A 57,671-nucleotide genomic window follows, 5' to 3' on the forward strand; every position below is an offset into this window, starting at 1 on the left:
CAAATGATCGGGTAAAAGAACGTGGGGATTAATGACCGGGCTGGCGTATCAGTGAAAAAGTGAACTCACTACTCATTCACTCTTTCGCTGGTACGACAGCCCGGTCCTTGTCCAGCGCCAGATAGACACCGTTCGTCCAGCCGAAACCGTCCTGATTTGGGTACTCGCCCCCGCCGGTGGTTAAAGCGGCATCCACTACGTTATATTTTTCCATCATCTTGCCTGTGGCCTTAAACACTTTATCGTTCAGGGCAAGCCAGCGGTCACGACCTTCGCTGGCCGTTTCGACAAAGCCATAGTTCATCAGGCCACGATAGACCATCCACTGCAACGGCGCCCAGCCGTTGGGCCAATCCCATTGCTGGCCGGTTTGGTTAAGCGTTGTCACCCAGCCGCCTGCCTGCAAAAAATCGGTCTTGAGCCGGTCATGAACGCGTTGGGCTTGCGTAGGCGTAGCGAGCTTGAAAAATAATGGAAATACACCGGCCAGCGACAAGGCTGATGTTTGCTGATTAGTTGGTATGTCGTAATCGTGAAAGAAGCCGGTTTTTTCATTCCAGAACAGCTGCTGAATGGCTTTTTCCCGATCTTTAATCAACCAGTCATAGTCGTCGTATGCCATTTTATGATCGCCACTGTAAAGCGCGGCATCGTGCAAAGCGGTTTCCAGCGAGTAGAGCAGGCACTGCAAATCAACCGGTATGATGTTAGCCGTGTGAATCGTAGCCATCGTTTTCTGATCCACAAACCAACGACTACTAAAATCCCAACCCGATTCGCAAGCCGACCGGATATGATTGAACAATATATCTGGCACAACGCCAAGTGGTTCAGTTTCTTCCGCTAATTCAACTTCCTGTCGATACGCTTCTGGCCGGGGGGCGGGCGTATCATCCCAATAGCGGTTCAAGACGCTATACCCCTCTACTTTACTAACACGTTGTGTAACAGAGCCTATTCCAACGACTTTGTGCTTTCCCCGCATCCAGAAATCGTACTCATTTTCAAGTTGTTTCCGGTATTTTACGAGGGTTTCTTTTCCGTCAATTTCAGCCAGTAGACGTACCATTAAAGCGAAGAAAGGTGGCTGTGAACGACTCAGAAAATACGTCCGGTTACCATTTGGAATAAAGCCGAACGTATCAATCAGGTAGGCAAAGTTATCGATCATACCCCGTATCAAATCGACATGGCCCGTCTGGTTCACCGATGCGGTGGATTCGCTGGATAGTTGCAAGCCCAGCATCGTAAAATAGCTATCCCAATAGAAAATCTCGCGAAAACGCCCACCCGGCACTACGTATTGATGCGGCAACGGTACGCGTGAGCTGCCCTCCACGGGTGTATCTGCCTGGCGCGTAAGCCGGTCCCATAATCGATTGATGTGTTCGGCAGTACTGATAGTTTTATCGCTGACATAGTCATTGGCAACTTTCTCTGGCACGACGAAATATTCGTGCACAAACGCGCTCAGATTGAAGTCTGGCTTGTGTTTCTCTGCTTCATACAGCGCGACGAGATTAGCCGGAACCAGCTTCGGAATGCAGTCTACAAACGTTTTGGAATCCGCAAAAATGTGACCTAACTGCACATCATGAAACAAATTACCGAAGAGTTGATCAGGCGATTGGGGCAAAAATGAATTTGTCAAAATAGAATAAAGACGTTTCAGATGATGTAACGCGCAAAGACTTTTTTGTCTTTTTGCGTCTAACGGGTGTGGCAAAAATGCAAAATCCCCCAATAGAATGGGTAAAAATAATAGATAGAGACCTGCATGCTTGTTGCCCTACCCTACTAAACCCTTGCAAGAAATGATTCATTGGCGTATAAAACTCTCCTTACTTCTTAATTATTTCGTTTTTGCCATCCTGCTCAACAGCGTCGGAACAGTGATTTTGCAGGTTCAAAATAACTACCGCATATCAGCTTCGTCGGCCAGTATACTCGAAGCCTTTAAAGATTTAACGATTGCCCTGGTCTCGTTTATTGTCGCGTCGTATATCACCCGCATCGGCTATAAACGGGCCATGCTGTTTGCGCTCGCCCTGGTAACGCTGGCCTGTTTATCCATGCCCCAGGCACCCGCTTTCTGGACAACGAAATTACTTTTTGCGGCTACCGGCGCCAGTTTTGCGCTGATCAAAGTATCGGTATATGCGACGATTGGCCTCATCACAAATGATACGAACGAACATGCTGGATTCATGAATTTCCTAGAGTCGTTTTTTATGATTGGCGTTTTATCCGGCTATTTCCTGTTCAGCGCTTTTGTCGATAACACGAACCCACAATCCACAGCGTGGCTATCGGTTTATTATATTCTGGCGGCCATTGCCATGATCGCCTTTGTACTACTGCTCACCACGCCTATTAACGAACGTAGCGTGCGCCATGAAGATACGAAGAGCCTTGTCGACGATCTGGCCGACATGTTCCGGTTAGCCACCACACCGGTTGTACTGGTATTCATTGTCACCGCTTTCATATATGTTCTTATGGAACAGGGAATTATGAGCTGGCTACCGACTTTCAATAGCAAAATCCTACAGTTACCTACGTCCCTCAGCATCGAAATGGCCAGTATTCTGGCGTCCTCGACTGCAGTAGGACGGTTTCTGGCCGGTGTGCTTTTGGGCAAAATTTCCTGGTACTGGCTGCTGATGATTTGCCTGATTGTATCGGCAGGCCTGGTCTTGTTAGCCTTACCGCTGGCTGCTTCGGTAGATGGTCGAGCCGTAACGGGCTGGAACGATGCCCCGCTAGCCGCGTTCATTTTCCCCTTGATTGGTTTGTTTATTGCTCCAATTTACCCGGCGATCAACTCCGCTATTCTAAGCAGCTTGCCGCTACGTCAGCACGGCCCCATGGCGGGCTTAATCGTAATATTTTCGGCGCTCGGTGGCACAACGGGTTCTATCATTACCGGCAATGTTTTCGAGGCTTATGGGGGACAAACTGCTTTCTACTTCTCACTCATACCGATTGTTGTGCTCCTACTACTCATTACCCTATTTAGCCGCATGCAGAAAAAAACAGGCCACAAGGTGCAGCAAACGTCTGGTTTCGCTGGACACTGATGGTGGCTGTAGGATGTTCGGCGTAGTCTCTGACCCGACTACGTCATCGCGTTACCCGATCTCCGATCGGTTTTTGTCAACATTAATCAGACTGGATTTACGCCGGTCAGAAACCGGATAACGCGATGAGTGGCTGTAGGATGTTCGGCGTAGTCTCTGACTACCGCTCCGGCGGATCCATCATTTCCCATATCCAGGTCCCATCAGCAATTGCCCCGACCGCTGGCCGGTGTGTTTGCCATTTTCGACAATGGGCGTTCCATTCACCAGCACCCACGAAATACCAGTCGTGTAGGCATGAGGCTGCTCATAGGTAGCGCGGTCGGCCACGGTTTTTTCGTCGAACAGAACAATGTCGGCGGCATACCCGGCACGTAGCAGTCCACGATCCGTCAGCTTAAATCGTTGCGCGGGCAGCGACGTCATCCGCCGAACAGCTTCCTCTAAAGGAATAATCTTGCGTTCGCGAACGTAGCGACCCAACACGCGGGCATTAGTGCCATAGGCGCGGGGATGTGGCATGCCCGACCCCAATCTGGCGACACCGGCATCCGACGCAATCATCGTGTTTGGATACCGCAGAATATTTTCGACGTCGGTTTCCGACATGGTATGATAGACCATCTGTATGCGCTTGAGATGGGCTCGCTCCATCAGATCCATAATTAGATCAGCTTCGGTTTCCGGTGAATTTTTGCGGCCTAATTTCTGATTTATCTGGCTGATATTCATCCCATTATAAGTAGTATCAGGCTTGTAGCTGGCAACAACGGCATATTCGTAGTTTTTACGAAGGTTGTTTTTCAGTGTTTCCAGCATTTCTGCTCGGATTTTGGCGCGGGTCACCGGATCACGGAAGCGAATCAGCACGGCGGAATCACCATCCGCCAACGACCATGAGGGAACGATGCTTTCCAAGGATGTGCTGGAGGCCGTGTACGGATATTGATCGACCGTTACGTCTAACCCTTCGCGTCGGGCGGCTTCCACTAATTCAACGGTTTCGGTGCTTTTGCCCCACAGTGGTTTGCTGGCTACTTTAAAATGAGAAATCTCGACCGGAATGTGAGCTTCGCGGCTAATCTGGATAGCTTCTTCGACGGCCTGTTTGACGTTCTGCCCTTCATTCCGAATGTGTGATGCATAAACACCGCCGTAACGAGATGCCATTTTCGCCAGATTGACCACTTCGGGCGTTCGGGCATACGTACCGGGCGTATAAATCAAGCCGGTCGAAATACCGACAGCACCGTCTTTCATGGCCTGTTCAACCAACGCTTCCATGTCCGCCTGTTCACGAACGGTTGGCTCCCGAAAGGCCATCTTCATCACTTTCATTCGAACCGTATTATGACCAATGAGCGAACCGACATTAATTGACGTACCAATCATTCGGAGCGAATCAAAATAGGTACGTATGTTGGCGCTCGATCCGCCACAGTTGCCTGTTATCACGGTTGTAACACCATCGTGGATGAAATTAGGCGCACCGGGCTGCGCTTCCAAACTGCCTTCTACGTGCGCATGAACGTCAATAAACCCAGGCGCAACGATTAATCCAGTAGCATCAATCGTTCGCTTAGCGTCGGTTGCGGGTATGGCCCCCACTTTAACGATATGTCCGTTCTGGATTGCAACGTCAGCATATATCCAGGGATTTCCCGTACCGTCGACAACCCGACCATTTTTTATGAGAAGGTCATAAGATTGAGCGCGAAGAAAACCGGACAGAATCAGGCAAAGAGCAAGTAGCAGAAAGCGGAAGTGCATACACGTATCGGAGGAAGGTTTTTCAGGAAAGCCATTCACTGGTCAATATGCCTCTTTTTTATCCTCAAACCTAATCCTGAATGCCCGGAATTCGCCAAGTAAATTAATCCCTATCTTTGGTCTATTGATGCCCTACTTTCGTTCCTAATCTCTTATCTGATGAAGCGATTTTTGTTTTTACTTCTGTTGCTACGTGTAACGCTGGCAACGCTCGCCCAGTCAGCGAAGCCTATATTCAAGACACCCCTAAGTCCGCGACTGGCTAACTACCAGATCGACGTAGTACTCGACCCTACGACTAAGAAAATCACGGGCCGCGAGACGCTTACCTGGAAAAACCCATCCAACGATCTTATTCGGGAATTACAGTTCCACTTGTACCTGAACGCCTTTCGAAACGGCAAATCCACGTTTATGCGCGAGTCGGGTGGGCAGTTGCGGGGCGAAACCATCGACAAAAATGCCAAAACAGACCCTTATGGCTCCATTGATATTGTTTCGATGAAGACACGCGACGGGGAGCCATTAGCCTATCAGTTTTTTCAACCCGACGACCAGAATACCAACGATCACACCGTCGTTCGGGTGCCGCTCAGCAAACCCGTTGGGCCGGGCGAGACTATTGTACTCGACATTAATTTCCGGGCCAAGCTACCCAAGATTTTCGCCCGAACAGGTTTTAGTAACGACTTTTTTCTGATTGGGCAGTGGTTTCCCAAAATTGGTGTCTATGAGCCCGCTGGGACGCGCTACCGACCCGGCGGGGATGCGGCCTCCCGACCGTCCAATGTCGGCCAGTGGAATTGCCACCAGTTTCATGCGCACTCGGAGTTCTATGCCGACTACGGTGTTTATGACGTGACTATTACGACGCCCAAAGATTTCTGGGTGAGTGCCACGGGGTTGTTCCAATCGGAAAAACTGCACAGCAACGGCACCAAGACGATTTTCTATCATGCCGAGGACGTAGTGGATTTTGCCTGGACAGCCTCACCTCTCTTCAAGGTGGTCAACGATAAATGGAAACGCCCTTCGGGTGGTTTTGTCAGCATTGAACTGGTGATGCAGCCTGAACATCTGCACCAGGCACAACGCCATATCGATGCGGCAAAAGCAGCCCTGGCCTATTTCGACAAATACCTCGGCCAGTATCCGTTCCCGAACCTGACCATCGTAGATCCGCCTTTCGATGCCCAGGGCTCATTTGGGATGGAGTACCCGACGTTCATCACCGCTGGAACGGCCTCGTTTTTACCCGCTGGCGCGCGATTCCCCGAAGAGGTAACGATCCATGAGTTTGGGCACCAGTATTTTATGCAGTTGCTGGCCACCAACGAATTTGAAGAAGCGTGGCTCGACGAAGGGTTTAACCAATATTACGAAGGTCGGATTATGGACGCGACCTATGGCCCGCGCTCATCCCAAATCGATCTGTTTGGCTTCGGCATGGGCGATCTCGAAAGTTCGCGGGATCAGTACGTACATCAGGACAATCCGGCCATTGGTTCCTCATTTGGCAATACGTGGCAACTACCCGAAGGTCAATATGGCGTGTTGACCTATTCCAAAACGGCAACCTGGATGCGAACCCTTGAAGGCTTGACCGGCCGACGTGTGATGGACGAAATTATGCAGACGTATTTCATACGCTGGAAGTTCAAACACCCCAACGGACAGAATTTCATCGACATCGTGAACGAGATTGTTCCGAAGCGATTCGGCAGCAAATACGGCCCAGATATGAACTGGTTTTTCGATCAGGCCCTTTACGGCGAAAATGTGGTCGACTATGAGCTAATCTCACTCAAAAACAGAACGCGGGACGGTCAGAAACAGGCTGTTGTCAACGTGCAACGTAACGGTGACGGGAAAATGCCGGTAGACGTACTCGTGCACTTCGACAACGGGAAAGAACTGATGCTGTTCTGGGACGGCAAAGGCCGCCAACGCCAGTTTACGCTCACCGAAAACGCGGACGTACTCTGGGCAATGGTGGACCCGAAGCAGAAACTTTACATGGATACGAATCTGAATAACAACAGCCTGACGCTTAACCCTTCGTCGGCCCCGGCAGCTAAATTTGCCACCAAGTTTTTATTCTGGATCGAGAACTGGATGCAATGGCTGGCGTGGCTGGCGTAACTTTGAGCGACTTTTTGTAATTGATAATGACCTTTTCCGAAATAACTGATCTCCTTACCGCACAATTTGGCCCGGATATCCAAATTACTACTCAAAATCTACAACCTTATCTTACCGTAAAAACCAGTCAATTAGTTGACATTTGCCAGTTTCTGCGCGACGATGAACGGTTATTTTTTGACTTGCTGGCCTGCGTTACAGCAATTGACAATGGGCTGGAAGCTAACACAATGGACGTGATTTACAACCTCACGTCGATCCCCTACGAACACAATCTGATGCTGAAAGTGGTGGTGCCACGTAATACCGGCTCCAAAAGCCTGCCATCGGTGCCAAGCGTGGCGCATATCTGGCGCACCGCCGACTGGCACGAGCGCGAGGCCTTCGATCTCGTCGGTATTCAGTTTGAGGGGCATCCCGATCTACGCCGGATTCTACTTCCTACCGACTGGGTGGGCCATCCGCTGCGTACCGATTATCAGGAGGAAGCGCAATATCACGGTATAAAAACGAAGTAGACAGGTAGCATTTTTTGCCGAATGTTGACTGTTTGCCGTTTTCGTTTGTTATTGCTTTATCTGTTTTTACTGAAGCAATGAAAAATTCTTACCAAACCCTTTTTCACGTACTACTTTTTGCCGGTTGCTTACTCCCTACCCTATCAAATGCTCAAGCCGTTGACTCCGTCATTGTGAAGGGACGCATTCGGAATTTGTCGGCACGACTCTATCGGGAGGCATCGACGGTATTGGTTAGTCGGAATAATATTCTACAGGCCAATCGGGAGTTGGTACGCCCCGCTCCGCTGAATGTTGATGGTACGTTTCGCGTATCCTTACCGCTGATTTATCCACAGGAAGAAATGTATTTCAATTACGGGCGCATTTCAACCGCTTTTCTGGCCGCACCCGGTACCTTAACGATTGAGTTAGATGCCGATTCCCTCTTTTCTGTCGCTGTGCCGTTCCGGTTTGGGGGCGTCAATGCACAGGTAAATCAACAGTTTGCCCGCTATAAAGCATTTGAAGCTACTTATCCCAAAACAACGGGTAAAACCCTGTCAACTCAGGTCGAGAATTTGGGTGATGCAGCCGCGTTCAGCCTTGTTTCCAGTACCTATCAGGGGGCGTTTTTGGCATTCGCCAGGAAGGAAAAACCGTTTCCGCTCCTGACACGCTGGGTTGGTTATACCAATCGATACAACGCAGCTACGTTCATTTATGACAAAGCCACGTTCGAGAATGAGGCTTTGCCCAAAACATTGAACGATTCACTACGTCCGCCCAACGACCAATTGCTATCGGCCGCTCGTGCAACGGCCATGAACCAATTTGCTAAATACGTAACGCAGCGGGTTTCAGCCGATGCCAATACCCGCACAAATGGGCTGACAGTACGTGCCTTATCAATCATGCTCGAACGATACGGCAAAAATTTGACCGCCGAAGAACGTCTTCGTCTTGACGACTACGCGATGACCAACAGCGCCCGGCCCGCAGATTTACGTTTTTTCGATGGGTTAGTCAAACGAAATCCCGATACGTTGCAACGATTGGTGAATTACGAAACGCTCATTCAACGTAGTATTCGCCAATTTGATAGTACATCCGTCAATTACCTGGCGGCTTATTGGCTGGCCAGCTCCTTACCAGGACTCACTGTCGACTTTGCCCGACTACTGTACGATTATGGCCGTCCGCAGGTGAAAGACCCACAATTAGCGCAATCAGTCGATGAACTGTACCGGCTTGAAGTAAAAGATAGTACCCGAATTAGGACCGCCATTCAAACGCTGAAAAAAGCAGGTAACAAAGCATCGGCGCTGGAAATATCGCCGGGTGTTTTCGTAACAAAATCGACCCTTGGCCGTGGCTCCGACCTGCTCGATGACGTGATTAATGCCAACCGGGGCAAGGTCATTTATCTGCTCTTTCTTTCCCCTACCGATGAGACCGGCAGGCAGGCCGCGCTCGATGCCCAGCGCCTGCGTAATGAATATAGCCCGCGCGATTTCTCATTAATTTATCTACCATTTCCTGGTACCGACCAATCCTTATGGCCTGAAATGGCTACGCGGTATAACCTTTCCGGCGATCATCTTCTGTTGAACGACACCCAACTGTTCGATGCCGTTGACCGGTTGCGGTCTGAAGGCGAACTTTCAGCAACGGTTATAAACCGGACGGGAAAAATCGTAAAACGAAACGCGCCCTTACCGGGCGCGTTTGACGACGTAAAGAAATTGTTGGATAAGAATTTATAGCTTTTTCATTCTCGACGGGTTAAAATCCGTCGAGAATGAAAAGTACGTTTACTTGGCCCACCAAAGTTTGGTTTGCATGGTATTGGCACCACCCATCGCTGTCAGGGCCGCTTTTAAATTGGCATTGTTTAAACTTTCTTCCGATGATGGGAATGGCAGGCGTGTTGGAATCATGCCTGCATTGTAGTTGACTTTAGGCACCACCAGCGCCGGAATTCCCGTCCGGCGGTACTCGGTCCAGGCTTCAACACCTTGCCCGAACAGCGCGATCCATTTTTGCTCCAGTACCTGCGTCAAAGCGGCATCGCCTGTTTTAAGCGCATTTTTGGTCAGGTAATCGGCGGGGACGGTCAATTTGTAATACGTCATAGAGGCCGTAATACCATCGGCATATGCTTTAGCGGCATCACCGGCTGCGGTAACGCCTTTTAAGGCTGCCTCCGCTTTGATGAAATTCAATTCAGCAAAGCTCATGATAACGCCAGGGGTGGTTTCCTGCGTGAAATAATCGCCAACTTTCGACGTACTGGTGAAGCCTAACGCGCCCGCATCAGAGTTGGGCAGACCATTTGGCACGCCTTTGTACAGACCTGTAGCGGGTGACTTGTTGGCATAGATCGCCAGACGAGGATCACTCAAGGCGACAAGCTTATCGACCATCGCTGCGCTAACCCGGTGGTCATCGCGAGTGCGCCGGTTCTCACTGGTTGGGTTGTTATTCGGGCGAGCCAGATAAACCAATTGCGCTACGTCGGCATTCGACGTCATGACCGGATATTTTGCTGGGTCGCTCAGGATACGCGTCATTTCAGTTTTGGCGTCGACCACGGCACCCGTTTTACCCAGCGTCCGGTTCAGCAACCGTAAGCTCAGCGAGTTGGCGAATTTCTTCCATTTGGTCATGTCGCCCGCAAACAGAATATCAGCGTCTTTATCAACGGCTTTGGTGCTGATCATGTCGCTGGCCGTTTTGAGATCGGCTACCAGCCCGGCATAAATATCTTTCTGCGCATCGAATTTAGGAGCTACAATACCGCTTGTGGTACCTTTCAAAGCCTCCGAATATGGAATGTCACCATAGACATCGGTCAGGACAGAAAACACCCAGGAACGCATAATCAAGCCGATGGCCTGTAGGTTTTCGTTGTTTGCCGTCTTGCCAAGTTCATAAATTTTTTGGAAATCGGCCTGTGCTTCGTTGTACAGATACCGCCAGGGCAAATCCTGCAAATCGCTGGTGTAGCTGAACTGATCAATTTCCGTATACTGAATCCGGGCCGTGTGCTGCGCCCAGCCATTACCAGCGTCTAAACCCAGCGAAACCGTGCTTGATGGCCCAATGATGTTGCTCACCGCCGAATAAATCCCGTGAGGCAAAAGCCGTTCGGCCGGTACGCTCGTCGGATCGTTTGGGTTGATGTTGGTTTCATCGAACTTATTTTCGCAGCCCGCTATCGTCAGCAGCGAGAGCGTAAACGAGAGAAAGAGTATCTTTTTCATAGAAGATTATTTTCTCTATGCCTCTGTGTTTAAAAACCTAAGCACAGAGGACACTGAGATCTAGTGGTTTTAGAGTCCGAAGTTGAGATTGAAGCCCATGCTACGTGCCGAAGGCGTATTGCCGTTTTCAAAACCCTGTACGTTACCATCACCGTAGTAGCTGGTTTCTGGATCAATATGGGGCAGATTTTTGTAGAGCAATGCCAGGTTACGACCTACCAGCGCAAAAGTAACCGTGCGGAATGGCGTCCGACCAAACCATTTTTGCGGAAAGGAAAAGCCCAGTTTCACTTCACGCAGTTTCACGTAGCTGGCGTCGAAAATGTAGGCTTCATTGACGTTACGGTTGTAATAGTTGTGGTAGTAATCGTCAGCAGACGCTACAACCGTTGTGTTGGGTGCGTAAGAGAACGTACCGTCGGCATTGGCCGTCTCAACTACGCCCTGGCCAACGATATTCCCTTCTCGGCCGGGTAAGGTCTCAGCCAGTACACCTGTGTAACGCCCAATGTTGATTCCCTGCGAGAAGACGTTGCCGCCATAGCGCACATCGATCAACGAACTGAGCGAGACCCATTTATACGTAAATGTATTCTGGAAACCACCCGTCCATTTTGGCATGATGTTGCCGACAACCTTCCGGTCCGACGACATAATTGGATAACCCTGGCTATTAAAAATCATGTTGCCGCTTGGGTCGCGCCGGTAATACGTACCGAAGAAGTTACCGTACGGATCACCGGGCCGCGCTTCCAGAATGACGTTACGTAGCAGTGAGCCGGTGTTGATCTGATACGTGGACAGCCCGCCCAGGTCGATAACTTCCGAACGGTTGCGGGCGAAGTTGAAACCAACGTCCCAGCGGAAACCACCCGGCCGTTTGATGGGCGCCCCCGACAGCTCGACCTCAAAACCGCTGTTCCGAATCTGACCCGCGTTGATAACCGAGTTGTAATATCCCGAACTCTGTGCTACGTTAGCCTGCAAAATCTGGTTCTTCGTATTCTTGTCGTAATACGTGAACTCGAAGCTCAACGCATTATTGAACAACCTCGTTTCTACACCGAACTCAATGGCAGTCGTTATCTCAGGCTTCAGATTCTTGTTGTAAATCAGGTTGTTCTCCGAGAATGTCGTTGTATTTCCCCAAGCGATTTCGTTTGAAAAAACCTGCGTCAGGTTATACGGGTCCGTATCGTTGCCCACTTTGGCATACCCACCCCTGACTTTGGCATACGTCAGTACGTTTGAAGACAGGCCGAACATATCCGTCACAATCGCGCTGGCTGATACGGATGGGTAGAAATAGCTGCGGTTACCGGCGGGCAACGTACTCGACCAGTCATTACGGGCCGTTACATCCACAAACAGGTAATCCCGGAACGACAAGGAAGCCGATCCGTAGAGACTATTCACGCGCTTGTCTGTAATCCGGTTAATGACCGTCGGCCGCGACTTCGCATTACCGATGTTGTACAGATTCGGAATCGTCAACTCCGACGCATACATATAATCGCGTTGGGTGTAGTTCTGGCGGGCATTTCCTCCAACCGAAGCAACGACGTGAAGGTCACTTAAGCGTTTATCGGCCGTTAACAGGAAGTCGCTATTCGTTTCGCGAACAAAAACGATATCTTCGGCATAACTACCATTGGGTACACCTACGTTTTTTGCCTGCTTCGTAATGCGCCGATCATTTGAGAAATCAGTGCCCGTACGTCCGGTCAACGTCAGCCAATCAGTTAATTTATACGTAGCGGTTATGTTGCCGATAACGCGGTCTTTGTCATTCGCATACTTCAGGTATTTGAGCGCATACGCTGGGTTGTTCCAGTAGTTTGAGTTCCAGTTACGCTGGACGGGCCACTGACTTGGGTCGGTACCTGTTTCAACGGGATTGGCTTTCAGATCGTCCAGATCCACCTGACGGCCAAACCAGATCCAGTACAAATTCAGGTTCTGGCGGTTATCGGAGCCATCTTTTACGTAGTTGATACTCGTCCGTATGTTGAATTTTGGCGTAAAATTCCAGCCTGCGTTCAGCGTAATATTCTGGCGTTTATAATTCGTGTTGGGCAACATACCCTTTTGATAGAGGTTGGTATAGCCCAGCCGAAAATCGCCTTTGTCACTGCCCCCCGTTAACGCGATGCTGTTGGACGTAGTAACGCCCGTATCGTAGAAATTTTTGACGTTGTCGGGGCGGGCAATCCAGGGCGTTGCGGTCCGTTTGCCATCCGCTCCGATGGGTGAATTGAACTGCGGAATCAAACGCCCATCCAGTTTCGGTCCCCAGCTCTCGTCCACCCCATCGTTGACACCGCCCCCCATACCATCGACGTAGGAAAACTGCCCCTTAAGGCCCTGGCCGTATTCATTCTGAAAATCGGGCAGACGTAGCGGATTCTCGAAGGTGGTATTCGTATTGACTGTTACGCCAATATTTTTGCTGGTTGACCCCCGCTTAGTTGTAATCAGTATGACCCCATTTGCTGCCCGCGAGCCATACAGAGCTGCAGCATTGGCCCCTTTCAGTACAGAAATATTGTCGATGTCATCGGGATTGATAGCCGACGCGCCATTGCCGTAATCGGTCGTCGTATTGTTGACGTTTCCACCGGTGCTGCCGGGCGTTACGTTATAACTACCGTTGTCAATGGGAATACCATCGACGACAAACAGTGGCTGGTTGTTACCACCAATAGAATTAGCGCCACGAATCAAAATCCGCGACGACGCACCAGGCAAACCATTTGTAGCCGTCACCTGAACGCCTGCAATCTTTCCCGATAGCGCATTCACTAAATTGGTTGAACGAGCCTGCGTGATTTCACTGCCTTTCAGTTCCTGAAGGCTATAGCCAAGGGCTTTTTTATCCCGTGCAATTCCAAGTGCCGTTACGACAACTTCATTTAATTGCGACGCATCTTCTGTCAGCGAAATTGTCAATTCGGTTTGATTACCAATCGCAATCTCCTGCGAAACGAAGCCAATGTACGAAGCTGTTAACGTAGCGTTGGGCTGGGCATTAATTGAAAAGCTGCCTTCGGCATCGGTTACGGCGCCAACCGATGTACCCTTAACCAATACGTTTGCGCCGGGAAGGCCTTTCCCATCGGTTTTAGACAAGATTTTACCGGTAACCGTACGTGCGTTAGTCTGCGCCCAGCTGGTCGTTGCTGCCAGGAGCCAAAGCACATGTATCAGCACGTAATGCCGTTTTAATACACGGGTAAAATGGTGTTTCATGAGTTGTTAGATAAGTTAGAGGTAAAGCCACCAATTATAGTACTTATATAAAATTACCAGATATTAATTCGATAATTAACAATATTATAATACAAAATTTTTCCTTTATACTAAAGTTAAAAATATCATTAATTTAATACCATTTTAATAAACACACTGCATTTGGGACGCTGCGCACTAGTCTGGTTGAAAACACATTCCTAAAATCCTGGTTGTTCCAAGGGTTGGAACGTATGGAGAGTATACAGCAAGTGAACGTCAGATGGCTAGGAAAGAACCTGCTTCTTCTTGGGTTGCTGGTGGGCTTACGACAGCCTACCGCTGGCCAAACGCTTGTCAAACGGCTCGTGAATCATTTCCTAAACGACACAACTTCGTCGGCAAAACCGCACGTATCGTTTTATCCAACAGTAGGGTATGCTCCTGAAACCAGTCTCGAATTTGGGGTATCGGCCCTGTACCTGTATCATGCTAAAAACGACACGCTGGCCAATCGGCTGAGTGAAATTCAGGCGTTCAGTTTTTTTACCCTGCGCGGTCAATACGGGCTCAATCTCGACCATGCGATTTATGGTGACAATGACCGCTGGTTTTTTCTGGGACGAGGGCGGATACAACGTTTCCCACTGCTTTATTATGGCATCGGCCCCAGAACAGGTCCAGACCATCCCGCTACGGTTGATGCATTCTCAATTCAACTTCGGGAACGTATTATGCGTCGACTGCATCCGAATCTATTCGGTGGTCTGGAGGTAGACTTCCAGCATTTGAGTCGAATTGATTTTAGACAACCCGATGGTCCAGCGCATGATTTACCGCTTGGTAGTTTGGGAACCTCGAATCTGGGTTTGGGCCTCGGGTTAGTTTATGACAGTCGTCCGAATGCCCTCAACCCCCGAAAAGGTTTTTTTAGCGAGCTGGCCTACCTCAATTATGGTGAGTCGCGTGGAAGCAACCTGTCGTTCAACAGCGTTTTGGCCGATTTTCGTATGTACCACACCATTCGGCCTAATCAGGTGCTGGCCTGGCAGGTTTACGGGAATCTAATGACGGGCAATGTCCCCTTTAATCAACTGGCTCTGCTAGGTGGAGAAAACACATTGCGTGGGTATTATATGGGGCGCTACCGGGACAAGTTTTATGCAGCAGCACAAGTCGAATACCGATGGCTACCGTTTCCGTTCAGCCGTCGTTTCGGGGCCGTTGTCTTTGCCGCCGTCGGAACGGTAGCCCCCGCCCTGGACCAGGTCCAATTTAATCATTTACTTCCCACAGCAGGTACGGGAATCCGGTATTTACTCTTCAAGAAAAAGGACGTTTTTCTGCGTGCCGACATGGGCGTCACCCGCGAAGGTGTCGGCTTCTATATTCTTACTGGCGAAGCTTTTTGAACAGAACCTCCCGAAAGTACAGATTAGAACTTTCGGGAAGTTGAAAATTGACTACAAGCCGTATTGGTCAAGCAAATAAACCAGAGCCGCCATTGACGCTGCACCAAGTTCGAGTTCGCGCTGGCTAACCGTTTCAAATTTATCAATCGACGTGTGGTGATAATCGAAATAACGCTGCGAATCGGGTTTGAAACCGAATAACACGGTACCTGACTGCGCCAATGGCCCAATGTCGGCACCGCCCCCACCCGCTCCAATTTCCAACAGGCCATAAGGAGCCAGTAGCGGTTTCCAGGGCATAACTTTTGCCCGTTGCTCGGGTGTACCGACAATGCCAAAACCGCGCGGTGTAAAACCACCATTATCCGATTCGACGGCGGCAATGTGTTTCTCGTTGTTTTTCTTCGCCAGATCAGCATACTGAACACCACCCCGCAGGCCATTTTCTTCGTTCATGAACATCACTGCCCGAATAGTACGTTTCGGCTTGATACCGAGCGATTTCATGATACGTAGCACTTCGATGGACTGAACGCAGCCAGCGCCATCGTCATGAGCCCCTTCGGCCAGATCCCACGAATCCAGGTGTCCACCAACGACAATAATCTCATCGGGCTTTTCGCTGCCTTTGATCTCACCCACTACGTTATATGACTTGGCATCGGGCAGGGTTTCGCAGTTTTGCTTAAAGTAAAAAGTCAGGTTTGGGTTTTCGGCCAACGACTTACTCAGCAAATCAGCCGCATTTGTACTGATTGCTGCCGTTGGAATCAAGGCAACGCCAGTTCCATAACGCATACCGCCAACGTGCGGATTGTCATCGTGCACATTAGTCATCGAGCGAACAATAGCCCCAACGGCCCCAAGCTTTGCCGCTTCAGTTGCGCCATTCGCGCGTTGGTCAACGGCTCCACCATAAGCCTCGAACGTATTGATTTTCGTAGGGTCCATCGGGCGGTTGAAAAAGACAATTTTGCCTTTCACTTTGTCAGCGCCCAATTCCCGCAATTCAGGAAAACTTTTCACTTCGATCATCCCCGCTTCGACCCCTTTTGGCCCTGTCGCCACCGATCCACCCAGTGCTGCAATTGGTACGTTCGTTTTCTGTTTACCGTTGTGAATAAAGGCTTCTTCTTTGGCACCACGTACCCAATGCGGCACCATCACGTCCTGTAAAAATACACGATCGAAGCCCTGCTGTTCCATCACTTGCTTGGTCCAGTCGACCGCTTTCTGGGCACCGGCTGAACCACTTAGCCGGGGTCCAACCTGTTTCGTTAAATGACGTAGCCACTCATAGGATTTCCCATTTGATAAGGCTTCATTGAAAATCTTTCGGATTGCGACCGAGTCGGCATTTTGGGCGTGTGCGTACCCAACAAAGAGTGTAAAGAGGAGTGTAAGCATTTTTTTCATGGAGGGCGGTTGTATCCGTTAAGTGAGCAATATACGGAAAAGCCCGGCCGCTACGTAGCAACCGGGCTTTTCACCTATTTTCTATTTTTGTCGAATCTACATATTGATCGCCCGGTTGTCCGTAGCGGCCAGACAGGCTTCTTTGAAGGCTTCGGTATAGGTCGGGTGAGCATGCGACATCCGTGATACGTCTTCAGCCGACGCCCGAAACTCCATTGCGACGACCGCTTCAGCAATCATATCGGCGGCACGGGCTCCGATCATGTGAACGCCCAGAATCTCGTCAGTTTCTTTATGCGCCAGGACTTTCACCAAACCATCGACGTCCATACTCGCCCGGGCACGACCAAGCGCCTTGAACGGAAATGATCCGACTTTGTATGGAATGCCTTCCTGCTTGACCTCTTCTTCGGTATAGCCAACTGCGGCTACTTCTGGCCAGGTATAGACCACACCCGGAATCAATCGGTAATGAATGTGCGGCTTTTGACCGACGATTGTTTCGGCGATGAACGTACCCTCTTCTTCGGCTTTGTGCGCCAGCATGGCTCCACGTATTACGTCGCCCAGCGCATAGATATGTGGCACATTGGTACGCAGGTGATCATCTACTTCAATTCGCCCCCGATTATCAGCTTTTACACCGGCGGCCTCAAGATTTAATCCATCGGTATAGGCACGACGACCCACTGAAACCAGGCAATAATCGCCGGTAAGTGTAATTTGTTCCCCTTTAGGCGTGTCAACGCTAACCACAACTTCATCGCCCGTATTTTCCACTTTCGTGACTTTATGGCTAAAATAGAAGTCGGCACCGAGTTTTTTGATGACCTTCTGGAGTTCTTTACCCATCGTTTTGTCCATCGTTGGGATCATCGAATCGGCAAACTCCACGAATGACACTTTTGCACCAAGCCGGGCATACACAGAGCCAAGTTCGGCACCGATAACGCCCGCGCCAATCACAATAAGGTGCTTTGGCACTTCCTGAAGCGTTAGCGCTTCGGTTGACGTAATAACCCGTTTTTTATCGATCGGCATCGACGGAAACGACATGGGTTTTGAGCCTGTCGCAATGATGATATTTTTCCCGGTTATGGTCTGTTCCGAGCCATCGGATTTGGTAATTTTAATTGTATGCGGATCGACAAACGAGCCAACGCCATGAATTTCGTCGATCTTGTTTTTCTTCATCAGAAAGACAATACCTTTCGTCGTCTGATCGACCACGTTTGTCTTGCGGACAATCATCTGGGGTAAATCAACCTGTAAATTCTCCAGCTTGATGCCGTGTTCGGCGAAGGTGTGAGCTGCGTTGTAATAATGCTCCGACGAGTCGAGTAGTGCTTTCGACGGAATGCAGCCGACGTTCAGGCAGGTGCCGCCCAACGACGGATATTTTTCGATAATGGCCGTTTTCAGTCCGAGTTGGGCGCAGCGAATCGCACCGGTATAACCGCCCGGCCCCGAACCAATCATGATGACATCGTATTCCATAGAATTAAAAAAAACGTAAGAAGAAAGACGTAAGACAAAAGAAAAAGCACCGACAAGACTCGTTTAAACGAAAGCTATTGCGTCTGATGTCTTACTTCTTAAGCCCTGTTAAGAAAGCATTATGAATGCAAATTTGGTTCAGAATTCGATAGGCTAAACCGATTTGCCAAAAAACGTGTTGGTGGTTTTGTATGGCTCTCCTACTTAGAGGCTATTTTGTCTTATTTTATGCGTTTTTGTTACGTTGCTTTTCTTCTATTCCCGCTGTTGTTCAGTGGTTGCACCGATCCTGCCAAACAAACCCAGCCGAACGTTTACTACGATGTTTTAGGCTTCGTTAAACACCAAATTGCCGATTTATCAGTGCAAAAGCCGCTTGTCAGCAAGGCTGTCTCAATCAATGCAAAACAGAATCAACAAGCGACGCGCGACATTAACTGGACGCGCGAACTGGAATTGTTTACCCAGGCAGATATTAACAAACCTGCGCTACGTAGCAGCTATCAAATTACCCGGCCCGATTCGTTAACGTATCAATACACGCTGAAATCGTCAGAGGAACGGCTGACTGTTCGGTCGCTGACGGTACTGCTGGATTCGTTGACCCACCAGCCTCGCCGAATTGAAGCTGTACTACAGACCAGTAATCCGCTCTATTCATCCGAACGTCATCTGTTACTGGAAAGTGGACTAGTTGGCAGGCGTCAATGGCGCGTACAGCACTACAAATTGGCTGGCTTCCAGAAGTTACCCTATTTTGATAAAAGCGATTTTCTCGTAGACGGACGAATTCAGTAGAGTGATCGTTATCTTTTAAGCAGTTGCCAGATCCGACGACACGGGTAGGATAAAAATAAACGTAGTCCCCTCCCCCATGCCGGAGTGTACTTCATAGCGCCCCCGGATCAGGTCCATGCGCGCCTGAATATTGCGGAGACCCATGCCAGTTGCGTCGGCGGGGTCCATACCGCACCCGTTGTCTTTCACGATCATATTCAATTCATTGTTAAATCGCCGAAATAAAATATCGGCCTGCGTAGCTTCTGAGTGCCGGAGAATATTACTACACAGCTCGATACAAATTGAATATAAATTAAACTCGGTGGTCTTATCTAACCTGGGTAATTGGGTATTATCTAACCGAAACGTAATATGTTGCGTAAGATTAAGCTTACCAACCAGGCGTGTCAAAGCCTCCGATAGTCCTTGTTTTTCCAATTCATCGGGTTGCAGATTATGCGATAAATACCGGATTTCCGCAAAAGCCTCCTTGGTCATATTCAGCAGGTTATGGTAAATCTCCTGCTCCCTATCCGCCATATGGCTAGGATTGAGCGCCGATAAACTCATCTTGATGGCCGCCAGTAAACCACCCAGACTATCGTGTAAATCAGCCGCCATCCGTTTCCGTTCGAGCGTTTGGCCCTTTAACAAAGCTTCTTCAATTTCCCGGTTTTTAGCCCGCAGTTGATCATTAGCCTGTTTCAGTTCGGCCGTTCTGGCAATAACTTTGTTTTCTAAGTCCAGATTCAGTCCCTCGATCTCTCGTTTTTGGCGGTAGATCAATCTATTTTTTCGGTAGTATACCAGCAGAAAACCCAGCAACATAGCCACCCCACCGACCAGAACAGCCCGCATAAGCGACTGCTGTTCAATATCGTGGCTTAGTTTATCAATGTGTGCCCGCTGCTCCAACCGGCTTTTCTGAGAATCGGCCCGAATACGTTCTGTTTCAATGCGTTGTTGAAGCTGGTTCATTCGGGTTTCGCCTGCCAGTTGTTCACGCTCAGCTTCGGCCCGCAGGCGGGCTATTTCCGCCTGTCGGCGCACATTTATTAACTGCTGGTGCTGAATAAATCGTTCTTTATCGGCCTCCGCCCGCACTTGATTAATGTCGTATTTCTTCTGAACTGCAGATAATTCTTCCACCCGCTTAAGCGTCGTCAGGCTATCCCGGAGCAAGCTGTACTCTTCGTACATGCTCAATGCCTGAGCGGGCTTGTTAGCCAGGCGGTACGCTCGATAGAGCGCCTGTGCAGCGATTTGTTGAATACGCCGGTAGTTTTCCTCACGCGCTATTGTTAATGCCTTCTCACCAAATTCAATAGCCACATCAGGCCGATTAGACAACGTATAGCATTCGGCCAGCCGTGCCCAGACCGACGCCTGTCCTAATCGATCGTGGAGTTGCGTCCAACCGGAAAGGGCGTTCTCAAAAAAGACGATCGCCTGCTCAGGCTGATGGCGACTAATGAAAAAATCGCCTAATCGTTCGTTTGCATAAGCGACGTTAACCTGCGAGCCGGCCTCTTGCGCCATTTGCCGACTCGTTTCATACTGCTGTCGAGCTTTATCATACTCTCCCCGAATTTCATAGACCTCCCCGATCTGGGTGATAGCCTGACTCGTCAGGAGTTTCCTGTTTTTAGAGGTCAGTGACGTATTAAAACTCAGAAATTTCAATGAAAGCTCATAACTCAATAAGGCATTGTCATACTCCTTCAGCAACAGGTAGATATCGCCCATATTCATCTGTACTTGCCAACGCGGAGAACTCTCGCGAGGCAATTTCACGCACAATTCCGATGCACGCTGGTTAATCTGTAGTGCCTTGGGATAATCATCTTTTATGGTACGCACATAATGCTCCTGTAGCATCATAGCTCGTACAGCATACAGAATGTTATTATAAGCGACTGCCCGCTCTTCCAACGCTTTTGCATACAGGAAGCTACTGTCCCGCTGCAAACCCCGCATCTGCTTGAAAACCAGCGACATGAAACGTAATCCTTCTAAACGCAGCGTATCATTACGTAGGGAGTGGGGAAATCCTTGAGAAGTTTTTAGATGAGCTCGCCCGAGACTGAGCAAACTATCCATGTAAATAGTATCGCCCCGACGGTCGAAATTCAATTCAGGTAAGCCAAAGCGCCCCTGTCCCGGGCAGTTGAAGTACCACCCTACCATTAAGATTCCAAGCCAAAATGATCGCATAGGTCACCTACAGACTATCCAGTAGCTGATATGAAGCTCTAAAGTAGCTATTTAGCGCAGTAAATCAATCGGTTGCGTGAAATTTAGGCGTATAGGCAGCGATTTTATGGCTGCTTATACTTACCACAGTTTCGTGGGCAAGTCTATTTTTGTCGGCATGCCTAATGACCACATTAAAAAATAGTGAGCCTATAATTAAACTGTTAAGCCTACAATTAAATCCAAGATGTGTGCTCGAACGTAAGTACAAAAAATTCTTTGAATAAGCTAGATTTGGTAAAATTCAAAAAATTTGTAATTTTTCAGTATCGAAAATGAATTTTTCGAGGAAAGAATGACCGTTTAGCAGATTTATTGCCTCATTCATTTGGATTTAAAGAGTTTCTTTGCTTAATTCAAGGCTGGATTAATAAAGCTAAATAAAAAACATAACCTCTCCATACACTATCGGAACACTGCTCTACGTTACCTAATTGTCTTACTGAAAATGGAAAAAGCCCAGGTAAACGACAGTGAGTTGATTTCCCTGTACATCCGTGGTAATGAAAAAGCCTTTGCCAAATTAGTGCAACGGCACAAATCGAAAATTTACACGACTATTTACCTGATTGTAAAGGATCAGTACGTAGCAGAAGATTTGATGCAAGACACGTTCATCAAGGCCGTGGATACGCTCAAGTCGGGTAAATATAACGAGGAGGGAAAATTTCTACCCTGGATTATTCGAATTGCTCACAACTTGGCCATTGACTATTTCCGAAAGGATAAACGCTACCCCAGTGTGGTGTTTGAAGACGGAAGCAGTGTTTTCAATACGCTTGAGTTTGCGGAGGATTCGGTTGAATCACTCCAGATTCGACAGGAAACACACGAGCATTTGCGCGAATTGATTCAGCGATTGCCGGAACAACAGCGCCAAGTGCTTATTATGCGGCACTACGAGGAAATGAGTTTCCAAGAGATTGCCGATGCAACCGGCGTCAGCATTAACACGGCATTGGGACGTATGCGTTATGCGCTAATTAATTTGCGCAAACAACTGAGCAAACGTTCGCCGAGTTATGATAAAAACATTTACCCAAGATGATGTGATCCGGTATGTCTATGAGGAGACCTCGCCCGAGGACAGCCTACTCATTGAAGATGCCCTGATGTCGGAGCCGGATCTGATGACGTTCTTCCTCGAAGCGCTGGAATTGAGAGCTTTGATGAATAAGATAGAACGCCAGCCACGTAAAAACACGGTTCAGACCATTCTGAATTATTCAAAACACCATCCGGCAAACCCACCTGCCCGCTTACGCCAGACGTAGCGGACAGATGGGTTTGTTAGTCTAGGGTGGGTATAAACTTGCGTAGCTTTCGGCTACGCAAGTTTATACCCACCCTATGAAAATGCTATGCAAAAAAAAGAACGGTTCCGGCGGTTTATTGAGTACTTTACTCAGCATTACCCCGACCCTAAAACGGAACTGAACTTCGGTAATCCCTTTGAATTGCTGGTTGCGGTGATTTTGTCGGCGCAGTGTACCGATAAACGAATCAATCACATTTCGCCCGCACTGTTTGCTCGATTTCCTGAACCAGAATCATTGGCTGCGGCTTCTGTAGACGAAGTATTTAGCTACATACGTAGTGTTTCTTATCCTAATAATAAAGCGAAACACTTGGTAGGAATGGCTAATATGCTGCTAAGCAAATTCGGAGGAGAAATTCCGGCGACAGTCGATGAGTTGCAGACGCTACCAGGCGTCGGGCGTAAAACGGCGCATGTAATTCTATCGGTGGTGTACAATGAGCCAACAATGGCGGTCGATACACACGTATTTCGCGTCTCCCACCGAATTGGGCTGGCTCCGTTGACGGCTACTACCCCGCTAGCTGTCGAAAAAGCCCTGATGGCGCACATTCCGAAACAATACGTTCCGAAAGCTCATCACTGGCTTATTTTACATGGTCGCTACGTATGCTTAGCCCGATCTCCCAAGTGCGAAATATGCGCCCTTAGAGAATTTTGTAAATATTATGAAAAGTTGCTAATCGTCAGTCAATAGTCATCCATGATAAAGACCCATGAATCTACTATTAGCTAACGACTAGCAACTATTTTAATACTGCTCCGTGGTGGCAAAGAAGAAACTACCTTCAATTTCAGCGTTTTCGTCTGAATCCGAACCATGAATGGCATTGGCTTCGAGCGACTTGGCATATAATTTACGAATAGTACCTTCTTCAGCCTGGGCTGGGTTTGTGGCGCCAATAAGTTTACGAAAATCAGCTACAGCATTCTCTTTTTCCAGGATCATTGGCACAATCGACCCCGACGACATATATGCCCGTAGATCGTTGTAAAATGGGCGTTCACGGTGGACAGCATAAAATTGCCCCGCCCGTTCGCCCGTCAACTGGGTTTTTTTGATTGCCACAATACGGAAACCCGCTTCTTCAATCTGCTTAATAATTGCGCCTGTATACCCGGCCTCTACGGCATCGGGCTTAATCATTGTGAACGTACGGTTCGTTGCCATTCTACTAGTATTATTTCGAAATTTTAGTTGCTTGTTACGTTGCGGGCGCAAAGGTAGGTAGTTTCCCCTGAAATGTCATGATACGCAACAAGCCTGCTGGTATTTGAATTATTCGTACTTTTGGCTTTTGATTTGGCTTTGGCCATTTGTTTATGCAAGAAATTGAAGCGATTGGCGCGGTTATCAACGGCCCCGCGCAAACCGTGCTAATCACGACCCACCAAAATCCCGACGCAGATGCTATGGGTTCATCGCTGGGACTGGCGGGCTATCTTCGCCAAAAAGGGCATCAGGTAACTGTCGTTACACCTACTGATTATTCCTTAAATCTTCACTGGATGTCAGGCAATGATCAGGTCATTGCTTTTGAAGAAAAAGCGCGCGTATCAATAAGCCAGTTAATAGAGACAGCTGGTGTTATTTTCTGTCTCGATTTTTCGAGCCTCGAACGTATTCGTGAACTGGCACCTTTGGTGCGACAGTCGTCGGCGCTTAAAATACTTATTGATCACCATCTCGAACCGGAGTCTTTCGCTGATCTCGCTTTATGGGACCCTACCGCTTCAGCTACGGCCGAACTGGTTTTCCGGCTTATTGTCGAATTGGGGGATAAAGCCCTGATCAATATTCCCATTGCAGAGTGCCTGTACTCGGGTTTAATGACCGATACAGGTTCGTTCCGTCACTCGAATACAACCGGTAACGTTCACCGGATGGCTGCTGAGCTGGTAGACCTTAAAATAGATGTCAGTACGATTCACCGGCGTATTTTTGATAATGTGACACTCGACAAATTTCGGTTGCTGGGCTACGTATTAAATGAGAAGTTGAAAGTATTGCCTCAATATAAGTTTGCCTACATCACCCTAACCGACGCGGAATTAAAACGCTATCGATCAAAAACTGGCGATACAGAAGGCTTGGTCAACTATGCACTGGCTGTCGAAGGCGTTGTCATGGCGGCTATTCTTATAGAACGTAACGACGAAATAAGACTCTCGTTTCGTTCTATAAGTGATTTTTCGGTACGGAATCTCTCCAGCGAACACTTTGACGGAGGAGGCCATCGAAACGCGGCTGGTGGACGGTCTAAATTATCTCTGGCTGAAACGGAAAAGAAACTTCTAGCTGTGTTACCACTTTATCAACAGCAGTTATTGGAAACCGTCTAGACAAATTTGCGGTATTCGGTTTATAGTTTACGGTAGTAAACCGATGCAGTTCACGTACTAGTACCGCAACCCATAAGTCAAATACCGTAAACTCACTTTAAGCATAAACCAAGTAAATTCTCATGTCTCTTAAAAATTTCGGGAAAGCCGCCCTGATCGTCGCTGTAGTAGCGGCCTGCGGTAAAAACCGCCAACAGGTAACGGACAACGGCCTGAAGTACACAATTCACGAGCAATCGGAAGGAAATCGCAAAGGAAAGGTTGGCGATATTTTAACGCTGCACCTCACGTTGATGAATAACAAAGATTCCATTCTACGCGATACGCACAAAGAAGGCGCTCCCTTTCAGATGCTTTTGCAGGTTCCACCTTTCAAAGGCTCCTACGAAGAAGGGCTGACAATGCTTGGTAAAGGCGATAGTGCTACGTTCTATGTTAGTGCTGACTCATTGTTTACCAAGGCTATGCAGCCCCTGCCACCGGGTGTGCAGAAGGGTACCGACATTGGTATCGCAGTCAAAATTTTGAACGTACAATCTGAAGAAGAGTACAAAAAAACGCAGGCGGCCGATGCGGAGAAACAGAAAGGTATTGATGCTAAAATTATTGATGATTACGTAGCAAAGAATGGCCTGACGGGTAAAGTGCAAAAGACACCATCCGGCGTTTATTACGTAGTGACACAGCCTAGCACTGGTCCATCGCCTAAACCAGGTGATGTTGTTCAGGTTCACTACGTTGGGAAGCTGTTGAATGGTAAAGAGTTCGATAACTCGCACACAAACCCACAGGCACAGGGGAAACCAGCTCAATTCCAGATTGGTGTTGGCATGGTGATTCCGGGTTGGGAAGAAGGCATCAGCAAAATGCATAAAGGAGAAAAAGCTACGCTTATTATTCCTTCAACTCTAGCCTATGGCTCACGCGGAAATCAGGGTATTGCCCCAAATTCGGTGCTGTTATTTGACATTGACCTGATTGACATTCAGAAAGGACAACCAGGTCAAGGCCAGCCTGGAATGCCGCAACCTGGTCGCTAATACTGTTAGTTTTTAGTTTCTTTCAGAAGCCGTTTGCAGTTATAGCTGTAAACGGCTTTTTTTGTTGATTATGGAACTCTGCTTTGCTACAAACAATCGCCACAAATTAGACGAAGTCTCTATCGGACTTGGTAACGCCTTTATTCTTAAAACGCTCACTGATATTGGCTGCACAGACGAACTGCCAGAAACCTCAGGTACAATTGCAGGCAATTCCCGTCAGAAAGCCGATTATGTCTGGACGCATTTCGGTGTGTCATGTTTTGCCGATGACTCTGGGCTGGAAGTAGATGCGTTAAATGGGGAGCCGGGCGTCGATTCGGCTTTTTATTCTGGTAGCCGTGATGCGGAAAAAAATATTCAGAAGCTACTGAGCAAATTAGGGGGGAATCAAAATCGAAAGGCCCGGTTTATTACGGTCTTTACGTTGGTCTTACACGGCGTTGAACACCAGTTTGAAGGCATTGTGGAAGGCCATATTTTGACAGAGCCACGAGGCACCGGTGGATTTGGATATGATCCGATTTTCCAGCCTGATGGCTACGACCGCACATTTGCAGAAATGAGCCTGGAAGAAAAAAATTCTATGAGCCACCGCTCGCGGGCATTGGCTAAGATGCTGACTTATTTGAAGAAACAAATGAAGTAGTGCGGACGCCTGATATAAAAAATGCCCTCTCCTGGATTCCAGGAGAGGGCATTTTTTATATCAGGCGTAAAGTCTAATAAAACTTCGCCCGGCGATCTTCAACCTTAGCGGCTTCTTTGATCGCTTCGTTGATATAAAGACTGATCCGTGAGGTATTATTTTGCTGGATTTGCGTTTTGTAAAGTGCATAATCAGCAATGGCAGGCGCTGGCGTTAAGTTTGTCGTTTCCATCATTAAAACGCCACCTTCGCCCACAAAAGGCTTGCTACGTTTACCGGGTTTCAGGCCAAATGCTTTCCCTAAGGCAACTGGATCGACACCTGCGCTACGTAAGAAACCGGTTGCCAGATTAATACCTTCGGCCGACTCCACCAGGGCGCCCGCACCATATTTCTGAGCAATGCTTTCGAGCGTTCCGCTGGGATTACCGAGTTTGGCAAGAATTTGCTGACCTTTCAGCTCATTACGAACTTTGGCCGTTAGCTCAGTCCGATAATCATTCACCGATACGTTGTCTTTATCGGTCTTATTCGTCAGTACAGCGATAACATACTGATCCCCAATTTCAAATGGCTCCGATACAGAATTAAGCTCCGTTTTATCGTTGAAGGCCCAGCGAATAACTTGCCGTACTTCGGAGCCTGTCAGTGCGTTGATCTGTTGAGCACCTTCCGTAATACGATCAGCCGTAGCAACAACCAGCGATTTATCTTCTTTTACTTTCGCATCGAACGCTTCTTTCGTCTGCACTTCCGATGCAAACTGATCAGCTTTACGCAGTGCTTCGTCACGGGTAGTCTGGCTCGGTGTAATCGATTTCCCAATAGCCGCTATCCGGTAAAGAACATTCGTTTTAGGCTGCGTAACTTTAATGATGTGGTAGCCAAATTCGGTTTCAACCAGCCGGGGAATCAATCCTGCTGAAGTCGCCCCAAATACAGCCGATTCAAACGGTTTGACCATTTGACCATTATTTTTGAAATAACCCAGGTCACCACCAACCTGAGCAGATCCATCCTGGCTGTTGGTCTGAGCAAGTGCTTCAAAGCTGGCACCACCCTGAATCTGTTTTAAAATGCTTTCTGCCCGATTACGTGCTGCAACTTTTGCGGAGTCGGCTAAGCCTTTCGTCTGAATCAGGATATGGCTGGCCCGAGCGGTAAAGTTGGTATCTTTTTTGGTACCACCATACTTGTAAATGAAGTAGGTGTTACCTTCACGGAAAGGCCCGTATATACCACCTGGCGAGAACGTTGGAATAGACGCCCGGAGTTGTTCCGGCATTTCACCCGCTGTCATATATAAGGGTACAGGAACATCGCTATTTTGCCGCGCAAAAGCAGAATCGTTTTGGGCACTGCCTAACCCACGAGCCAGCGATTTAATCTGGTTATACAACGATGCGCTGTCCTCTTTCGAAGGGGCAACCGAAAACGTTACGTATTGAATCGAACGGCTATCCGTTCCAGGATACTCATCTTTATGTTTGCTCAGATAATCCTGTAACTGCGAATCCGTGACCTTAACGGTCGTATCGTTAATAGTATAATACGGAATGAATAGAAATTTCACATCCGCTTTCGAATTCTGCGCCTGATATTCCTTCTGTGCTTCGGCAGTTGTTGCAAATGACGACAGCCGTATCAATCCTTCGTATTTATCACGGAGCCGTTGAGAGGTCAGATTTTTCTCGAAACTTGCCCAGGCCTGTTGCTGCTGAATAGGCTGATTTTTCAGTTTTTTCAGGTAGTCGATAATTGAGCTTTTATTGAACACACCCGTTTGTGGGTCTGTAAAGGCCTGACGGACAGCCGGGCTAATGTTGTTGCCCTGTACCATGTCAACCAGTTCTTCCTGAGAAACTTTGAGTCCGAGTTTATCGAACTCTTTCTGGTAAGCTATCTCAAACAGCATCTGATTCCAGGCTTGTTCACGGATTTGGGCTAAGTCCTGATCGGCGGGTGCGCGGCCAGACTGTTGTTCAAATTGGGCACGAAGTTCATCCACCTTGGCATTGAACTCCTGATAATCAATGGATTGACCGGCAATTTTACCGACTTCCTGCTGATTTCCGCCGAACAGCAAACTACGACCGCCGAGCAAATCCCCACCCACAATGAACAGAATCAAGCTGACGGCAATAATACCAACAGCCAGTCCCGAACGTTCTCTGATCTTATTAATGACAGACATTTCGCTTTTAACAGAAATTTTAGCCCGCAAAATAACACTTTTCCCCGCTGGAATACAAGCGGTAATCGCACATCTGTCCTCAAAAGTGAGGAAAATACTCTACATTGCTTCAACAAAAAAAGTGTCAACTTTTTGCAAAAAGTTGACACTTCATTAGATAGTTCAAAAAGTTGAATGCAGAAACTAGTTACTATCCCGCTTTAGTTTGTCACCTGCTTTGTCAAAGGCATCGCCTATCTCACGACCAGCTTGTTTAAAACCTGATTTTACGTCCTTCCAGGCATCGGCAGTCGCATTTTTAGCGTTCTCAATATCCTCTCCCAGTTCTTTTCTTTCTACTTCAAGTTTTGCCTTCTGACGTTCCGTTTCGGCCTTTGCCTTATCGCTTTGCTTATCAGCTTTAGCCTTTAGTTCTTCTATTTTAGCATCCAGTTTGTCCTTCTGAACATTCATTTTAGCCACAGCCTCATCACGCTCACGCTTAAAATCAGCCGATACTTCGTCGGCTTTATTATCTGCTTTGTCGCCGGCTTCGTTTATGTCTTCTTTTGCTTTTCCGGCAGCATCTTTTGTGTCAGCAGAGATGGCATCCCCCGTTTTTTCGAGAGCATCTTCCGTACGTGACTCATTTTTGTTATCTGATCCACAGGCTTGCAATAATGCCAACGACGCGACTATCATTACCGTACCGGCAACGTGTTTAATTTGGGTTAGCACTAAGTGAGACTTTTTCATAATCGTTTACGTGTAGTTTAGTTTTCACTAATCACGTTGCAAATGCTATGCCAGAACCAAGAATATATAATCTCTGGCCTTAACCTTTCCACTTAATGGCGCAACCGATGGGCTTGGTGATAGGGGACTGAACCGGTCGACCAAGCAACAAACTACTAACGGCCTCGTCTACATATTTACGCTGCACATTTGCGCCGTCCTGTGGGCTATCGTCGACTGTACCAAAATATTCAAGAATAAACTGCCCACCCGTTTGCTTAAGTACATACACCTGTGGTGTGCGGGTAGCGCCAAATGCACGAGCCGTCGCCTGTGTTTCATCGATGGTATAAGCATATGAATAACCCTTATCACGAGCGCGGGCTTTGACATTCTCGAAAGAGTCTTCTTCGTAAAGAGCTGGATCATTAGGTATTATGGCCAGCACAGGATAGCCTTGCGGAGCGAATTTTCGATCCAGTGCGATCAAACGATCTTCGTAGGCCTTTGCGAAAGGGCAATGATTACTGGTAAAAACAACAATCAAGCCTTTCTGTGCCTTGTAATCTGCGAGCGAAATGCTACGTCCATCCACGTTTTTCACACGGAAATCCGCTACAGCATCACCAAGAGTATATCCTGTTGCGGATTGGCAAAAGACGACTGGTTGAGCCAGCAACGAAACAAATAACCCGGCTAAAAACCAACTCATGACTATTTTCATGGTGAATACTTTAAACATTTGCTGATTAGATAGCAAACGTACCTGAAAGATTAATGGGTGAACCCTTTTAAGACTCATAGATACAAGCTTATTCTGTCAATCAACACTGAACGGATATACTTGCTACTGTTTATCTATCAGCCATTTGCTTTTTTGGCCGTTTTAAAAGACTAAACGCTGTCGTATGCTACGTTGGCATAAAGTCAATTACTCTTTTCAAGCGAACAATAGAATCATAACCACTGGAAGAACAGACTATTCTTCTGCAACGCAGAAACAACTCAAAACATCCGGGAAATTAATGTGCATTAACGCACAAGTACTTTAATAACCTTTCTCTGTCCGTTGGTCTGCACATCCAGCCAATAAAGTCCGGATGACAATGGCTGATCGACTATGAAATCAGCCTCACCTGCCTGGCGTTCCAGTCGGCCAGTAATCATCTGTCCGGTAGTTGTTCGCAATTGAATCACAGCGTCATCGGCGTTCCATAGGCGTAAATGAATACGAACAGCCATCGATGGATTAGGATACACTGTTACTACTGGCTCATCAACCTGAATAATGGCTGATACTGGTTTAAACGCATGGCGAGTACCGTCGCTGTCAATCTGCGTTAATCGGTAGTGATTCACGCCCGGCTGCGGGTTAAGGTCAGTCAGACCGTAGTAGTGTCGGTCATCGGTATTGCCTTTGGCGGCTACTTCGCCCACCGGTACATACTCCTCTGAATCGCGTCGGCTTTCAACGACGAAGCGGTCGACATCACGCTCCATGGTAGTTGTCCAGGCCAGTTGAACGCGGTCACCGTCGGGTTTTGCGGTGAAGTCAAGTAACGTAACGGGGAGTATGCCGCTGATATCCCGAATCAGGAAATCATCAACCTGAATTTTAGAAATTCCATCATCGAAGCCCAATTTAAAATCAGTAATAGATTGGCCCGGAGTCAACACAGGCTGGTTGTCAAAAACCTTTGTTGTACCCACCCATAAATCGTACGTATCGACAGGTTGCTGCTCCAAATCGCCTGATGGAGTCAGATAGCGAAGTGTACTACCTGCTTTGTTCAGGATAAACGTAATGGTTTGCCACCCGTTAAATGTTTGTGGATTGTTAGGAGCGCTACCGCCATTAGGCAACGCATTAGCCTGAAAACCAGTATTATCCTGTATATCCAGTGCAAACCGGGCATAAACGGATGCATTTGTTGGCGGGGTTGGAATGTTAAAGCCAGAGCCCACGTAAAACTTCACCGCGTTAGCACCAGGCTTAGACGTTGAGAGCACCTGGAATCGGAACTGAACGTATAGCGAGCTGGGCGCGGGCGAAAAATCAGTGGTACGAACGACATATCCCCGCGTCGTATTGTCAGCCTGGCGATCAAATTCCAATGCCTGTCCCACAACATTGACTAGTAATGTGGCACCCGATCCAATACCGTTGAATTTCGTATTATCCGGCGTTGAACTACTATAATCGGCGGGAACACCGCCCGTCGAAAAGTCCTGTTCAAAATAAGTCGTCTGACCTTTTGTAGCAGCAGTTATTAGCAAGCAAAACAGGGAAAGAGAAGCATAGACTTTTTTCATAAGAAGGCTTCGTTAGGATGGTATATCCTTTCGACAGCGATCTATAAACAAGGTCATTAAGTAACTCAATAAATAAAACTACCGACTTCGCTCTGAATCGTTACGCGCTTGCCTTCATAGGCTTCAACCCGCCCTATAACCTGAGCCTCAATCCCGAATGAGTGCGCTACATCGATAACTTGTTGCGCATAGGCTTCGGACAGATACACTTCCAGGCGATGGCCCATATTGAAGACTTTGTACATCTCCTGCCAGCTTGTCCCACTCTCGGCCTGAATGAGTCGAAATAGAGGTGGGATCGGAAAGAGGTTGTCTTTAATAATGTGCAGGTTGTCAACGAAATGCAACACTTTTGTTTGGGCTCCTCCCGAGCAATGCACCATGCCGTGTATCTGTGGGCGGAGTTCGTCTAATAGCACTTTGGCTACGGGTGCATACGTCCGCGTAGGCGACAGAATGAGCTGGCCAACTGTTGTACCATCGGGCACACTTGGTAACGTATCGGTCAACTCTTTACTACCACTGTAAATAAGGGACTTATCGACAGCGGGGTCAAAACTCTCCGGATATTTCGCGGCAAGATAATGCGCCAGCACGTCATGGCGCGCTGACGTCAGACCGTTGCTGCCCATACCACCGTTGTAGACCGTTTCGTAGGTCGCCTGACCGAACGACGCCAGGCCAACGACAACATCACCCGGCTGAATCCGGTCATTGCTGATCACCTGATCGCGTCGCATTCGGGCAATCACGGTGCTATCCACAATGATCGTTCGGACCAGATCGCCCACATCGGCAGTTTCGCCCCCAGTGCTATAAATCTCAACACCATGATCACGTAGCATCTGCAAAACCTCCTCCGTGCCCTTAATAATTTCGGCAATCACTTCACCCGGAACCAGGTTTTTATTACGGCCGATTGTCGACGACAACAGCATTGGCCCTGTAGCGCCAACACAGATCAAATCGTCGGTATTCATGACGACAGCATCCTGCGCAATGCCCTTCCAAACACTCAGATCGCCCGTTTCGCGCCAGTAAAGATAAGCCAGCGACGATTTGGTACCAGCTCCGTCGGCATGCATAATGGTACAAAAATCCGGATCACCCGCCAACGTATCGGGGACAATTTTGCAGAATGCTTTTGGAAAAAGCCCTTTATCAAGTTGGGCAATAGCGTTGTGAACGTCTTCTTTACTGGCGGAAACTCCGCGCTGGGCATAGCGGTCAGTCATTCTAAATGATGAATGATGAATGATGAATGATGAACAAAGGTAAACAACACCATTTACATCCAGTCATAATTCAGTTGATGCCATTGACAGAAACGATCATTCATCATGCTTATAAACAATCCCTGCTTCGGCACGGATAGCGTCTAACAATGCCATTAGGTTCAAGCTGTCATCGAGTGACCACTGTGGGCTTTCCGTCCGGCCTTCGGTCAGGCACTGCATAACGTGTCGGGCTTCGTAATCGTACCCGTGCGTGGTTCGGTTAAACGCAACGATTGTCGGCTCCTTACCTTCCTGATACAATGTGATTCCTTCCGTTTCGTGAAAGCGGCTATGGATCTTTATTTGTCCAGTTTCGCCCTGAATCAAGCCAATGCAGTCGGTTTTGGCTAGCAACGTACTATCCAGCAAAGCCAGTTGTCCGTCCGTATACGTCATTACGATACCATCTTGTTCGTCAACACCCGTTGTTCCGAACGTAGCAGATGCTTTAATTGTGACAGGTTTACCCAAAATAAGATATGATAAAAACAGTGGATAAATGCCAATATCGAGCAAGGCACCACCGCCAAGATCCTTATTGAAAAGGCGATTTTCGGGCGAAAAAGGGGCTTTAAAACCAAAGTCTGCTTTGACTGAAACCACCTTACCAATAGTCCCGGCTTTTACCAATTCCAGCGCGTGAACAATGCCCGGCATAAATCGGCTCCAAAGGGCTTCCATCAGAAATATCCCCTTCGTTCGGGCTGTTCTAACCATTTCCTGAACCTGCTCGCTGTTCATGGCAAACGGTTTTTCGCCCAGAACGGCCACCTTTCCATTAAGCAACATCATTACGTTTTCGTAGTGTTTAACGTGGGGCGTAGCCACATACACTACGTCCAGATCCGGTAGGTTAACCAGGTCTTCGTAGGCGCCGAATGCGTGAGGAATGTTATACTCTTGAGCAAACTCATCGGCCCGCTGCTGGCTAGTAGATGCCACGGCGTAAAGTTGCGCATCGGGCAGCGTAAGCAGGTCCTGCACGAATTTATGGGCAATGCGGCCCGGTCCTAAAATTCCCCAGCGAGTCATGGTTATTGACGGTTAGTAAGTAAGGGCTATTGGATAAATTGACCGACTGGTCAGTCGTCAAATGTATCTTTTTTTTCTAAGTTGCGCTTTCAACAATACGGTATTCTGTGAAAAACATCCCGTTATTCTTACTCATCTTCGGTTTTTTCTTTACTCGTTATCATGCATGCGCTCAAATTGTTGAACAACCTGATCCGCTACGTCCCTCTTTATCAGATTCTACCAAGACCAGTAAAAAAGATTCATCCAAAGCAGTCGTCGGCCAGCCAAAAGTCGATTCAACGAAACTATCGAATCCCGTAACACGGATATTTCGCTATCGCTTCACCGCCGACGGTACGGTTACGAGCGGCAATGTGAACCGCACCCTGATCCAGTTAACCAGCGCCGTCGATTATCAGCTCAGCAATTATTTTAAGCTATCGAGTAATCCGTCATTTGTGTATGGGAAACAAAATGGGATTCTGGCTGAACGCGAATGGTTCGCTGATCTGCGGACGACGTACCGGTATGAAAGGCGGTTGTATTATCTGGCTTTTGGGTCGTATGAACGTAGCAACTTGCGGCAGATCACACATCGATGGACGGCCGCGGCTGGCGCTGGCTATAAACTCCTGAATCGCAAGCGAGCCTATATTTCCATTACGGACGTTCTTATGCAGGAATACACCGATTTTGTCGAGCTGGATGACATCAATATTTTTCGAAATTCGGCCCGGCTCTACGGCGAATACACCTTCGACAAAGATCGATTTACCATAACTCACACGGCCTTTTATCAACCCGCGCTGGGGCAATATAATGTTCGGTGGAATGCGAGCGTGAGCGTTCAGATAAAACTAACGCAGGTAGTTAGTTTGCGGTCAACCATAGCGAATGCCTACGAAAGTCTGGTCGTGCCCGGCCGCCAGAACAATGACCTGCGATTTACGGTCGGGTTGGTGTATGAGAAAAAATAGTCGTAAGTCGTAAGTCGTAAGTCGTAAGTCAGTGGTCACCAACGTCAGTTACTGGCGACTATTGACTTACGACTATTTTTACTGTTTATCCGGATACGGGATAATCAATTTTTCGCCCCGTGTCGCGATGTCTTTGTCTTTCTTGTTGGCGCGCATGATGGCTTCTTTGCTGACGCCGTATTTCTGCGCCACAACACGCAGCACATCGCCTGGGCCAACTGTATGAACGGTCATTGCTTTCACTCTCAGTTTGGTAACGCCCGCTTTAACATTGGTTTCCGACACATCAGGGTTGAGTGCTTTTAACGTAGCAATTTTCATGTTATACCGATTTGCTACGCTGTAAAAGGTTTCGCCTTTCCCAACGGTATAGGTACTAGCCACACCACCCGGCTTCACTTTAACCTTCGTAACGGCAACTTCTGTCTTTGGTTTTTCTTCTGCCTTGGGCTTTTCGGCTTTCTTTTCTTCTTTCGGTTTCTCTACTTTTTTCTCGACCGGCTTCACCGCAACCGGCTTTTCGGCGGGAGCGGGCTTGCCATCGGTCGTTTCCCGATTGTCTTCAGCGACTTCTTCGGCTTTCGCGTTCGCTTCAGGCGCATCGGCAGGTGGCGTTGCCTCCGACAGATCGACCGGCGCTGGTTGCGAAGACGTATCGGCCTCCTGGGGAGCCATCAGCATCTCAGGGTCATTTTGCGCCAGTGGTTGCTGCGACGCCGTATCGAGTGCTACGTTCGTTAGTTCATCAGAGCCATTTGTATCGTCAGTAACGTAGCCGTAGCCAATATACAGTAGAGCCGCAATCAGTCCAACTAACGCAATGAGCGTAATGGCTGGCAAACTGGAATTTCCGGCTCGGCGAGGATTAGATGGCTGGTTGGTGTCGTCCATTTTCAATAATATATAAGTAGGATTCTATAAATAAGGGTAGATACATGGGCTTCTGGTGATGAAATGCATTGTAGAAACACACTATCCATTAGTTAGCAACTCTCGGCTCATATCGGCCACTTTTCCCTTTAAACTTTCTTTGAAATCCGTAAGCTTACGCGACACTTCTTCGTCGAAAGTGCCAACAATCTGCGCGGCCAGAATACCGGCATTACGCGCCCCATCAAGCGCCATTGTCGCTACCGGCACACCGCCAGGCATCTGCAGAATTGACAGAACCGAATCCCATCCATCGATTGAATTACTTGATTTGACCGGAACACCAATAACAGGCAGAATTGTCATTGACGCCACCATACCCGGCAGGTGAGCCGCTCCGCCCGCTCCGGCGATAATGACCCGCAGCCCACGAGCGCGGGCTGTTTTAGCATAGTCGACCATTTTTTCGGGTGTGCGATGGGCCGAAACAATGTCCATTTCCCATGATACGCCCAACTCGGTCAGAATACTGGCGGCCTCCTGCATGACCTTACGATCGGAGAGACTACCCATGATAATACCTACCATTCAGATGTTTATGAACTAACTTTATCCGCGAAATAACGGAGAATAGAGGAGATTTCGGGGTTATATCTCCGAAAAATTTCTCTTCAATCGGAAATGAATGAAAGTTAACCTATTCATCTCTCATTTCTCCTCCTATTCTCACACGATCTTTAGTCCATCGAATTTTCGGCCCAGAATCGCTACGTCGTCAGCACCCAGGTAATCGTGGAGAAGCGTCGCATAAATCTGTCTGAAATCCACCGAATACGTCAGGTCACCATCGGTTAATTTCGTCAGATTCGGGGCTTCGTTCAACACGCGTCCTGACGGCAGACCGCCCCCAATCAAAAATACGTTGTTGGCTGTGCCATGATCAGTACCGTTACTGGCATTTTGTTTCACCCAACGACCAAATTCCGAAAATGTCATCAGCATGACGTCGTTCTGCCGACCCGTGGCTTTTAAATCAGTCATGAACGCTCCGACGGCTTCGGCATATTGGCCAAGCAGACGTTCCTGCTGCCCCGGTTGGTTGATGTGGGTGTCAAAACCACTAATCGATACGTAGTAAATGCTTGTATTAACCCCAGACTGAATCAGTTGCGCTACCGTTTTGAGCCGGTTGCCCAATTCATGATTCGGATACGTAGCAGTATTGGTGTACACCTTTGCTTTGTCATATACATAGGCTGCCGATGACACCGTTTCGGCCAGCGTTTTATAGAGATAGGCTACGGATTCGGGCTCTTCACTCGTCTGGTTATGTGAATGACTTAAACCCGTGACCAGATTACCGCGGGTTTGATTATAGAGTTTTTTCGGATCTAAAACGGCCAATCCATTCAAATCACTGCCTTTCATAGCCAGACTCAACGTATCATCGACTTCGACGGTGCGGAAAGGCTGCTGTTCTTTACCAGCGCAGGCGGCATCTAAATAGCGCCCAACCCAGCCCGTACGCAGGTATTTATCCGAATCACTGGCGGTTTGCCAGATGTCCATCGACCGAAAGTGCGAGCGGTCGGGATTGGGGTAACCAACGTTGTTAATAACGGTCAGCAAGCCTTCGTCATACAGCGCTTTTAAAGGCGTCATGGCCGGATGCAGGCCGATTTCGTCGTTCAGCGTTAACACCTTATCAGGTCGAATAGCGATGGTTGGGCGTTCCCGATAATAAATGTCGTTTCGATAGGGCACAATCGTGTTCAACCCGTCGTTACCACCCGACAGTTGCACCACGACCAGCACTTTACCAGTTGAGCCTATTGACGGCTGGCCCAGCGTCTGCATTTCGTAGGCTTTCAGAAAATGCGGGATCAGCATAGTACCCGCTGTCGTGAAAGCTGATTGTTTGAGGAAGTCTCTACGGTTCATAATTTCTGAACCGGGATTTATCTGATTTAAGAATCAGCTTGATTTTGTTGTTCGCTTGTGTAGAAAGCAAAATCAAGCTGATTCTTAAATCAGATAAATCCCGGTTTAAGTTAGTTGATACTCTGGCAGGCTCATCAGCGCGGCCGTTAGGGTACGAATGCGCTCAGAACGAGTTAGAGCCGGATTAGTTTGTTTCTCAAGCAACGTAAGCTGTTCAGGACGTAGTGTGAAAGGAAGCAACGTAGCGGCAATGCTTTCTATCAACTCATTGTCAGGCGTTTTGCTAAAGGCCGCTTCAAAATCGGCCCAGTCGATCGTTGTTTTAAATTTAGCCCCGCCTTTCCGCGCCAGCGCCTGTGTATTCACGTCGCCATCTTCTTTAGGGTGTACGGTTACGTCGGCGGCTTTTAGCACGTAGTTTGGCAACTGCATTCGAAAGAGCAGACTCGACGAATCGATCCAGTTTTTACCGCCCGGCCAACCCGCGACGTTTGGTGGGTAGAACAGCAATTGACCCAGCGTTCGCTGCACAAAAATCTGTGGTTGCGGTTGATCAAACCGAACGCCAAGCGTGTGGCGCAGACCAGCCAGCAACTCTACCGGTGACTTAATGTGCGCCCCTCGATGTTTGGCATCGTAGAACCAGTCGGCCATGAAGATCGTCTCCATCAGGTCTGTGATGTCGTAACCACTTTTGTAAAATTGCTCGGCTAATTCGTCAACCCGTTTTTTGTCGTCTGCTCCACTGACCGGACCATCCGCGACGAAATAGCTGTAAATTTTTGCGGTAATGAATCGGGCGGTCTGCTTGTTTTCGAGCAGCATTGCGATGACATCTTCACCTTTGAAAGCCCCCGTTCTCCCGAAAATCGTTTTCTCCCCTTCGTCGTGAATCCGCTCCCGAAAAATAAACTGACCTTCGGGCGTGAATTGCCAACCCGTAAAGGCGCGGGCGGCTTCTTTTATATCGTGTTCCGAATAGTTGCCACGCCCTAAAGTGAATAATTCCATCACTTCACGAGCGAAATTTTCGTTGGGTGCGTTTTTCCGATTTTGCTGGTTGTTCAAAAACTGTAGCATGGCGGGCTCTTTCGAAACGGCCATGAGCAGATCACCGAAACGGCCCAGCGCATGTTGGCGGAGCGTATTGGCGTACTGCTGCATAAGTAGCGGATTACGCCCCATTGTCCGGCAGGCAAAATGTCCATGCCAGAACAACGCCATTTTCTCACGCAGAGCACCTTTGCCCGACGCCATCTGGTCGAGCCATTGCAAGTTGAGATCGCGCACTTTTTCGGTATTCAGGCGGATGCGCTCCTTGAGCATCTCCTTATCAAGCTGCCCATCGCGCACCATACCTTTTAATTCCTGCTTCGACTCATTTTCGTCTGGGCTCACTACGTGCAGTTCCACTACCGATTCGCTGTCGGTGAACAACCGACGCACTATTTTACGTAGTGATTTGCCCGAAGCTTCGTCCAGTTCGGCGGGTGTAGCGCCAAAACCTGCCCGTGCGAACAGGTACCGTAACCGAACAATATCCCGAGATCGTGTCGTGAACGTATTCATACATAAAAAGCTCAGTTAAGCCGGTAGGACTATTTTGCCAGTAAAAGGTTTAATAAGTTACCATTAAAAGCCCATTAATCCGAAAAAGCCTCAACCTCAGAACGCAACATGAATCGTTCTTTTTTCGTACTGAGTATATACCTTTCAATCCGGGTTCTATCCGATTCATTTTACAGCATGTTACAACGTTTATGGTTCCGGCTTTTCCTGGCGCTAACGACTGGTTTCATTGGAATCAATGCTACTGCGTTGACGGCGCAATCTTTACCTTACTCAGCTACGCAACGCCAGCAAATTACCCAACTTCGGCAGACCATTCAGAAGGCATACGACGCCAATTATAGCGTAGCGGTTTCACTGGCGAAAAAACTCGGGCGACCGCTCCGCGAAGTCCGAACCGATGGTCGGATTGTCGAGTTGGCCGGCGTCGATTCATTAGGGAATCTGCTCTATAACGCCACGCAGGTTGGTAATACGCAGGTAGCCACCATGACCCGAACATCATCGCTTTACTCGGGTGGTGGTCTTGGATTAAATCTGTCAGGTAGCAGCGCATCGGTACAAACTAAACTGGGGATATGGGATGGCGGAGCTGTACGCACGACCCATGTAGAACTAACCGGTCGCGTTACGCAGAAAGACAACGCCAGCGCCACTGCCGACGATGAAGAACATCCAACGCACGTAGCTACTACCATGATTGGGGCCGGAGTTAACACATTGGCGCGGGGGATGGCGTTTGGGGCCAAATTACAGGCCTGGGATTTTAATAGCGACGTATCAGAAATGACAACGGCTTCACCCAATTTGCTCATTTCCAACCACTCCTATGGCACGCAGGCTGGCTATCAGTACAATCCTGACCGATCCGGTACGATAAAATGGGAATGGTATGGCGATACTACAGTTAGTCGAATTTACGATTATAAATTTGGGCAATATGATTCCCGATCGCGATCCTGGGATCAGATCGCGAACAATGCCCCTTATTACCTGATAGTAAAATCGGCCGGGAATGATCAAGGAGCCAACGGGTACACCGCTGGACAACCCTATGTATTGATCAACTATAACAATAGAACCAGCACGGTTGCCCGTGATTTCCAGACGGGCTACGACCAGATTTCTACCTATGGTGCCGCGAAGAATATTCTGTCGGTGGGGGCCGCTAATGCGCTTCCGTATGGCTACAACCAATCCAGCGACGTAGTGATTGCCGACTTTAGTAGCTGGGGTCCTGCCGACGATGGCCGGATCAAACCCGATATTGTCGGTATTGGTGTCAATGTCCTCTCGGCCAATTCCAGCAGCGATAGCGCCTATGTGACCCTCAGCGGTACGTCGATGTCGTCGCCGAACGTATCGGGTTCCGTATTGCTCCTTCAGGAATATTATAACCAGCTCAATGCGGGCAAGTACATGCGCTCTTCTACACTGCGAGGATTGGTATTGCACACCGCCAGCGAAGCAGGGGCTACCCCCGGTCCCGACTATATCTTTGGCTGGGGCTTACTCAATACGGAGCAGGCCGCCCGCGTAATTGGCAATGTCGATAAAAGTCATTTGCTGAGTGAACGAACACTTACTCAGGGTCAGCGCGATACGATTCAGGTGGTGGCATCGGGACGTGGCACGCTGGTCGCAACAATTTGCTGGACTGATCCGGCCGGTACGCCAACCAGTACGCTCAATGACCGAACGCCCAAACTGGTCAATGATCTGGATCTGCGGGTTAGTGATGGGGCTACCACGAGCTTGCCCTGGGCACTTGATCCCAACAACCCCAGCGCAGCCGCCACCCGAGCCGATAATATTCGAGACAACATCGAGCAGGTACGTATCGACAATGCGATACCGGGCAAAACTTATACGCTGGCGATCACGAATAAAGCGACACTTACTGGCGGCAAACAGGATTATGCGCTTATTGTGAGTGGTGTTGGCGGCCTCGCCTACTGCACATCAGCCCCTACGTCATCGGCTAACAGTAAAATCAACGGGGTGAGTTTTGGCGCAATCAACCAGGCTGGTGTTAGTGGATGCACAACCTATAATGACTTCACCCAGCAAACAGTAGCTACGGTTCAGGCTAACCAAACGATTCCCCTATCAGTCACGACGGGCACCTGCGGTACATCAAACAATGTAGTGGTAAAGGCTTTTGCCGACTGGAACGCTGACGGAAACTTCACCGAAACAGGTGATAACATCGCTACATCGGGTGTGCTGAATGGATCGGGTGTCTTCACAGCGAATGTCACCATTCCGCAGAGTGTAACGATCGGGCAACTCGTCCGGTTAAGAATCGTCGCTTCGGAAACAAGTGACCCCAATTCGGTGAATCCCTGCGGGTCCTACGGCAACGGCGAAACGCAGGATTATCTGCTACGCGTAATTCAGACAACTACCGATGTAGGCGCTACGGCGCTTATTTCACCTGCGGCTGGTTTCTGCGGACAAACCAACACCCAGGTGGACGTAGCAGTACGCGTACATAACTACGGTAGCGCCGACCAGACCAACGTCCCCGTAAGCGTAAAAATTACTGACGCAGCCAACACCGAAGTAGCGACCTTAACGGGTACGGTCCCAACGCTAACAGCCTTCCACGACGCCCAAGTGACGCTAAGTACTACTACGACACTGGCCCCCAATCAAACGTATCGGTTTACGATCACGACCAATCTCAGTAACGACCAGGATGCCGCCAACAACTCCGTTACAGAAAGTCGCACTACGGCCGCTGCACCTGCCAATGGCTTATTTACGGCAACCCGCTGTGGCAGTGATACACTTATTTCGCTACGTAACAGCGGAGCAGGAACGGCCTTCTGGTTCGATGCGCCGACAGGCGGCAATTTGCTAGCAGCAGGCAACCAAGTAGCGGTTAAAACACTACCTGCCACGGGGCAGTTTTATGCCGCGCTAAACGAGTTTTCGGGTATAGTCGGCCCAACCAGCAAACAGGCGTTTGGGGGAGGTTCCTACGCAGGAAACTTCGGTCCAGCACCGCTTATTTCAACCACCGTACCGCTGACTATTGAAAGTGCACGTTTATACATTGCCACCGCTGGACAGTTAACATTTACGGTACAGAGATACGATAACACCACCATTTCGAGTGTAACGCTGGACGTAACACCCACCCGAACCCAAAGCCTGACCACCACCAACAGCAGTGGCCAACTGGCTGACGACCCTAATGATCAGGGCGCGATTTACCCGCTTAATTTGCGTATTCCAGCCGCTGGCGACTATAAGATCACCATTGATTACGCCAATGGAGCGTCTATTTTCCGAAGCAATACGGCGGTAAGTGGTTTTCCGTATCAGCTTACAGATAAGGCGGGTACACCCATTGTAAAAATTAAGGGATCACTCTATGCCAGTTCTGCCACCACAACTGATACGTTAACAAACGCCTGGTACTATTTATACAACATCAAAGTTAGGTCGCTCGATTGCCCCAGCCCGCAACGAACAGCCGTTACGCCCACAACGGGTGCGGCTGCAACAGCCAGCATTACACCTAATGGATCGGTGAGTGTTTGCCAGGGTGCTACTATAGCACTACAAGCCAATACCGGAACGGGGCTCTCTTATCAGTGGTACAACAATGGACAGGCAATTTCGGGGGCCACAAACAGTACACTTCTCGTCGCATCGGCGGGTAATTATGCCGTACAGGTAGCGAACACCTGCCTGCCCGTTCGATCGGCTGCAGTTGCCGTAACGGTACGTACTGCTCAAACACCTACCATTTCAATTAATAATTTTACACTCACGACAAACGCGACAGCAAATATTCAATGGCTACTCAATGGCGTCGCTATTCCGAGCGCAACAGGAACAACGTATAGTGTTACACAATCGGGACGATATTCCGTAAAAGGTAGCGTCAATGGGTGTGGAGAAGTTATTTCTAATGATGTAGTGCTGACGATTCTGGCTGTTGAACCAGACCCAGGTGATGCTACGTTGAGCGTTTATCCAAATCCAGTCACGAAACAGGTAACGGTTTCCATAACCGCCACTTCCTTGCTGACTCAACCGCCAACCCTCCGACTAACCGATCTGCGTGGCCTTACGATTCGTACCGCTACGTTGACACGGAACGGTAAAACCTATTCGACCGTAATGGACGTAGCTGATTTACCCGGCGGTACGTTCCTTGTCGTTGTCGAGGACGATAAAGCGCAGCGTGTCGGTGTGAAGCGCATCAACAAGCAGTAGTGACCAGGCTAAAGCTAGCTATTGAAAAATAAAAATCCCCGCTATCAGTCTTGATAGCGGGGATTTTTATCAAAATTTACCTCTATTTCACTTTTCCCGAAGCCGCTTCCTGAGCGATTGCCAGTTTCACCGCTTCGTATAGGTTCACAACGCCACCCGTTTTAGACAACGTAGCAAAATCGACCGTTGCGTCCGATTCAGGCCGGTGAACTTTAGTCGTGTAAGGCGTTGCTGATTGCAGAATGATCCGTTTGATATCGGCCGATGTCAGTTTTGGAAAGTATGACTTTAAGACAGCCGCAACCCCGGCAACTACCGGTGAGGCCATACTTGTGCCGCTGTTATTCTCGTATTTGCTGCCTGGCACCGTCGAATAAATATCCTTACCCGGCGCAAATACGTCAACATTTTGCTTGCCATAGTTCGAGAAACCAGCGACCAGATCAGCCGTATTGGGCTCAGCACTGGCCCCCACCGTTATTACGTTCGCAATGGCTGTGCCATCCATAAACCGGGGAGACGGGTAGTTGGCCGCCGTATCAATATCCTTACCGTCATTACCCGCTGCGTGGATCATCAACACATCTTTCGAGAGTGCATAGCGTTCAGCATCCTCAACGGCTTTGCGCTGGGGCGAGTAATCTTTGCCGAAACTCATGTTGATAATTTTCGCGCCGTTATCAACAGCGTAGCGAATAGCATTGGCAATATCCTTATCGCGCTCATCGCCGTCAGGTACAGCCCGAACCCCCATGATTTGCACCGCATCCGATACGCCCATCACCCCAAGATTATTGGTCCGGTCGGCGCCAATAATGCCGGCGACGTGGGTACCGTGGTCAGGTCGTGGACCCGAAATGTCGGGGTTGCCATAATCGCGCTGGTTCAAATCATTCGGATTGTCGCCGACAATGGTTCGACTGTCGAAATCGGGATTGTAATTATACTCCGCCCGTGACTTGAGTTGCTCATTTGCTTTCTCGAGCTCGTCCATCACAACATCCGTATTAGCCGCTCCCTGCTGACGTAGCAAACGCAGAATACCAAGAACAGGCCGTTTCAATTCCGCATTCGTAAGCGTATCAGATGCTTTCCGAAGCGTCATTGTATCGAGCTTTGTTACGTTCAGCGTCTTTTTCAGGTTGTCAACCGCCGTCGTATACTGCGTATAAAACTGACTGATTCCCTGATACTGCGATTTGTATTGCGCCTGATTCTTCTCGACTTCAGCCTTGGTTTTTGCATAAAGATCGTACTCTTTCTGCTGATCAGGCTTCAGCGCTTTTCGGTCTTTACCTTCATATTTCGGTTTCAGTTGCGCATAAAGCCGGGTTACTTCGGCGGTTTCGTAGCTGACGTTGCGGCCATCTTTACCGCCGATGAAATTCCAGCCATGGATATCGTCCACGTATCCGTTCTTATCGTCATCCTTACCATTCCCAGCAATTTCCTTCGGATTGATCCATAACACCCGGCGCAGGTCTTCGTGGGTCGTATCAATGCCGCCATCAATAACCGCAACAACCACGGGCGTAGGTTTGCGGTCTTTCAGAAGTTCGCTGTAGGCACGATCAACACTAATTCCTGCCGTTTTATCGGTTTTATCGCGCAGATACCACTGCGTTTCCTGCGCCGAAGCCGCTACAGAAAGCAGGCAGACCGACGCACTAATGAGGAGTTTCTTCATGAATTTAGAACAAAAAATCTCCACAAATTACGAAGAAACTGATCTAATATTTGCTTAAAAATTGTTAAACGGTCAGATCAATTTGATCCGGGTTTGCTGTGATTCGTCGTTTGATAGTGTTGCTTCAGCAAATCTTCGCCCCAATCGTTGGTCAAATCCCGCACTACGGTGTGAATATGGTTAGCGTTTGTCTGCGTATTATCGTATTCAATCAGAATCGTTGGTCCATGAATGCGGTAATACCACCCTTTGCCTTCGCCCAGTTCGGGTGTAAGATCACCCGCCCAGGCAAACCGAATATTATCTAAGCCTGCTTTATCCAGTTTTGCCATTTGCTGCTTGGCCAACGTAATACGGTAGTTGGTCATATACACTTGCAGTAGTTCCATAAATAAGGCGCGTTGATCTGGTTTCATATCACCTAACCGCAACCCGTCCATTTTTTCTATCGACGCAACACGTTTATTGCTGGTAACAATTTCGGGGTACGCTACCATTGCGATGACAGCCTGTTTGCGTTGGTCAGCATCGAGGGTTTTTAGCAGCGCAAAAGCTTTTTCCGTTTCCTGTTTTAAAATCTGTCTACCCTTTTGAGGAAGATCTTTGACACGCGGATCGCTCATGCGTTTGTCGGCCATCTGCGTATCATATTCAAGGATACCGGGATTGCTCCCGAAGAAAGTCGGCGTCTGGGCCAACACCTGACCCGTTAACGACATAAACTGAAGAGACAAATGGTGGCCTTCAATACGCCAGCTCCAAGGATTTTTAGTCGATGGGTCACCGAAGATGGTGAACGAGTAATTCTCCGGATCACGATACGTATCATTGGGCGGACGATTATCGATCACACGCAACACATTTTCCATATCAATGATACTCGTTGCTTTTTGGTAGCCCTGGTCGCTCAGTGCCGTCTTAAGCATAGCCATGGCCGCTTTACGTTGTTCTTCGGTCATTTGTTTGAGTGGTAACCCCTTCCGCTCTCGCGGAACAAAATGCCAGTTGAACCGCTCCGCATCATCGAACTGATACGTTATTTTTTGCTTTTGCTCCGGCGAGAGCATCGTTAAAAGCGTATTGGCGGCATCGGCCATTTCATCTTTTATACGTTGTTGCGCAACTGAAGAAGGACGAGATGCCGGGGCCGTTTGTGCAACAACCTGACCGGCAAGCAGACAGAAAAAAATGATATATTTCATGAGACGAATACAGTGATAGCCAATTGCTAAAGAGGGCCAATCCTTGCATTTACCCGTATTACCTCACATTATCTAATTTGTGTTACCGATTACTCAACAGCCGTTCATTTAAGAGCCCGTTTCCTAACAACCTGAGCCGTTTAGCAGTTAGATACTAACTCACTGTCCTGATACTATAATGTCTACTCGCCCACCGAACAATAGTACTGGCCCACTCGACCACCTGGCGCTTCGTTATCTCCGGCAGGCGCTTGACATGTCGCACCCGACGGATGAGCCCTACGTATTAAATGCTATCGAAAGTCGCGTTATCCGGCGGACAAAAATCACCACACTGACGCTGGCGGCCCTGCTTGGCGTGGCGGGTGTTCTGTTGCTCTATGGGCCCCAATACGCCTGGCCCGCTTTATTTTCCAGTACGCCCCTAACAGCTTTCGGCACTACTTACGAACTGCCACTCATCACCGCCCTCTATGGTATCTTACTGGTTTATCTGGAGGTCAATCTGCTCATGGCACTCAACTTGCGGGGTGTGAAAGCTATTATGCAGGTATGCCAGTTTCCCCGCGCACATGATGCTCAGTATGATCGGCATTTACAGGCATTGGCCGATGCAGCTCTCGAAAAATCGAATCGTGGTATTCTACGTTTCGGCATTGACCCGTATCTAAATATGCCGCGCTGGGGGTTAAATGTTTTTTTTCTGCTAAACATCGGCAAAGCCCTCCTGAGCAACCTGGTTTTCAAATTCTTGCTGAAACGATTTATCGGACGCTACGCGATACGCCAGCTAACCGATCTGGCAGGTATGCCCATTTATGCGTTGTGGAACGCATGGGCCTCCTGGCAGGTACTGCACGAAGCTCAGGTTCGGGTGATGGCTCCGACAACGATCCGCGAATTTGTGCATGAGCTACACGAAGAATGGGGCAAAAACGATCAGTTTCGACCGCTGATTCTGGAAGCACTTCAACACGTAGCTATTTTAAAGCGGCAATACAATTATGCACACTTTTTACTGACAGAAACCCTGATGGATCGGTTCGAGCTACGTTCCGATGCTCCTTTAACAGGGCAGTTTACCGAACAGGTACTTCAAGCTCCTGTTGCCGTACGTCGAAGCCTGGAACGACTCATTGTTTTCGGTGTTCTGGTTGATGGTAACCTTTCCTGGCTCGAAAAGCGCCGTTTGCGTGACCTGCGTAACAAAGGCTTTCTAACATATTCAACCACTGATATTCAACGCATTGGGAATGATTATAATCAGGGCCGTGGGCTTTGGGTATAATATAAGCCGGTAGGGTTTGTTTCTCTCGACTGATACTCGTGTCGTGTATTGACTTGTTCTACGCAAACCTCATCCAACTGCTATAGTCTACAGGAGCAACCAGGTACCCAATTTTCGCAGGACGTTGTTTGCAAAATCTCCAGGTATCAGGCCAATAAATTTCCAGCAGCGAAAAGCTGGAACGACTTCTATTTGAATTAATTACGTATTTTTGTAGGATTAGCTGGTCACTAATTCCCAACATGATTCTGTCTAGGACAACTTTTCTTTTTCTCGGCTGTTGGTTTCTTGCTTCCCTGCCTTCCGTAGCACAGTTGACGATAACCTACCCAATTCCACGCATGGTTGTACAGCGCAACCAGGAAAACAATGCCCCTCTTTACATTGCCGGTACCTTCTCAATCCCGATTGACCGGGTTGAAGCCAGACTCGTTCCTGTATCTATTGCAAATAGGCTATCTATTGACTGGACACTCTTGCAGGATAAACCAAAAAATGGACTGTATCAGGGAAAAATAATTGTGCCTGCTGGTAGCTTTCGACTGGAAGTACGCGGCATACGGGATGATAAAACGGTCAGCAGCGCGGTGGTCTCATCGGTTGGTGTTGGCGAAGTGTTTTTGATCGCTGGTCAATCAAACGCCATGGGTATACCCGATCTTGGCGCCAAGGGAGCGTCTGAACGGGTGGTATCGTACAACGCCTGGAATCGATTCTGGAATAAAGATAATGCGCTAGAATCGTCTGATAGTCCGTTCCCGGTACCCACGTTTACAACTTTGGAGGCAACCAGCCTGGTTTACCCAACCGGTCAAACCGCCTGGTGCTGGGGCGAATTGGGGGATCATATTGCGGATCGGTATAGCGTACCGGTTGCTTTTTTTAATGTAGCGATTCCAGCTACTGTAGCTGACAATTGGAGCGCCACGGCAGACGGCACATCGGCCAAAAATATTTTCAATAGCACGATCTGGCCGTTTTTCCAACCTTATTCCAATTTGCGGAATGCCTTACAATATTATCATAGTCAGTTCGGCCTTCGAGCTGTGTTATGGCATCATGGAGAATCGGATGCCGTTCCGCTTCAAACACCAACCGAAACATATCGAAAAGACATACAGCATCTTATTGACCGGAGTCGTGCCGATTACGGACGCAACATGACGTGGGTAGTGGCCCGTTGTTCCATATCACCGGCCGGACCAACACCAAGTTCTGCCATTATTAATGCTCAAACGGCATTGGCCAACACACCCAACAACAATGTGTGGTTAGGGCCTTATACCGATACGATTCAGTCGCCCCGGCAGCAACACGGCCACTTTGAAAATATAGCGAACGGCATTCAGGGAATTTCCAGATTTGCCACCGCCTGGAATGAGAATTTAAACGACAAATTCTTTAAAGAGTCTCAACCATCTCAGCCACAGCAATTTATTTCGACAGGCTTAGTACCATCCAGCATCTCGGCCGGAACCACTATAAGCGTCCCCTATGAAGCAGTAGGCTTTGCTACCAACCCCAACGTAGTGGTGCAATTATTAAATGCGCAGGGATTGTTTATTGCTGAAGTAGGCAGGGATAAAGGCAATCGATCGGTACCGGTATACTTACCTGATACGCTTAGTCGAGGGCTGTATCGGATGCGCGTTGTGGCTACGTCACCCGTGTTGGCCGGAACGCCTACCCAGCCCTTTCTGGTTACACCCGTTGGCAGGCCGATCAATCCATTCATTGAGGTACAGGTTGAACAGATTGACAGTACTACCCATGTTCACTGGCTGACAGCGCAGGAGCCCCCAGGAAGTCGGTTTTTTATTGAGCGCAAAGATGGCTCGGATAAGTATCAGACAATTGGAACAGCAAATGTCCTGAACGATGGGCAATTTAGCCACCTCTATTCCTTTACAGATCCAGGTAAACCCGCGGGCAAAAATCCTTATCGTATTCGGCTGGAGCAACCTGATGGTCAGCTTATTTTTAGCACTGATATCATACTTGCCTTACCGGGTGAACAACTGCCTCCGCCAACAATCTATCCGAATCCGAATGATGGCACTCACTTAACGATGAATCTTCCCAAAGGGGGTCAATGGAGTCTTACATTAATCAACCTGAGTGGTCAGATCGTGTGGCAGCAACGTATCAATGCACTGGCAAATCAGCCTGCAACAATTCCCTTGACAGCCGACCTGCCTGTTGGCCTATATAGTCTACACATGCAATCAGCCGACTATCGTTACACAAAACAACTATTGATTCAACGATAAAGGCGAAGCATACCGACTAATGGAGCCATATGCTTCGCCCTGAAAATTAAACACAATCAGTTAAATCGACTTTCCAGCCGAGAAAATATCTTCCTGATCGGGCATATGTGGATTAACAAAGACATCAGCCCCGTTTATCGTCCGACGAGTAGGCTCAACCTCCGGGCTTTGGCGATGATGACGATAGGCTTTATCGGATGAATAATGACACACAAACGATTTACGCGTCAGGGCAGGATCACGAATTTCGTCCCCGCCGTGGGCTAACGCAGCATGCCAGAGCAGTACATCTCCTTTTTTAATCAGTAGCGTTTTTTTCTTCAGCCCTGCTTTCTGGCAGGTCTCATCTAGGTAATTGGCGAAATCGTCCGGATTTAGGGTCGATTGCCCATTAAAAAAGATGCCATTGCCAAAGTTAAACTTACCGATGGTGTGCGAACCGGGGTAATAATACAGGGGACCAGAATCGATATGCACGTCTTCGAGGGCAATCCAGGCAGCGGCTAGATGGCTTGGAATTTCGGATACGACATAGGCAAAGTCCTGGTGCGTTGCCTGCTGACTACCGTATTTAAACAGCAGACTCTGCATGCCAATCACCTTGTCGCCAAATACGGCGCTCAGGAACGTCACAATGTTCTGGTGAAGCATAATTTTTTTGCCAATCACCGAATTATCGTGAAAATCCATGTACTTGATATACGGACCGTTTAGCACCTTTTTCGGTACGTCTTTTACAGGTAGTACCGGATTTGCCTTATACTCTGGTAAGTCAATACGGACGAGGGTTTTGTACTTTTCGTGATGATCGATCAGTTCCTCAACTTCGTTTAAAAGCTGATCAATCCAGGATTTTGGAATGGCCTGATCCAGAATTACGTAGCCATTTCCACGCCAGAAATTCATTTTTTCCTCCAGATCGTAAGGTAGATCTTTAGCACTTGGGAATTGCTTGAGAAAAGCTGGAATATCGGCGTCTTTTTTATCAATCCAGGGTAATGTTGGATAGTCGAATTCAGTAATCGGTTTTGCCGTCTGTTCAGACATAAATGTCCGTTTGGCGACAGACTTTAACTTAGTAAGTAGGCTGGACATATCTTGGTTCGGAAAGTTTGGGCTTAAAAATACCAAAAAATGTTTATCGGTTCCACGCAGCTATGTGTAGTTTGATTAGGCGGTATATTATTGCCGAATTGTTTATTTATACCGGTTCGGAGGTATCATTTTTCCTAACCCGTACCTCATTTATACGTTTATCATCGGCAGATAGTACGTGAAATGTAAAATCTTCAAAAGTTGTTTCATCACCAGGTTTGGGAAGTCGATTAAATAGCTCCAGCAACAGCCCTCCCAGCGACTCGCTATCGCCTTGTACTGTCTCAAATGTTGTTGCATCCACATTTAAGATTCGACACACATCAGTTATAGGCATTTTGCCCTCAAATACTACTGTTCGTTCATCTTCGCGCCGGTAACCAACGGGAATTTCGTCATCGAATTCATCGTTGATTTCTCCAAAGATCTCTTCGATAATATCTTCCAGCGTCACCAAACCACGTGTTCCTCCATACTCATCAACTACAATGGCCATGTGAACGCGCCGTTTCTGAAAATCCTGCAATAAATCGTCTACTTTTTTATTTTCGGGAATGAAGAAAGCTGGACGCAGCAGGGATTGCCAGCGAAACGTATCATCCTCGTGAATATGCGGTAGTAAGTCTTTAATGTAAAGAACGCCTTCTACCTGGTCCAGTGACTCCCGATAAACTGGCACCCGCGAATAACCCGATGTATTGATTTGGGTCATCAATTCACTGAAAAGCAGATCATCTTCTACAGCCGAAATATCCAATCGAGCCCGCATCACTTGCCGTGCCGTCAGATTACTGAAGTTGACTATGCCTTTGAGAATTTCCTTCTCCTCAACCGTTGCATTGACACCCGTCAACTCAACGGCCTGACTAAGTTCTTCAACGGACAATTTATATCCCTTTCGCTCAATACGGCGGTCAACCTGGTTACTTAAATTAACCAACACCATAGCTAACGGACGAAATACGGCCAGTCCAAGTTGCGCCAGCGCAGCCGTTTTTCGAGCTACACTCAAATTATTTTGACTAGCGTACACTTTAGGAACAATTTCACCAAAAAGTACTATGGCTACCGTTGTCACTAACGTAATGACGGGTAATACCCAACCCGCTTCCTGTGACGCCTGGGAGAACTCCCAAGTTAAGTACGTCACAATGACGACGATAGCAATATTCAACAGGTTATTGAAAATGACCAGCGACGCCAGTAGTCGCTTAGGACGCTCCAGAAGCGTAGCGATACGTTGATCGTCGGCCAGGCTACTGCCACGGCAATGAGCACGATCATCAGGAGACAGAGAGAAAAAGGCGGCCTCAGAAGCTGATACTAAGCCAGCCAGCGTCAGCAGCAGTAAAATCAAAGCCGTATAAGGGCCATAAATATCAAAATAGGTGCCCCAGCCGCCTGTGGCCTGGAGCACCTGTCGAGGAAGGGGATCACTAAGGTCCATGTATATTAAATCTCGTTCAACAATAGAGCGAATCGAGTGGATTAGAACGGTAGATCGTCTTCTCCGCTGTTGCTCTCAAAGGGGACCGGGTCTGGCTCCCGACGACGGGCCGCTGGTGCCGCTACAGGTGGGGCCTGCTGCCGCGAAGGTGCAGACTGTGGTTGAGGACGATCCCGTTCCGGCGCTGCCTGCACGGGAGGTGCCTGCTGGCGCGGAGCTTCGCTATACCCATCCTCTTGTCCACCACCGCTGGGACTACCTAACAACTGCATGGTATTGGCCCGTACACGTAGTGACGTACGTTCCTTACCTTCTTTATCCGTCCACAACTCCGTCCGCAAACGGCCTTCGACATAGACAGAATTACCTTTCTTCAAATATTTTTCGGCTACTTTAGCCTGCTCATTCCATAGCTCAACCCGGAACCACTCGGTTTGCTCCACTTTCTCGCCGTTCCGGTTGGTGTATTTTTCCGTTGTTGCTACATTGAAGGTAGCAACAACAGCCCCCCCGTCTAGATAGCGTACTTCAGGATCGGCACCCAGATTACCGATGATTGTCATCTTATTCAGACTTGCCATACAGTGTATTTTGTTGTTTACGTAGTAAGAGATTAGAGCGTTTAATAAGAATTAAAGATACTGAAATATACTGACTTATCCAAACAGTTTATCTAAATAGTTAGTAATCAGTACGGGCTTGGGTAAGTGTTCAGTTTCATCAGGCGTATACCACTGTAAATCAATCGGCAAGCTTCCAGCAAGATGATCAGGTATGTCAATAATGTAGAATTGAGCGCGAATTCGCTGGTGAGATAGTAACTGTACTGCTTCAGTTGGTGAAACAGACAAAATGCGTTCCTGCACAACTTCATGCAGTGACTCTTGAACGGTCAGGGCGCTCAGGGCAGTTTGAAGTTCATTGCTGGCTCCTAAGAGTGAATCACTTCGCTCGGTTTCCAGGAGATAGAAATCATATAGATTTTGCCAGATGTCACGAGTCAGCCGTTCGCGAAGCGCTAATTTTCCGTTATTTCTAAAAATAAAATAAGTAAAGAATCGCTCCCGGACCGGTGCTTTTTTTGATTTGACGGGCAACTTGTTTTGCCGGCCAGTTAGATAAGCTACACATTGCTGTTGAAGCGGACACAGTAAACAATCGGGCGACATCGGCGTACATTGAATAGCACCGAACTCCATAATTGCCTGATTATAAGTCGCCGGATCATCGGCCAATTGAATCAGTTTCATAGCCAAAGCGGCAAACGTCTTCTTGGCCTGAGTCGACGTAATATCTTCTTCAATACCAAATACCCGCGCTAATACCCGGTATACATTCCCATCAACAACCGGTACCCGTTCACCAAAGGCAAAAGAGGCTATGGCAGCTGCGGTATAAGAGCCTATCCCCTTCATTTTCAACAACTCATGATACGTATCCGGGAACTTCCCATCTAGCTGAGTGGTTACATAGCGAGCAGTCTGATGTAGATTTCTAGCGCGGGAGTAATAGCCCAAGCCCTGCCAAAGTCGAAGTAGGTCACGCTCATCCGTGCGGGCCATATCAGACACAGTTGGGTAAGCTGCTACAAAGCGTTCGTAATAAGGTTTTCCTTGTGCTACACGGGTTTGCTGAAGAATTATTTCCGACAGCCAAATGCGATATGGATCGCGGGTGTGACGCCAGGGCAGATCGCGTTTATGGCGCTCGTACCACCGTTCGAGCGTAGGGGCAAACGAGGTTTCGATACTGTTAAGGTCTGATTGCCAATTCAAAATAAAACGAAAAATTACATCGTTACCATTAAAAACGGAAGTACAGGGTTTTATAATTTATGGGAAACCCCTACCTTTGTGCTCCCATTTTTGAGAGCCGAATTTTCAACAATACAGTAAACGTTAAAGTTTAAGAAGTCGTGACGAAAGCAGATGTAATTGCCGAGATCTCCGATAAAACCGGAATTGATAAGGCAGAAGTAACAAACACCCTGGAAACTTTCTTTTCAGTAGTTAAGGACTCGTTAGCCGAGGGAGAAAACATTTATGTGAGAGGGTTCGGCAGTTTCATCAACAAGAAGAGAGCCAAGAAAGTAGCCCGTAACATCTCGAAAAACACCGCGATGGTGATTGACGAGCACTTTATCCCGAGTTTTAAACCCGCGAAGGTGTTTGTTGAGCAGGTGAAAACCAGCGACAAAGCTAAAGTTGCGGCCGAGTAGGCAAAGTTGCTACGAACCAACTGTGTGCTGGTTTGCCAGTTTAGTCCAGACGTTTGCTTCGTGATTGATCCTCCACTATGAATAAATTCGTATTGCTTGTTATCATACTGGCTTCGGTCTTAACGGCGGGGTTGTATACCCTGCCTAAGGTGGTTGTACAAAATGAAGACAAAAAGCTTGGAGGTCGAACAACGCAAACGTCTGGCGCTTCACGTGATGGAGTAGGAAAAAAGCAGACTGAACTAACAGAAAGTCCTGCTGCCTCTTCCGCTCATGAGAAGCCTCTGGCACCTGAACAACAAAAGCGCCTGGATATGTTGCGGGCCGAATTTGCCGCAGCGAACCCAGTGAAAAAAGAAGCAATCGGAGAGAAGTTGATTGCCCTTTTTCAGGAAGCCACCCGTTACGATAGTGCCGCTCATTATGCAGATTTACTGGCAAAGGCACAACCGACTGAGCGCAATCTGTTACGGGCAGGCGATCAGTATTTCGAAGCCTATACATTTGCCGTTGATGAAAAGAAAACGACGTCGTTAGGCGAGAAAACTCGCGAGTTTTATCAGCAGGCTATTGCCAAAAACCCAAACTTGCTATCGGCGAAGGCTAATATGGCCATGACTTATGTCAATACCGATACTCCGATGAAGGGTATTATGATGCTACGTGAGGTCCTGAAGCAGGAACCAACCAATGAATTGGCCCTGTTCAATTTGGGTCTGCTTTCAATGCGGTCGAACCAGTATGAACGAGCGATTGAGCGGTTTCGTCAAATTCTGGTGAACAACCCAACAAGCCGAAAGGCCCAATTTTACTTGGGTGTAAGCTTAGCCGAAGCCGGTCAGAAGGCCGAAGCAAAACGGGTTTTGGCTCAGGTAAAGACGCAGGAGAAAGACCCGCAGATCCTGGCCGCTGTTCGTGAATATGAGGAACGGCTGAAATGAGTTACACAGTTGAATTTATGTATTAACTATTCAACTTTAAACTATACAACTTTTAAGGGCTTTGACCGGGTGGTCAGCCGACACGTATTTAACCATTAAACACTGTTAATACTATGCCTTGCGGTAAGAAACGGAAACGACACAAGATTGCCACTCACAAGCGGAAGAAACGGCTCAGAAAAAACCGGCATAAGAAAAAATAGTTTGTCGTTTGTCGTTTATCGCTTGTAATTGGATAGCTATCCATAAGCGGTAAACGACAAACTATGAACTTATTTTGTGGAAGCCCCGTGCCGGCCTGCAAAGCCCGAACGTGGCTTTTTTCTTTTTTTACAGCCATTCTTAACCGTATATTCATCTTGTGAGTAATGAATTAGTTATCAGTTCGACTCAGAAAGGTGATCGGATCGCGCTCTTGCAAAACAAGAGATTGCTGGAGTATCACGAAGAAGAGTTAGACAGCAGCTTCACCGTTGGCGATCTTTACTTAGGAACAGTCAAGAAACTATCATCGGGTCTTAATGCTGCTTTTGTGGACGTTGGCCATGAGAAAGATGGTTTTTTGCACTATCAGGACTTAGGACCGAATATCAATTCGCTCAATAAGCTTGTTAAAGATGTAATCGCCAAGCGCGTTACTACCGGCCGACTCACCGACACTCAGTTAGAGCCAGTCATTGAAAAAATTGGGAAGATAGATAAGGTACTTGCCAAAAATGCTCCCATTCTGGTTCAGGTAGTAAAAGAGCCGATTTCCACCAAAGGTCCGCGCCTTTCCTGCGACATTTCGATTGCAGGTCGTTATTTAGTCCTTGTGCCATTTTCGGATGGCGTTAACTTGTCAAAAAAAATTACCGATCGAGCTGAGCGGTCACGGTTAATGCGGCTTATGTCGTCATTGAAACCGCAACACTTTGGCGTTATTGTGCGCACAGTCGCACAGGATAAAGATGTTGAAGAGCTTGACCGTGACCTACAGAATTCACTTGCGAAGTGGGACCAGGCCATTAAAGCCCTTGCTGATGCCAAGCCCCGTGATCGGGTGTTGGGCGAAATGAATCGAGCCTCTTCGATTCTGCGGGATATGCTCAATGAATCATTCGAGAGCATTACCGTAGATACGCGTGAGTCGTTCGACGAAATCAGAGATTATATTCATACCATTGCGCCCGACAAGGAGAAAATTGTCAAGCTTCATAGCGGTAAAATGAAGCTTTTTGAAGCACTTGGTTTAGAAAAGCAGCTTAAAACGCTTTTCGGCCGATCGGTGAGCTTACCAGGTGGTGGATACTTGATTATTGAACATACCGAAGCGCTGCACGTCATTGATGTAAACAGCGGCAATAAATCAAACTCTGAAGAAGATCAGGAAGCCACTGCCATTAGCGTAAACCGCGAGGCTGCTAAGGAAATTGCCAGGCAACTTCGGTTGCGCGACATGGGCGGTATCATTGTTGTGGATTTCATTGATATGAAGAAAGCAGAGAACAAAAAGCTCCTGCAAGATATCATGCGCGATGAAATGAAGCCTGAGCGGTCGAAGTTCACCATTCTTCCCTTAACAAAATTTGGCCTGATGCAAATTACGCGCCAGCGCGTCCGGCCTGAAATGAACATTGTTACCCGCGAAGTCTGTCCAACTTGTGGAGGAACTGGCACAATCCAAGCCAGCGTTTTAGTAACGGATGTTATTGAAAATAACCTCGATTATATCCTAACAAAGCAGAATG

Annotated in this window: 43 protein-coding genes (1 of these 43 cut by a window edge); 19 read left to right on the top strand and 24 right to left on the bottom strand. The window is 48.2% G+C overall.

Annotation, left to right across the window (positions count from 1 at the left end):
• Positions 1–76: 76 nt before the first annotated feature.
• On the bottom strand, positions 77–1,651 hold the full coding sequence (gene treF, locus ACYVEA_RS23545; protein ID WP_461115884.1) for an alpha,alpha-trehalase TreF: 1,575 nt from the start codon (positions 1,649–1,651) through the stop codon (positions 77–79).
• A 163-nt stretch (positions 1,652–1,814) separates the two neighbouring features.
• On the opposite strand from treF, the gene ACYVEA_RS23550 reads away from it, so the two are divergent.
• A complete protein-coding gene (locus ACYVEA_RS23550; RefSeq protein WP_461115885.1) occupies positions 1,815–3,080 on the top strand; it encodes an MFS transporter in 1,266 nt (421 codons plus the stop codon).
• A 180-nt stretch (positions 3,081–3,260) separates the two neighbouring features.
• Here the strand turns inward: ACYVEA_RS23550 and ACYVEA_RS23555 are convergent, their stop codons facing one another.
• The gene (locus tag ACYVEA_RS23555) at positions 3,261–4,850 is read right to left on the bottom strand and encodes an N-acyl-D-amino-acid deacylase family protein (protein ID WP_461115886.1); all 1,590 of its coding nucleotides are present in this window, start codon (positions 4,848–4,850) and stop codon (positions 3,261–3,263) included.
• A gap of 159 nt (positions 4,851–5,009) precedes the next feature.
• On the opposite strand from ACYVEA_RS23555, the gene ACYVEA_RS23560 reads away from it, so the two are divergent.
• The 3 genes from ACYVEA_RS23560 to ACYVEA_RS23570 all read left to right on the top strand — a co-directional run bounded on the left by ACYVEA_RS23560 (position 5,010) and on the right by ACYVEA_RS23570 (position 9,255).
• Positions 5,010–6,992, top strand: a complete 1,983-nt coding sequence (locus ACYVEA_RS23560; RefSeq protein ID WP_461115887.1) for a M1 family metallopeptidase — start codon at positions 5,010–5,012, stop codon at positions 6,990–6,992.
• 26 nt (positions 6,993–7,018) lie between these two features.
• A complete protein-coding gene (locus ACYVEA_RS23565) occupies positions 7,019–7,510 on the top strand; it encodes an NADH-quinone oxidoreductase subunit C (RefSeq protein ID WP_461115888.1) in 492 nt (163 codons plus the stop codon).
• 77 nt (positions 7,511–7,587) lie between these two features.
• Positions 7,588–9,255: a hypothetical protein gene (locus ACYVEA_RS23570; protein WP_461115889.1), complete on the top strand. Its 1,668-nt coding sequence runs from the start codon at positions 7,588–7,590 to the stop codon at positions 9,253–9,255.
• Between the two features lie 48 nt (positions 9,256–9,303).
• Here the strand turns inward: ACYVEA_RS23570 and ACYVEA_RS23575 are convergent, their stop codons facing one another.
• Positions 9,304–10,755, bottom strand: a complete 1,452-nt coding sequence (locus ACYVEA_RS23575; RefSeq protein ID WP_461115890.1) for a SusD/RagB family nutrient-binding outer membrane lipoprotein — start codon at positions 10,753–10,755, stop codon at positions 9,304–9,306.
• Between the two features lie 69 nt (positions 10,756–10,824).
• A complete protein-coding gene (locus ACYVEA_RS23580) occupies positions 10,825–14,004 on the bottom strand; it encodes a SusC/RagA family TonB-linked outer membrane protein (protein ID WP_461115891.1) in 3,180 nt (1,059 codons plus the stop codon).
• 233 nt (positions 14,005–14,237) lie between these two features.
• Here ACYVEA_RS23580 and ACYVEA_RS23585 point away from each other — a divergent pair, with 233 nt between their 5' ends.
• On the top strand, positions 14,238–15,395 hold the full coding sequence (locus ACYVEA_RS23585; RefSeq protein ID WP_461115892.1) for a BamA/TamA family outer membrane protein: 1,158 nt from the start codon (positions 14,238–14,240) through the stop codon (positions 15,393–15,395).
• A 51-nt stretch (positions 15,396–15,446) separates the two neighbouring features.
• Here ACYVEA_RS23585 and ACYVEA_RS23590 read toward each other — a convergent pair whose 3' ends face one another.
• Positions 15,447–16,811, bottom strand: a complete 1,365-nt coding sequence (locus ACYVEA_RS23590) for a M28 family peptidase (protein ID WP_461115893.1) — start codon at positions 16,809–16,811, stop codon at positions 15,447–15,449.
• A gap of 96 nt (positions 16,812–16,907) precedes the next feature.
• A complete protein-coding gene (gene lpdA / locus ACYVEA_RS23595) occupies positions 16,908–18,308 on the bottom strand; it encodes a dihydrolipoyl dehydrogenase (protein WP_461115894.1) in 1,401 nt (466 codons plus the stop codon).
• A gap of 228 nt (positions 18,309–18,536) precedes the next feature.
• Here lpdA and ACYVEA_RS23600 point away from each other — a divergent pair, with 228 nt between their 5' ends.
• Positions 18,537–19,106 (top strand): hypothetical protein, encoded by a 570-nt coding sequence (locus ACYVEA_RS23600; RefSeq protein WP_461115895.1) that lies wholly within the window; start codon positions 18,537–18,539, stop codon positions 19,104–19,106.
• 15 nt (positions 19,107–19,121) lie between these two features.
• Here the strand turns inward: ACYVEA_RS23600 and ACYVEA_RS23605 are convergent, their stop codons facing one another.
• Positions 19,122–21,302, bottom strand: a complete 2,181-nt coding sequence (locus ACYVEA_RS23605; RefSeq protein ID WP_461115896.1) for a tetratricopeptide repeat protein — start codon at positions 21,300–21,302, stop codon at positions 19,122–19,124.
• Between the two features lie 487 nt (positions 21,303–21,789).
• Between ACYVEA_RS23605 and ACYVEA_RS23610 the strand changes: the two genes are divergently transcribed.
• The 3 genes from ACYVEA_RS23610 (at position 21,790) to nth (ending at position 23,356) form a co-directional block, all read left to right on the top strand.
• Entirely contained in the window at positions 21,790–22,389 is a 600-nt protein-coding gene (locus ACYVEA_RS23610; protein WP_093826131.1) for an RNA polymerase sigma factor, read from the top strand.
• Entirely contained in the window at positions 22,364–22,615 is a 252-nt protein-coding gene (locus tag ACYVEA_RS23615; RefSeq protein WP_461115897.1) for a hypothetical protein, read from the top strand. The genes ACYVEA_RS23610 and ACYVEA_RS23615 overlap by 26 nt, the downstream gene beginning before the upstream one ends.
• 87 nt (positions 22,616–22,702) lie before the next feature.
• Positions 22,703–23,356: an endonuclease III gene (gene nth, locus ACYVEA_RS23620; RefSeq protein WP_461115898.1), complete on the top strand. Its 654-nt coding sequence runs from the start codon at positions 22,703–22,705 to the stop codon at positions 23,354–23,356.
• A gap of 54 nt (positions 23,357–23,410) precedes the next feature.
• Here nth and ACYVEA_RS23625 read toward each other — a convergent pair whose 3' ends face one another.
• On the bottom strand, positions 23,411–23,830 hold the full coding sequence (locus tag ACYVEA_RS23625; RefSeq protein WP_093826126.1) for a nucleoside-diphosphate kinase: 420 nt from the start codon (positions 23,828–23,830) through the stop codon (positions 23,411–23,413).
• Positions 23,831–23,982: 152 nt separating this feature from the next.
• Between ACYVEA_RS23625 and ACYVEA_RS23630 the strand changes: the two genes are divergently transcribed.
• The 3 genes from ACYVEA_RS23630 (at position 23,983) to rdgB (ending at position 26,691) form a co-directional block, all read left to right on the top strand.
• A complete protein-coding gene (locus tag ACYVEA_RS23630) occupies positions 23,983–25,002 on the top strand; it encodes a DHH family phosphoesterase (protein ID WP_461115899.1) in 1,020 nt (339 codons plus the stop codon).
• A 122-nt stretch (positions 25,003–25,124) separates the two neighbouring features.
• Entirely contained in the window at positions 25,125–26,042 is a 918-nt protein-coding gene (locus tag ACYVEA_RS23635) for an FKBP-type peptidyl-prolyl cis-trans isomerase (protein WP_461115900.1), read from the top strand.
• Positions 26,043–26,112: 70 nt separating this feature from the next.
• Positions 26,113–26,691, top strand: a complete 579-nt coding sequence (rdgB, locus tag ACYVEA_RS23640; protein WP_461115901.1) for an RdgB/HAM1 family non-canonical purine NTP pyrophosphatase — start codon at positions 26,113–26,115, stop codon at positions 26,689–26,691.
• A 73-nt stretch (positions 26,692–26,764) separates the two neighbouring features.
• Here rdgB and ACYVEA_RS23645 read toward each other — a convergent pair whose 3' ends face one another.
• The 6 genes from ACYVEA_RS23645 to ACYVEA_RS23670 all read right to left on the bottom strand — a co-directional run bounded on the left by ACYVEA_RS23645 (position 26,765) and on the right by ACYVEA_RS23670 (position 34,221).
• Positions 26,765–28,885, bottom strand: coding sequence for a peptidylprolyl isomerase (locus tag ACYVEA_RS23645; protein ID WP_461115902.1), 2,121 nt, complete (start codon positions 28,883–28,885; stop codon positions 26,765–26,767).
• Positions 28,886–29,068: 183 nt separating this feature from the next.
• Entirely contained in the window at positions 29,069–29,620 is a 552-nt protein-coding gene (locus tag ACYVEA_RS23650; RefSeq protein WP_461115903.1) for a sll1863 family stress response protein, read from the bottom strand.
• 79 nt (positions 29,621–29,699) lie between these two features.
• A complete protein-coding gene (locus ACYVEA_RS23655) occupies positions 29,700–30,311 on the bottom strand; it encodes a thioredoxin family protein (RefSeq protein WP_461115904.1) in 612 nt (203 codons plus the stop codon).
• 320 nt (positions 30,312–30,631) lie between these two features.
• A complete protein-coding gene (locus ACYVEA_RS23660; RefSeq protein WP_461115905.1) occupies positions 30,632–31,912 on the bottom strand; it encodes a T9SS type A sorting domain-containing protein in 1,281 nt (426 codons plus the stop codon).
• 65 nt (positions 31,913–31,977) lie between these two features.
• The gene (locus tag ACYVEA_RS23665) at positions 31,978–33,147 is read right to left on the bottom strand and encodes an AIR synthase related protein (RefSeq protein ID WP_461115906.1); all 1,170 of its coding nucleotides are present in this window, start codon (positions 33,145–33,147) and stop codon (positions 31,978–31,980) included.
• 96 nt (positions 33,148–33,243) lie between these two features.
• Positions 33,244–34,221: a Gfo/Idh/MocA family protein gene (locus tag ACYVEA_RS23670; protein WP_461115907.1), complete on the bottom strand. Its 978-nt coding sequence runs from the start codon at positions 34,219–34,221 to the stop codon at positions 33,244–33,246.
• Positions 34,222–34,328: 107 nt separating this feature from the next.
• On the opposite strand from ACYVEA_RS23670, the gene ACYVEA_RS23675 reads away from it, so the two are divergent.
• Positions 34,329–35,180, top strand: coding sequence for a DUF481 domain-containing protein (locus ACYVEA_RS23675; protein ID WP_461115908.1), 852 nt, complete (start codon positions 34,329–34,331; stop codon positions 35,178–35,180).
• Positions 35,181–35,258: 78 nt separating this feature from the next.
• Here the strand turns inward: ACYVEA_RS23675 and ACYVEA_RS23680 are convergent, their stop codons facing one another.
• The 4 genes from ACYVEA_RS23680 to ACYVEA_RS23695 all read right to left on the bottom strand — a co-directional run bounded on the left by ACYVEA_RS23680 (position 35,259) and on the right by ACYVEA_RS23695 (position 39,560).
• Positions 35,259–36,071 (bottom strand): LysM peptidoglycan-binding domain-containing protein, encoded by an 813-nt coding sequence (locus ACYVEA_RS23680; protein WP_461115909.1) that lies wholly within the window; start codon positions 36,069–36,071, stop codon positions 35,259–35,261.
• A gap of 81 nt (positions 36,072–36,152) precedes the next feature.
• Positions 36,153–36,638, bottom strand: coding sequence for a 5-(carboxyamino)imidazole ribonucleotide mutase (purE, locus tag ACYVEA_RS23685; RefSeq protein WP_461115910.1), 486 nt, complete (start codon positions 36,636–36,638; stop codon positions 36,153–36,155).
• Positions 36,639–36,776: 138 nt separating this feature from the next.
• The gene (locus ACYVEA_RS23690) at positions 36,777–37,991 is read right to left on the bottom strand and encodes a DUF1501 domain-containing protein (protein WP_461115911.1); all 1,215 of its coding nucleotides are present in this window, start codon (positions 37,989–37,991) and stop codon (positions 36,777–36,779) included.
• A 105-nt stretch (positions 37,992–38,096) separates the two neighbouring features.
• Positions 38,097–39,560, bottom strand: a complete 1,464-nt coding sequence (locus ACYVEA_RS23695; RefSeq protein WP_461115912.1) for a DUF1800 domain-containing protein — start codon at positions 39,558–39,560, stop codon at positions 38,097–38,099.
• Positions 39,561–39,737: 177 nt separating this feature from the next.
• On the opposite strand from ACYVEA_RS23695, the gene ACYVEA_RS23700 reads away from it, so the two are divergent.
• Complete coding sequence (locus ACYVEA_RS23700) at positions 39,738–43,793, top strand: S8 family serine peptidase (protein ID WP_461115913.1); 4,056 nt, start codon at positions 39,738–39,740, stop codon at positions 43,791–43,793.
• A gap of 82 nt (positions 43,794–43,875) precedes the next feature.
• On the opposite strand, the gene ACYVEA_RS23705 is transcribed toward ACYVEA_RS23700, so the two are convergent.
• Positions 43,876–45,480, bottom strand: a complete 1,605-nt coding sequence (locus ACYVEA_RS23705; protein ID WP_461115914.1) for a S8 family peptidase — start codon at positions 45,478–45,480, stop codon at positions 43,876–43,878.
• 77 nt (positions 45,481–45,557) lie between these two features.
• The gene (locus ACYVEA_RS23710; protein ID WP_461115915.1) at positions 45,558–46,682 is read right to left on the bottom strand and encodes a DUF3500 domain-containing protein; all 1,125 of its coding nucleotides are present in this window, start codon (positions 46,680–46,682) and stop codon (positions 45,558–45,560) included.
• A 178-nt stretch (positions 46,683–46,860) separates the two neighbouring features.
• Here ACYVEA_RS23710 and ACYVEA_RS23715 point away from each other — a divergent pair, with 178 nt between their 5' ends.
• Together ACYVEA_RS23715 and ACYVEA_RS23720 are read left to right on the top strand one after the other, a co-directional pair.
• Entirely contained in the window at positions 46,861–47,970 is a 1,110-nt protein-coding gene (locus ACYVEA_RS23715; RefSeq protein WP_461115916.1) for an LBF_2804 family protein, read from the top strand.
• Between the two features lie 341 nt (positions 47,971–48,311).
• Positions 48,312–50,240, top strand: a complete 1,929-nt coding sequence (locus ACYVEA_RS23720; RefSeq protein WP_461115917.1) for a T9SS type A sorting domain-containing protein — start codon at positions 48,312–48,314, stop codon at positions 50,238–50,240.
• Between the two features lie 60 nt (positions 50,241–50,300).
• Here ACYVEA_RS23720 and ACYVEA_RS23725 read toward each other — a convergent pair whose 3' ends face one another.
• The 4 genes from ACYVEA_RS23725 to mutY form a co-directional block, all read right to left on the bottom strand.
• Entirely contained in the window at positions 50,301–51,287 is a 987-nt protein-coding gene (locus ACYVEA_RS23725; protein ID WP_461115918.1) for a phytanoyl-CoA dioxygenase family protein, read from the bottom strand.
• A 154-nt stretch (positions 51,288–51,441) separates the two neighbouring features.
• On the bottom strand, positions 51,442–52,782 hold the full coding sequence (gldE, locus tag ACYVEA_RS23730; protein WP_461115919.1) for a gliding motility-associated protein GldE: 1,341 nt from the start codon (positions 52,780–52,782) through the stop codon (positions 51,442–51,444).
• A 41-nt stretch (positions 52,783–52,823) separates the two neighbouring features.
• Positions 52,824–53,363, bottom strand: coding sequence for a single-stranded DNA-binding protein (locus tag ACYVEA_RS23735; RefSeq protein ID WP_461115920.1), 540 nt, complete (start codon positions 53,361–53,363; stop codon positions 52,824–52,826).
• A gap of 75 nt (positions 53,364–53,438) precedes the next feature.
• Positions 53,439–54,557 (bottom strand): A/G-specific adenine glycosylase, encoded by a 1,119-nt coding sequence (mutY, locus tag ACYVEA_RS23740; protein ID WP_461115921.1) that lies wholly within the window; start codon positions 54,555–54,557, stop codon positions 53,439–53,441.
• A gap of 140 nt (positions 54,558–54,697) precedes the next feature.
• Here mutY and ACYVEA_RS23745 point away from each other — a divergent pair, with 140 nt between their 5' ends.
• The 3 genes from ACYVEA_RS23745 to ACYVEA_RS23755 all read left to right on the top strand — a co-directional run.
• Entirely contained in the window at positions 54,698–55,000 is a 303-nt protein-coding gene (locus tag ACYVEA_RS23745) for an HU family DNA-binding protein (protein WP_012930434.1), read from the top strand.
• 77 nt (positions 55,001–55,077) lie between these two features.
• Positions 55,078–55,941, top strand: a complete 864-nt coding sequence (locus ACYVEA_RS23750) for a tetratricopeptide repeat protein (protein ID WP_461115922.1) — start codon at positions 55,078–55,080, stop codon at positions 55,939–55,941.
• Between the two features lie 361 nt (positions 55,942–56,302).
• Positions 56,303–57,671, top strand: the 5' portion of a protein-coding gene (locus tag ACYVEA_RS23755) for an Rne/Rng family ribonuclease (protein ID WP_461115923.1). It continues 194 nt past the right edge of the window; 1,369 of the gene's 1,563 nt are visible here — the first part of the coding sequence; its start codon is at positions 56,303–56,305; its stop codon lies off the right edge, out of view.

Source organism: Spirosoma jeollabukense, from assembly GCF_054777855.1.

Bases quoted from the DNA above. Each gene is read 5' to 3' on its own strand.
- ACYVEA_RS23550 (WP_461115885.1), top strand. From the start codon at position 1,815: ATGATTCATTGGCGTATAAAACTCTCCTTACTTCTTAATTATTTCGTT.
- ACYVEA_RS23555 (WP_461115886.1), bottom strand. From the start codon at position 4,850: ATGCACTTCCGCTTTCTGCTACTTGCTCTTTGCCTGATTCTGTCCGGT.
- ACYVEA_RS23560 (WP_461115887.1), top strand. From the start codon at position 5,010: ATGAAGCGATTTTTGTTTTTACTTCTGTTGCTACGTGTAACGCTGGCA.
- ACYVEA_RS23565 (WP_461115888.1), top strand. From the start codon at position 7,019: ATGACCTTTTCCGAAATAACTGATCTCCTTACCGCACAATTTGGCCCG.
- ACYVEA_RS23570 (WP_461115889.1), top strand. From the start codon at position 7,588: ATGAAAAATTCTTACCAAACCCTTTTTCACGTACTACTTTTTGCCGGT.
- ACYVEA_RS23575 (WP_461115890.1), bottom strand. From the start codon at position 10,755: ATGAAAAAGATACTCTTTCTCTCGTTTACGCTCTCGCTGCTGACGATA.
- ACYVEA_RS23580 (WP_461115891.1), bottom strand. From the start codon at position 14,004: ATGAAACACCATTTTACCCGTGTATTAAAACGGCATTACGTGCTGATA.
- ACYVEA_RS23585 (WP_461115892.1), top strand. From the start codon at position 14,238: ATGGAGAGTATACAGCAAGTGAACGTCAGATGGCTAGGAAAGAACCTG.
- ACYVEA_RS23590 (WP_461115893.1), bottom strand. From the start codon at position 16,811: ATGAAAAAAATGCTTACACTCCTCTTTACACTCTTTGTTGGGTACGCA.
- lpdA (WP_461115894.1), bottom strand. From the start codon at position 18,308: ATGGAATACGATGTCATCATGATTGGTTCGGGGCCGGGCGGTTATACC.
- ACYVEA_RS23600 (WP_461115895.1), top strand. From the start codon at position 18,537: ATGCGTTTTTGTTACGTTGCTTTTCTTCTATTCCCGCTGTTGTTCAGT.
- ACYVEA_RS23605 (WP_461115896.1), bottom strand. From the start codon at position 21,302: ATGCGATCATTTTGGCTTGGAATCTTAATGGTAGGGTGGTACTTCAAC.
- ACYVEA_RS23610 (WP_093826131.1), top strand. From the start codon at position 21,790: ATGGAAAAAGCCCAGGTAAACGACAGTGAGTTGATTTCCCTGTACATC.
- ACYVEA_RS23615 (WP_461115897.1), top strand. From the start codon at position 22,364: ATGATAAAAACATTTACCCAAGATGATGTGATCCGGTATGTCTATGAG.
- nth (WP_461115898.1), top strand. From the start codon at position 22,703: ATGCAAAAAAAAGAACGGTTCCGGCGGTTTATTGAGTACTTTACTCAG.
- ACYVEA_RS23625 (WP_093826126.1), bottom strand. From the start codon at position 23,830: ATGGCAACGAACCGTACGTTCACAATGATTAAGCCCGATGCCGTAGAG.
- ACYVEA_RS23630 (WP_461115899.1), top strand. From the start codon at position 23,983: ATGCAAGAAATTGAAGCGATTGGCGCGGTTATCAACGGCCCCGCGCAA.
- ACYVEA_RS23635 (WP_461115900.1), top strand. From the start codon at position 25,125: ATGTCTCTTAAAAATTTCGGGAAAGCCGCCCTGATCGTCGCTGTAGTA.
- rdgB (WP_461115901.1), top strand. From the start codon at position 26,113: ATGGAACTCTGCTTTGCTACAAACAATCGCCACAAATTAGACGAAGTC.
- ACYVEA_RS23645 (WP_461115902.1), bottom strand. From the start codon at position 28,885: ATGTCTGTCATTAATAAGATCAGAGAACGTTCGGGACTGGCTGTTGGT.
- ACYVEA_RS23650 (WP_461115903.1), bottom strand. From the start codon at position 29,620: ATGAAAAAGTCTCACTTAGTGCTAACCCAAATTAAACACGTTGCCGGT.
- ACYVEA_RS23655 (WP_461115904.1), bottom strand. From the start codon at position 30,311: ATGAGTTGGTTTTTAGCCGGGTTATTTGTTTCGTTGCTGGCTCAACCA.
- ACYVEA_RS23660 (WP_461115905.1), bottom strand. From the start codon at position 31,912: ATGAAAAAAGTCTATGCTTCTCTTTCCCTGTTTTGCTTGCTAATAACT.
- ACYVEA_RS23665 (WP_461115906.1), bottom strand. From the start codon at position 33,147: ATGACTGACCGCTATGCCCAGCGCGGAGTTTCCGCCAGTAAAGAAGAC.
- ACYVEA_RS23670 (WP_461115907.1), bottom strand. From the start codon at position 34,221: ATGACTCGCTGGGGAATTTTAGGACCGGGCCGCATTGCCCATAAATTC.
- ACYVEA_RS23680 (WP_461115909.1), bottom strand. From the start codon at position 36,071: ATGGACGACACCAACCAGCCATCTAATCCTCGCCGAGCCGGAAATTCC.
- purE (WP_461115910.1), bottom strand. From the start codon at position 36,638: ATGGTAGGTATTATCATGGGTAGTCTCTCCGATCGTAAGGTCATGCAG.
- ACYVEA_RS23690 (WP_461115911.1), bottom strand. From the start codon at position 37,991: ATGAACCGTAGAGACTTCCTCAAACAATCAGCTTTCACGACAGCGGGT.
- ACYVEA_RS23695 (WP_461115912.1), bottom strand. From the start codon at position 39,560: ATGAATACGTTCACGACACGATCTCGGGATATTGTTCGGTTACGGTAC.
- ACYVEA_RS23700 (WP_461115913.1), top strand. From the start codon at position 39,738: ATGTTACAACGTTTATGGTTCCGGCTTTTCCTGGCGCTAACGACTGGT.
- ACYVEA_RS23705 (WP_461115914.1), bottom strand. From the start codon at position 45,480: ATGAAGAAACTCCTCATTAGTGCGTCGGTCTGCCTGCTTTCTGTAGCG.
- ACYVEA_RS23710 (WP_461115915.1), bottom strand. From the start codon at position 46,682: ATGAAATATATCATTTTTTTCTGTCTGCTTGCCGGTCAGGTTGTTGCA.
- ACYVEA_RS23715 (WP_461115916.1), top strand. From the start codon at position 46,861: ATGTCTACTCGCCCACCGAACAATAGTACTGGCCCACTCGACCACCTG.
- ACYVEA_RS23720 (WP_461115917.1), top strand. From the start codon at position 48,312: ATGGTTGTACAGCGCAACCAGGAAAACAATGCCCCTCTTTACATTGCC.
- ACYVEA_RS23725 (WP_461115918.1), bottom strand. From the start codon at position 51,287: ATGTCTGAACAGACGGCAAAACCGATTACTGAATTCGACTATCCAACA.
- gldE (WP_461115919.1), bottom strand. From the start codon at position 52,782: ATGGACCTTAGTGATCCCCTTCCTCGACAGGTGCTCCAGGCCACAGGC.
- ACYVEA_RS23735 (WP_461115920.1), bottom strand. From the start codon at position 53,363: ATGGCAAGTCTGAATAAGATGACAATCATCGGTAATCTGGGTGCCGAT.
- ACYVEA_RS23750 (WP_461115922.1), top strand. From the start codon at position 55,078: ATGAATAAATTCGTATTGCTTGTTATCATACTGGCTTCGGTCTTAACG.